The organism is Streptomyces sp. NPDC002130, assembly GCF_040296465.1.
Lineage (GTDB): Bacteria > Actinomycetota > Actinomycetes > Streptomycetales > Streptomycetaceae > Streptomyces.
Genome location: NZ_JBEOXI010000010.1, coordinates 1 through 54,831, shown reverse-complemented (window position 1 = coordinate 54,831; position 54,831 = coordinate 1). Strand labels below are relative to the sequence as shown.

Sequence of the window (54,831 nt, the reverse complement as noted above, 5' to 3'; positions counted from 1 at the left end):
GGTGCTCACCACCCCGGGCTGGCGCCCCGCCCCGGAGCGGCTGCTGTTCACCGGCAACGCCCGGCAGGCCATCGCCGCCGTGCTGGCCTCGCTGGTCCGGCCGGGCGGCCGGGTCGGGGTGGAGCAGCTGACGTATCCGCTGGTCAAGGAGATCGCCGCCCGGCTCGGCATCACCCTCGTGCCGCTGGCCGGGGACACGGCCGGACTGCTCCCGGAAGCCGTGGCCGCCGCGCACCGCTCTGCGCCGCTGTCCGCCCTCTACCTGCAGCCGACACTGCACAACCCGACGTCCCTGACGACCGGCCGGCCGCGGCTGCTGCAACTCGCCCAGCTGCTCCACGACCTGAACCTGCCCGTCGTGGAGGACCGCATCTGGTCCTTCCTCCGGGAACCCGGTGATCCGCTCGCCGTGCACGCCCCGGCCCTCACCCACGTCGTCGACGGGCTCTCCAAGCGGGTCGCCCCGGGGCTCACCGCCGGATTCCTCGTCGTGCCGCCGCACCGGGTCGCCGCCGTGGCCGACGCCGTGCGGTCGGGCGGCTGGAGCGCGGGGCGGTTCGCGCTGGAGGCGGCCGTGCGGTGGGCCGGGGAGGGGACGGTGGCGCGGCTGGTGGCGGCCAAGCGGGCGGACGCGGCACGGCGGCAGCGGATCCTCGCCGAGGAACTCGCGGGCTTCGCCGTACGGTCCGACCCGGCCTCCTACTTCGCCTGGTGGGAGCTGCCCGCCCCGTGGCGCGCCGACACCTTCACGGCCGCCGCCGCCGCGCACGGCATCGCCGTCACGCCCGGGCCCGCCTTCGCCGTCGCCCCCGGGCACACGCCCGACGCCGTCAGGCTCGGGCTCGGGTCGGCTCCGGAACCGGATCTGCGGCGGGCACTGCGGACCCTCGCGCACGTCGCCGCGCGGCGAGCCGGGGACCGTACCGGCCCGTGACCCAGGCACCGGCCGCCACCGCCAGACCCAGCAGGCACAGCAGCCAGGACACCGTGCGCAGGGTGGCCGTGAGGGCGTCGTAGACGGCTCCCGCGGCCGGGCGGTGCAGGGCGTCGGGCAGGTCGGCGAGGGTGAGGCGGCGGCCGATCGCGACGGCGAGGACCAGCAGCGCGCCGCCCAGCGCCGTACCCAGCCCGAGGGCGGTGACCGCGCGGCGGCGGCACGCGGCGACGGCGATCCCGGCGACCGCGAGGACGGCGACGGCGAGCGGCAGCCAGAAGGCGGCGGTGTCCAGCACGTGGTACCCCTTGCGCAGTCGGTCCGCGTCGTCGGCCGGGAGCACCGGGATCCGCGTGTGCGTGACCGGGATGCGGTGGGCGAACGGCACGTGGTCGTCGGCGAGTTGCTGTTTGAACCGGGTGATGACGGGAGCGGGGTCGACGGTGACCGGGGCGCCGCGGGCGCCGTCGTCGCGCAGGGCGCGCAGCACCGCGTCGTGCACGGCCCGGTTCGCCGCGTCCCAGGCGGCGCGATACGCCTCTGTGCGGGTGAAGGAGCGCGCCGCGTCGTGCACGAAGGGCCCGACCGCCCCGCGCAGCGGGCCGGTGTCGGCCTGGCGTCCGACCTCGCGCAGGACCCCGTCCCCGACTGCGTCCGCGACCGCGCCCCGCACGTCCGGGTCCACGGCGAGCGGCGCCATCGTCCGGACGTAGCGGCCGGTGTCGGTGAGCCCGTGGGCCGCCCAGGACGCGAGCGCCCCGAACGGCACGAGCAGGCACGCGAGGGCCAGCAGAACGGCCGACAGGACGTTCCGCGATCGTGGGGGCGTCTTCCCGGCCAGGGGCGCCCGGTCGCGCTCGGACACCCTTCCAGGCAAGACGCCCCGGGCCGGGACCGCGAGCGCTGCGACGCCCGCCGACCGCCCGTCCGTCGCGCCGCACCGCGCTCCACCTGCGAGAAACGGTTCCGCAGGAGCTCGCCGGGGGCTCCCCCGGACGGGTGTCCCGAGCCTCGTCAGCCGATGCGCCGGCCCGCGGCGTCCTCGTGCGTGTAGTAGCGGTAGAACACCATCGCGAAGACGGACGCCCCCACCACCAGCCCCAGGCCGCTGGAGCTGTACACCGACGCGCCGGTCTGGCTGTAGAGGAAGCCGACCGCGCAGCCCGAGAAGACGAACCAGCACAGCGCGTGCAGTTCGCGGGGCAGCCGCGGTGCCAGCGCGCGCACGGCCGCGAACAGCACGGCGAACACGAGCGCCGTGACGAAGCCGAACAGCAGGTTCCAGCCGGTGATGGGCCCGCCGTAACGCTGGTTGGCCGCGGCCCAGAAGCCGTAGACCAAGCCGAGCACCACGGGCAGGCCGACCTTCACGGCGGCGTGGACCCGCGGGCCGAAGACGTCGGGCCTGCGACGAGGCATGGTCATCTCGCGTGAGGCGGGTGCCGCATGAGCCATGACAGCTCTCCTCTCTGTCCCTGCCCCTGCAACCAGGGCACACCGGCGCACAGCCCCTGGCAAGTCGGCGGAGCGGACCGGAACGGGGATGCGGCCGGTGCGGCCCCGTGTTTCGCTGGGGCCGTGAGCCGCCACCGCCGGGGGCACGGCCCGCTCGTCCGGCACGGCCCGCTCGCAGGGCACGCCCGGGCCGGGCGCCGCGACGTCGTGCGGCGTCAGGAGCTGCTGCGGGTGCGGGGCCGCAGTGTGGCCTGGGTGCCGCCGCTGCTGCTGCTCGTCGCCATCGCGGTGGCCGACTACCACACCATCGGCGAGTTCCGCATGATCTCCTGGATCGTGCTGGTGCCGGCCATCGCCGCCTCGATCTGCGGGGTCTGGGGCACGGCCCTGTTCGCGGTCCTCTCCCTGGTGACGTACGTCGTCGCCGACAGCGCCTGGCCGCACGAATACCGGGCCGGGAGCGCCGACTTCGTGCTCGTCGCCCTCGGCGGCATCCTCGCCACCCTGGCCTGCGCGGTGCGGGTGCGTGACGAGCGTCGCGCGCTGCACATGGGCGACGTCACCGACACCGTCCGCCGTACCGTGCTGCGGCCGCTGCCGCCCGGCTGGGGCGGCCTCGACCACGCCGGTGTCTACCTCACCGCCGACGCCCACGCCCGCGTCGGCGGCGACTTCTACGACATCCAGCCCGGCCCGCACGGCACCCGCGTCCTGGTCGGCGACGTGCAGGGCAAGGGCCTCGGCGCGGTGGAGGCGGCGGCCGCGCTGCTCGGCACGTTCCGTGAGGCCGCGTACCACGAGGCGGACCTGGCGACGGTCGCCGAGCGGCTGGAGACGCGGATGATCCGGCACCGCGGGCACACCGTCGCCCTGGGCCGCTCGGACGGCGACCGGTTCGCCACCGCCGTGCTGCTCGCCTTCCCCGACGACGACCGGGAGGCCGTGGACGTGGTGCTGTTCGGGCACGAGCCGCCGCTCGCCGTCGGGCCCGGCGGGGTGCGCACCCTGGCGGCCGGGCCCGGACTGCCGCTCGGCTTCAGTGAGCTCGAACCCGGGCCCCCGCAACCGCGGCGGTGGCGGGTCGCCGGCGACGAGACGCTGCTGCTGGTGACGGACGGGGTGACCGAGGCCCGGGACGGCACCGGCGCGTTCTACCCGCTCGCCGACGAGGTGGCCCGGGCCGTCGCCGACGACCCGGACATCGCGGGACCGGCCCGCCTGGCCGCCCTCGTGCGGGACGGCACACTGCGGCACGGCGGTGGGCACCTCGCCGACGACACGACCGTGTTCGCCGTCCGCAGGAGAGCCGGGGCAGAAGCCCCCGAAGGCGGCCGTTTGCGGTCCTGAGACCCCCCTTTGCAGCCGCAGCGGTTACGGTGCTGAGATACGTGATCGACACAGGGGGTGGGGCGATGCCCGGAACCGTGCTGCTGCTGGCCGCCTCGCCGGTGGGCAAGGGACGCCTGGTGGACGCCGCCTCCGTGCTCCCCGTCCTCGCCGCCGTGGCGCCCGCCGTGCTGTCCGGAACCGACACCGCGAACGTCGTCGAACTCGCCGACCCGCTGGAGCCGCAGGCCGTCCTCACCCGGCTGCGCGCCGCCGCCGCGGCCCCCGGACCGCTCACCGTCTTTGTCACCGGCCAGCTCCAGCTCGACCGCCGCCAGCGTCTGCCGCACCTCGCGCTGGCCCGCACCACCCCCTCCACCGCCCGCTACACCGCCTTCCCCTGGCACTGGTTCCGGGAGGAACTGCGGCTCAGGCCCGCCGGCGCCACCACCCTCCTGCTCGACCTGCACGCCGACGCCGAGACCTGGGAGCTGCTGCGGAGCACCCCGCTGGACTCGGGGCGGGGCAACGCCGTCCACGGTCGTATCGCGCCGCCGCCGTCCAGACGCAGCGTCGCGCAACCGGCGTACATGAAGGCCGTCGCGACGATCCTGCGCAGCGGGTTCCGGCCGCCGGTCGAGCAGTTGCACCAGCAGGCCCTGACCCGGATCGCGCCGGAGAGCGCGGGCACGGACCTGGTGCTGAGCACGCCCGGACCGGCGGGCGGGGATCCGCACGCCGCCATCACCGCTGCCGTCCAGTCCGGCCGGCACGCCGACGCCGACGCGCTCGCCGCCCGGCACGAACAGGCCGCCGTCGCCGCGCACGGGCCCGCGTCGGAGGAGGCCCTGCACTGGGCCGAAGTACGGGCCGATCTCGCGATGTTCGCCGGGGACGCGGCCCGCAGCTGCCGCACCTGGCTGATGATCGCAACCGCCCGCCTGAACGCCGGACAGGCCCCGGACGCCCCCGCCGTCGAGGCCGCCGTGGACCGGGCGCACCACCAGTGGGGCCAGGTCCGCGATCCCGCCCCCGCCCGCGAACTGGGCGCCTCCCTCGCCGCGTTGCGCGGGCGGGTGCCCGGGCGGCGCGAGGGGGCGCTGGACCATGTGCAGCGGCAGCTGAGGCAGTTGCAGACCCAGGGCTGAGCCGTGTGCCCCTGGCGTGAAGGGGGCGTGCAATCGCTTGCACGGGTCACGTCACGGGTCTGCCGCCGGGGCCTGACCCGGTGTCATGATGTCGGGCACGACAGAGGGGGACGAAGTGGCTGTCTTAGGCGTACGCGTCCGGCTGGGCGCCGGCGGGACCGTGGACGATGTCAGAGCACTGAAGACGTGGCTGGAGCGGGAAGAGCCGCTCGCCGAACTGCTCTCCGAAGAGAAGCTGAGCATCGAGGCGCAGACCAGCACCGACGGGACCAAGGGGCGGCTGGGGCCCGACCTCGAACTCGTACTGAAGCTGCTCGGTGACGTCGTCACGGTCGCGGCGCTGACCGAGTACACCGCACGCGCGGTGAAGACCTGGACGAACAACCGCCGAAGGCTCCAGGGCGGGGATCCCGAGCCACAGATCCGCACGCTGGACACCGACGGGGAGTAGACCGGTGAGCCGCTTCGACCCGCGCGGCGAAGTGAACCGGGCGCTGCTGGTCGCTGTGTCCGAGTACGACCACACGGCACCGGATCCACAGGGCGTCACCGGCCAGCTCCCCGCCGTGCGGCACAACCGGACGACACTCGAGGACGCGCTGCACCGCAGCGCCGTGTTCGGTGCGCACGAGGTGCGGCCCCTGGCCTCGCCGACCCCGGACGAGTTCACGGGGGCGCTGCGCCGCGCCTGCCAGGAGGCCAGGGGGCTGCTGCTGGTCTACTTCGCCGGGCACGCCGTCACCTCCACCTCGGGCAACGAGCTGCATCTCCAGATGCGTACCGCCCGCGTCCTCACGGGCGACGGGCTGCCCGGCTCGGTGAGTTTCAGCGAGGTGCTCGGCGAGCTCGTCGAGAGCCGCGCCCAGCAGGTGGTGGTGATCCTCGACTGCTGCTACGCGGGCAACGCCGCGGAGATCTGGCACCGCTTCGACGATCCGAAGCGGAAGCACAAGATCCTGCTCCTGATGAGCGTGCAGCCCAACCGCTGCATCCCGGGCGGGGACGCGGAGGCCGCCACGCCGTTCACGCGCGAGGTGGTGCGGGTCCTCGAGGCGGGCGGGGAGGTGTGGCTCTCCGAGCTGTACGCCGCGGTGAAGAGGCGGATGGCCGCCGCGAAGTACAAGGCGGAGGCCGACGACTCGCAGAGACCCCAGGCACTGGCGCCCCCGTGGGACCCGGACGCGGACGTGTTGCTGGCGGCAGGACCGGTGGACCCGCAGGACGACACCGAGGACACGTCCCGCTGGTTCTCCTGGCTCCGGCGTCCGCTCGCCCGCGTCCGGGAGTCCATCGGCCTGTTCGGCCGCGCCGTTGTGGCGCTTGTACTGGCGTTCGTCGCGATCGGTGCCGCCGGTTACGGAGTCCTGACCCTGACCGGGGGATCCGGCCCCTGTGAACCGCCCCTGGAGCTGCGGGTCCTCACCGACCCCGACCTGGAGCCGGGGATGTGGGCGATGGCTGACGCCTACCTCGCCTCGGACGCCAACACCACGGAAGACGGCTGCCCGCGCAGCGGCGTCACCGTCTACAGCGCCGGTGCCGCTCATGTGGTGACCGCGCTGGGCGAGCACTCCGACCCCTGGCAGCAGCCGAGGGAGGACGTCAACCCGCAGCGGGACATCGGCCCGCAGCCGGACGTGTGGATCCCCGCGACCCGCGCCGACGTCGACCGGGCCACCGACGCGCAGGTGGAGCGCGTCTTCGCCCGGCTGGAGCCGGACGACGGGCCGTTCGCGTACTCACCGGTCGTGCTGGCCGTCCCGGAGGGTCTCGACGCCGGCGTCCCGCCCACCGGGTGGTCGCTGCCGAAGCTGGTCGAGGCCCTGAAGGACTCGGACGGCAAGGCCCAAGTGCGCAGGCCCGACCCCGAGTTCAGCGACTCGGCGCTGCTGGCGACGGTGGGGCTGTACGGCGACGGGGCCGATGTGCGCGGCGCCGAGGGGCTGATCAGCCGGGCGGGACGGCCCGAGCCCTCGGCCGTCAGGCTGCTGTGCACACTGCCCGCGGACGACGCCGCGGACGACCGCAGCGCGGTCCTGGTCCCGGAGTTCCTGCTCAGGAGCGGAGTCGGCTGTCACTCGGTCACGCGCGCCGAGCGCACCGCCGTCTACCCCGACGACGTGCCCGGTCTGGAACCGACGTTCGTGCGGGTGCGCTGGGAGGGCGGCGACCGGGACGTCCAGGCGCGGGACGACAGGGTGGACCGGTTCCGCGACTGGCTGACGGGAGAGGGCGGCCGGGAGGTGCTCGGCAAGCAGGGATTCAGAGCCGCGACGGGCGAACGGGGACTGCTCGCCGGGAAGGCGGCCGACCACGGGCTGACCGATTCCGTTCCGCCGGCGGACCCCGCCGACGCGACACGGCTGGACAGGACGCTGGAGCGGTACGGCAACGCCCACGGGCCCGGCCGCGTCCTGTTCCTCCTCGACAGCTCCGGCTCGATGGCCGGCCTGTGGGACGGCCCCAGCGGCGGCCCCGGCATCCTCAAGCAGACCCTGACGGGGTTCGGCAGGGGGGACGAGTACGGGGTGTGGGCGGTGCACGGGGTCAAGGGCCCCACGCACACCGACCTGCTGGACTTCGGCAGGCACTCCCGCGCGGAGGCGGAGAAGGCCCTCAGGCCCGGCAGGGGAGACGCCGAGGTGCGGGACGCGGAAGCCGATCCGCGCGCCGCCCTGCTGGACGCCCTGGCGTTCATGCGGGAGCGCGGCGCCGGCGACGAGCGGCCGCAGCTGATCGTGTACCTCACCGACGGCGAGGACGACAACCGCCTGGCCGGCGACCGCCTCCGCGCGGTGGAGGACCGGGCACGCGAGTCGGGCGTGCCCGTGGCCATGGTGATGCTGAAGAGCGGGGGCTGCGACCGGGGCCGCCCCGGCACGCGCGTCGCGGAGGCCGCCCAGGGCCGCTGCCTGGACGCCGGGGACGACCTCGTGCCCGCGCTGCGCGACGAGGTCGCCCGCATCGGAACGGGGGAGGAATGATGGCCCAACGACCGCCGGCCGCCGTACTCGCGTTGCCGTCCCTGCTGGCCCTGCTGTTCCTGGCCGCCTGCACCGGCGGTGACGTGCGGGAAGAGCCGCCGGACGCCGACAACCGCCGCCGGATCGTGGTGGCCAGCGGACAGGACGTGACCGGCAAGAACGGCATCCGCCAGCAGCTCATCGACGTCTGGAACGCCGAGGAGGGCCCGCAGGGCTTCGAGGCCCGGCTGGTGGAACTGCCCGGTTCCGCCGACCAGCAACGCAGCCAGCTGCTCGGCGCCCTCCAGTCCGGCAGCGCCCAGTACGACGTGGTGAACCTGGACGTGACCTGGGTTCCGGAGTTCGCCGACGCGGGCCTGATCCGCCCGCTGACCGACGCGGCGGTCAGGTCCCCCGACGACATCATCCCGTCCGTGGACAGAACCTCGTACTGGAAGGGCAAGCGGTACGCGGTCCCGTTCAACAGCGACGCCGGCCTGCTGTACTACCGCAAGGACCATCTGCGGAAGGCCGGTGTCTCCCAGACCGACCTCAGCGACGGGGTCACCTGGGACGAACTGCGGGAACAGATCGACGCCGTCAAAAAGCACTTCGGCTCCCAGGGCCACGAGGGCTGGGCCACCCAGCTCGCCCCGTACGAGGGCCGTACGGTCAACGCGATCGAGGCGTTCACCTCGGCCGTGCCCGGACTCCGGCTGACCGACGGCGACGGCGAGTACGCGGCGACCGTGGAACAGCTCACGGCGGGCGTGGCCGAACTGCGTGCGCGCACGAGCCCGCCGTACACCCTCGACGAGGCCTCCGAGTCCCGCGAGGCCGAGTCGCTCAGTGCCTTCGCGGAGGGCCGCACCACCTTCCTGCGGCACTGGCCGTACGTCTACCCCACCCTGCACGAGACCTACGGGGAGAACCTGGGCGTGACCCGGCTGCCCGGCAAGGCGGTCCTCGGCGGGCAGAACCTGGCCGTCACCTCCTCCACGTCCGAGCAGCGGGCCGCGAAGGCGGCGGAACTGATCGCGTTCCTGACCGACCCGGACAGCGAACGCTGCCTGCTGCGCGCCGGTTTCGCCGCGACCCGCGTCTCCGCCTACCAGGAACCCGGCACCGCTCCCCCGTGCCGGCACGCCCCGGCCTACGCCGAAGCCCCCTCGGCGTCGCCCACCGGCGAGGGCACCGTCCGCCTGCCCCCCGACCGGGTCGGCTTCTCCCGCGACATCCTGCTCCCGTCCCTCCGCGAGGGCGTGCACCGCCCACGCACTCCGCTGTACGGCGCGGTGACGCACACCCTCATCACCGAACTGGACGCCCTGTACGGCCCGAGCCCGCGTGAGGGCCGTCCGGGCGACACGCAGATCGCGAAGAATCTTGACGAGGCATTGAGCAAGGTTTTACCCGGTTGAATTTCCTCCCGATGATGTTCACAGTTCCTCCATTGCGAATGCCTGTCCGCCGTGGGTAACCTCAAATTCGCACTGACCATGCGATCTGACATTCAATTCAATAAAACGGGGATGGACTTCGTGAGCGTACGAAGCAAGGGAATTTCTTCCATAATCGCGTTGGCCATGACCGGCGCGCTGTGCGGTGCCGGAGCGCAGGCGGCACAGGCGTCTGTGGTGCAGCCGGAGGTGCGCGCCGGGGCGGACGAGATCTGCGCGGTCCTGGGGATCGGCAGCGGCGCGGCAGGCCTCACCAAGGCGTTGGCCAAGGGCGCCTCGTGGGTGGGGATCGGTGCCAGCATCGGGTGCTACGCCTACACGAAGGCGAAGGAGGCCACACCCGCGCAAAAGCGGGCCGCCATGATCGCCTCCTACAAGAAGTACCAGGCGATGAGTGACATCAAGAAGCTCGACGCACTCGGCTATTACTGCCGCAAGGAAAGCGGCGGCGGCGGTGGAACCGATGTCGCGCCCGCCGGTGTTTCGGTGAAGGCGGGGTGGCGCGACATCAAGATGAAGGGCGTGACCTACAAGTGCACGGCGACCGGAGACTGACCGGACGCCGCGGCCCGGGCCATGGAGAACGCACGCTGTTCTCCATGGCGCTGGTCGTGGTGAGCCTGCTGTGGATGACGCAGGACATGGCCCTCTGGGCGACGGCGACGTGCGCGGTGGGCGCGGCCGGCGGGGTGGCGGGCGTGTGCTGCTTCGGCCTGCGCTACCTTCGCTCGCGCGGGGACGCGTCCTAAGGGCTGTCCCGTAAAGAGGGACGCTGCGGTGGGTTTCAGGATTCCGAGGGCTCGCCGGGCGGTGGCTGGACTCCGGGGACGAGAGTCCGAAGGGACGGCCAGCGGGGGGAACGGACCAGAGCGGTGGCTTGGGCGGTGGTGGAGCGGTCGATCTTGGTCTTCCACGTCCGGCCGGTGTACTCGGGCGCTGAGCCGGAGGTGCCGGAGCCCCGGAGTTCTTTGGCGTAGACGTACAGGATCCCGTTGGCGTCGATGTCGAGGCCTACCTGGACCAGCGGTGTGTCCTTGGGGTGGTGTGGCAGATCTGTGAGTTCCAGGACGGCGAGCGATCTATTGTCCGAGGCCAGTTCGTGCTCGCCTTCGAGGATGTGCACGATCATCGTCGTTTGGTTCCTCGCCCTGGTGACAAACTCCTCGCTGCGCATGGTCGGGATGGTGGTGTTCCGTTCGATCAGCTTCGTCATGACGCCGCCGGAGGTCTCCAGGCCGAGCGAGGCCGAGGCGGCGTCGAGGAGAAGTACGTCCATGAGGCCCCCGGTGAGGACGCCACTCTGGAGGGCAGCCCCTGTGACGATCCCCTCGGGGATCAGGCCGCGGTAGGGCTGTTTGTCCTTCACGAATCGGCTCATTAGCTCGCCAATTGCGGGCATCCGGGTGGCACCGCCGGTCAGGATTACTTGGTCCAGATCGGACTGCTGGAAGTCAAAGGCTTCGCGGAAGGCCTGTTCCACTGGTTTGCGGCAGCGTTCCAGCAGGTCTTCCGTCATGGACTCCAACTCCTGCCGGGTCAGGGTTTCCGAGACCTGCAGGGGGGAGTCCCCGTGGGCCGTGAGGTAGGGCAGCATGATGGTCGTGGAGCTTGCCGACGACAGCTCGATCTTCGCCCCTTCGGCCGCCTCTTGGAGTCGCTGCATCGCTTCGACGTTCTGGTCGAGGCCTACCCCGTACTGGTCCCACACCCGACGCAGGAGATGCTGGACGATCCGCCGGTCCCAGTCGTCGCCGCCGAGGTGGTTGTCGCCCGCGTGTGCTTTCACCTCGACGACACCCTCGCCGATCTCGATGAGTGAAACGTCCAGCGTGCCACCGCCCAGGTCGAAGATGAGGACAGTCGTGTCTTCCTCGCGGTGGAGGCCGTAGGTGACAGCCGCCGCCGTAGGCTCATTGATGACCCTCAGCGCACGGATCCCAGCTCGGTCGGCGGCCTCCACAAGCGCCGCCCGCTGATCCAGGTCGAAATTCGCCGGCACCGTCAGCACCGCCCCGTGCAACGGCCCCCTGATATACGCCTCCGCGTCTTCCCGCAGCCGCCGCAGAATATGCTCCGCCACATCCTCCGCAGCCAGCCGCACCGCACCCCGGGCGATGCTCCAGTCCGTGCCCAGCTTCAGTTTCGCCGAGCGGATCGTGTAGTCGGGGTTGGTGATCGCCTGACGCTTGGCGGGCGAGCCCACCAGGATGTCGCCGGTCTCGGTGATGGCCACCAGGCTGGGGGTGGTGAGGGCGCCCTCGGCGTTGGGGATCAGCCGGACGTCCTCCCCCTCGAACAACGCGATCGCCGAGTTCGTCGTACCGAAGTCGATGCCCACCACCGGGCCGTAGCCAGAGCCGAAGTCGCCGACGGGCGGGCGGGGTGCGGCCGGGCGGAGTGCGCGGGCCGTGGGGATCTCGCCCATGCCTCGCTCGTGCCACAACTGACGTGCTCTGCGGGCGACTTCGCGGTCCGCGTCGGCGATCAGGCCGAGGAGTGCGGTGCGGGCCGCGTCCCGGGTGGGCTCGCGGACGCTGCCGAGGAGCTGCTCGACCAGGTGGAGGGAGCCGATGCGCTTCCACGGCTGCGGATCCAGGGTCGCCGCGCGCATCTCGGCCAGGCGGTCAATGTCCACGTGGCGGGGGCTGCGGGCCACGTAAATCGCGCCCTGAGCGCTGTCCACGCTGAAGGTGGGGGTCTGGCCGGCGATGCGGTTGCGGACCTGCTCGTGGACGTATTCGTATAGCTCCTCGACGGAGACGAAGCCGTCGCTGTCCAGGTCGGCGGAGCCGTCACGCAGGCCGCTCACCACCGCAGAGGTGAACACGGACGGCTGGGCCGGGGCGCGGCTGTGGCGGACCTCGCGCTCGCCCTCGTAGGCGTACTGGAGGGCCGTCGAGGCAGTCAGGACCACCCGGCCCTTGCCCGCGAACGGCTCGGCCACGTCCACCGTGGGCGTCCCGGCGTCCCGGCGCAGGGCGTTCATGGGGAAGGCGCCGCTGTAGCAGCAGTCGAGGAGTACGACGATACGGCGGGAGAGGCTCGCGCCCATCCAGTCGCCGAGGACCTCCGCGGGGACGGCCGTCGCCCGCAGGTAGTCGAGTTCGGTGTCCCGCATGATGAAGTGCAGTCGGCCGCGCGTGTCCTTCCAGCCGTGCAGGGACAGATGGAGGAGGAGCAGGTCGTCGCGGGCGGCTTTGGCGAAGAAGGACTCCAGGGCGCGCATCGCGGGACGCTGGGGCACGTCGACCAGCGTCTCGACCTCGAAGCCGCCGACGGCGGGGGCGCCGAGCACCTCCGCGAGGGCGGCCGCGTCCGCGGTGGCCGCCGGGAGCGTGGCGAAGTGGTCGTCGTCGTAGCTGCTGTTGGCGATGATCAGGGCGCGGCTCGCCACGGCTGCTCAGTCCCCGTGGCGGCGGACGAACTCCTCCAGGCCGCGCTGTCCCACCTCGTCGCTCACACCGGTCAGCTCGATCTCGTCCTCGCCGATCTTCAGCCGTACGCTGCCTGAGCGGCGCCGCTTCAACCAGTCCTGGACAACGGCGGCGAGCACCGGGAGCAGGGCGCCGCTGCCGCCAAGGTCCAGGATTAGTGCGCCCAGCTGTACGGCTCCCGTGGAGCGGCTGCCCGGTGGCGGCGGGCCCTCGGTCACCCGGTCGATACTGCCGAGGTCCAGTTCGCTCAACTCGGTAATCAGCTGCTGCAGTTGCTCCTCGGCGTAATCCTCGCCGCCGTCGCCAGTGTCGAGTACGAGCACGACCGGAATCGTTCTGGTCCCCATGACACACCCCCGTTCACCCACGCGTCGAGGGCACTCCAGCGACGCGGGACCTGGCGGAGAGCCGGTCCGGAAAGATTCGATGGTCAGAGTTGCGCAGTCGCAGGCTCTGTACCTTGCGTCCGGGTTCCTGTACACGACCAGGATATCTGGGCGATGCGCGATGCGCTTCCCACCGAGGACGATGCCATAGGTCAGGTGGGCGCAGACGGGCGCTGTCGTCTCCTCCAGCCGACCTTGATGTCGGCGGCGGACCCTCAAGATCGCCAACAGAGTCGCTCATGTAGAAGATGCGTTGGAGGCCGCGGTGGTAGCGGCGAGGGCGACGCAGGTTGCCGTTCCGCTTGCCGGAGTCGTGCGGTGCCGAAGCCAGACCGGCGAAGGCCGCGAGTCCGTCCGGGCTGGCGACGTCCGCGGGGTCGTTACCGACCCTGGCGAGGAACCGCTCGGGAGGAGCGGGAGCCTTCGCCGCGGAGATGGAGAGATGTCGCGCATGGCGGGTGAGCGCCTTGGGCGGCGGCGTTCAGGTGCCGGTGGAAAGGTCTGCCGTAGAAGCGTGTCAAAACCACCTACGAAGACGGGCATCCCGCTACCTTCTCGCGTGCCGAGAGGCGGGCAGCCGCGGCATGACAAGCACTGGAGGTTTCGGGTTGCGACTATTCCGCCGCAAGAAGCAGCCGCTGCGACACTTTCTCTATGTCTCCGACACCAAGCTGGACATGCTTTTCGATCAAATCGAGCCAGCCCTGCTTCGCCGCATCAGCGCGGAAGCCAGGATCGACCTCAGACTCGCCAGCGTCACACTCCACCAGGCAGAAGCCCCTCAAGCGACCCGCATGGCCAAACTACAGCTCATCGAGCGGTATATCGATACCTATCATCAAGTAGGTACCAGCGCCGAACCGGGCCACGACTACTTCCGCGGGTGCATGCCCATGCAGTGGGGCTGGTTGAGTCACGGCTTTTACCCCGATAGTCCTACTGGCGGGCTGGATACCGTGTTTTTCCGCGGAGAGGACAACGCGCACCTTGTGATCCTCGCAGGCTCGCGACGGCACGTCCTCGGAGAACAGCCCGCTGCAGAAAACACCGCGCTATTGGCGCACTCCGCAACGCCCAACATCATGGCCGTCATCGCGGAGCACATCTCCGGAAATCCGGCACTTGGGCAAAGGTGGCGCTCTCTGCGGCTTGACCCGAACGCAAGTGGGAGTGAAGACGCCGCCGCTGCGCACGATCCGCCTGAGATTGGGCTGCGTGAAGCTGCGCGAGTCAGACTCGGTGGACCGGCTCAGCAGCTGGAGTTTCTAGCCGTTCCCATTCTCAGCGGAAGCATCCAAATTGAACCGGTACTTGATATAGAGAAAAGGCCCTTCTCGGGTCCGGCGGTCCTAGGTACCCCCCTCTATGTCGCGGTGGCAAGGCACCCGGACACCGCCTAAGGCTTGTCCCGCAAAAGATCTTCGAATCGAGCTGGATGGGTCGGCCGTTGTGGAACCCGTTCGTTTATCCGGCGAGGTTGAGGTTGTGCAGGCGGGCAATGCCGAGCATGGCGTGGTGGACGCCGTCGCCCTTCAGACGGCAGTCGCGGAGGATCTTCCAGCTCTTCATTCGGGCGAAAGTGTGCTCGACGCGGGCGCGGACCTGCTTGTGCGACCGGTTGTGCTCCTGCTTCCAGTCGGGGAGTTCCTCGCCCTTGCGGCGGCGGTGGGGCATGACGAGCCCGGTTCCCGGATAGCCGCCATCGGCGATCGTCATCGTCCTCCCGACAGCGGCTTTGGCGCCGGACTGCTCCCACGCCCTGCAGTCGTTGCGGTTGCCCGGCAGAGGCCGGCCGACCACGACGACCCGGCGGGTATCGGCGTCGATGACCACCTGGTGGTTGGTGGAGTACCTGTAGTTCTTGGACTGCTCGGCGATCGTGTGGTCGCGGGTGGGCACCAGGGTGCCGTCCACGATGAGCATGGCGTCTCTCGCGAAGCGGTGCCGAGTCTGAAGCGCCAGGAGCGGACCGAGGTGGTCGATGATGCGGTCGACAGCGGACTTAGAGATACCGAACAGCGGGGCGAGCTGGCGCATCGTCAAGTTTCTGCGTCAGTACGCCGTGACCAGCAGTGTCCTGTCTGCCAGCGACAGGCTCCACGGCCTGCCCCGGCGGGGGGCGTCGATCCCCGCGCGACGCAGCGCCGTCACCAGTTTCATGAACTGGCGCGGGCTCAGCCCGGAGAACGGAACTATCCAAGACGGCTCCGACGCCGTGATCACACCAGCCACATCAAGATCATTGCACCGCTGCTGATCCCTCCAGCCCGTGAGGGCGGGGTGCGGACACGAAGGCAAGGACGTCGCGGACCGCTTCGCGCAGGCTGCCGAAGTGACGATGCACGCCGTCCACCGCCGCAGGGGCGTTGACACCCCACACCGTCATCCCGGCACGCAGCCCCGACTCCACCCCGGAAGGAGCGTCCTCGATGACCAGACAGTCCTCCGGTTTGGCACCAAGTCGCGCGGCTGCCTGCAGATACGGCACAGGCGACGGCTTGCCTTCCTCCACAGCGGCCGCATCCACGAGGACCTCCGGGACCGGCAGGCCCGTCCGTGCGAAACGTCCACGCACCCGGTGCTCATAGTTCGAAGTCACCAGTGCCCAGGACCCGGGCTGCAGAGCACTCAGCAGCTCCGAGGCACCGCTGAAGGCCGTATAGGCGCCGGAGCGGACGTCCTCGTCCTCAAGCTCGTGCAGTGCAGCAAGGCACTCCCCGGGGTCCTGGTCCGGAGCAACCTGCGCGAAGGTCTCCATCGGCCTCGTTCGCAGCGCCACTCGATAGACCTCATCGGGATCCAGTCCGTATCGCTCTGCCCACGTTCGCCAAACCAGGCGCTGATTATCCACGGCGTCGATCAACGTGCCATCGACATCAAACAGGACATACCTCATCGCACTGGACTGGCCGGGTTCACTGGTCACGCTTCGATCATGCCATCTGGCCCTGAGCAGGCAATTTGCGGGACAAGTCTTAGCTGTTCTACGCGTCGAGCGCAGGGAATGTGCCCGTATTTCCCGCCCAGGACAGCTCCCCGTGAAAGGGTGGGAGCATGATGGGCGGACGGTCGGAGAACCCGGAACTCTGGGCTTTTTTGGAATCTGTCCGTTGCGGTGAGTTCCTTTCCGGCACCGTCACAGCGATCGAGCGGTTCGGCGTATTCGTAGCGCTGGACGACGGCCCCGACCACCCGGTCTTCCCCGGCGTCGGGTTCATCTCGGTCCCCGAACTGTCCTGGCGGCGCATCGAAGCAGCCTCCGACGTCGTGCAGGTCGGACAGCGGGTCTCCTGCGAGTTCCTCCAGTTCGATACATGGAACCTGGAGGCCAGACTGTCCTTGCGATCGACGCAGCCTGACCCCTTCCAGGCATTCGCCGACGGCGTCGTGGTCGGGCAGGAACTGCACGGACAGGTCACCAAGCTGGTCCCGTTCGGCGTCTTCGTCCAGGTCGCCGACGGCGTCGAGGGACTGGTCCACCTGCGGGAGCTCACTCGGACGCCCGTGCGGACGCCGTCGGATGTCGTCCGGGTCGGTGACGAGGTCACGGTCCTCGTCACCGAGATCGACGTGGAGCGACGCAGGCTGGCCCTCTCCCGGCGGCAGGCCGCTTCCGGGCATCGGTGACGCTTGCGTGGTGTGCCGCGTCGGACCTCGGGTCGTCACCCGGCCGGGCAGCGGCTCCGGGCATGTCCCGGTGCCTCAGCGGGAGTTCGCCACGGTCTGCGGTTCCGGCCGGGGGGTGTCCGCTCGGGCCGGGCCCGCGTTCGCCGCGAGCAGGAGGGTCGCCACCGCGACGAGGGCGGCGGTGAAGCCTCGGGCGTACCGCTCGGCGGTGCGTGTGCGTTCGAGCACGGCGACCTCGCAACAGGGGCGGCGACTACGGCGGCAGCGTATTAAGCAGGTTCGACAATCCGGCTTAACACTCCGTTTAACCTAGGGGCAGTTCCGGTCGAACGGCAAGAGCCACAGGGGGAGTCGGCGTGGGGGAGCGTGACGATCCGGGGACCATCGGGCGCCGGGTGCAGCGGTTGCGTGTGGAACGCGGACTGACGCAACGGCAGTTGGCGGAACCCGTGTACACACCGGCCTACATCTCCACCCTCGAGTCCGGCCGGGTGCGGCCCTCCGACGACGCGCTGCGGCATCTCGCGGAGCGGCTCGGCGTCGCCTTCGAGGAGCTCGCCGGCGGGCGCTCGGCCCGGCTCGTCACCGGGCTGCGGCTGCGGCTGACCGAAGCCCAGCGCACGGTGGCCGACGGCGAGGCCGAAGCGGCCGCCGAGCAGTACGCCGAGCTGCTCGCCGAGGCCGAGACGCACGGCCTGACGGCCGAGCGGTCCGCCGCCCTGCTCGGACTCGGCGAGTGCGCTCTGGAGACCGGTGAACTCGTCGCCGGCCGGCAGTACTTCGAGCGGGCCGAGGAGTGCCTGGCCGGCGCACCCCTGCCCGCCCGGGTCCCGGCTCTGCGCGGCCGGGCCGTGGCGCACTACCTCGCCGGTGAACTCCGGTACGCCGTCTACCTGCTGGAGACCACCCTCGACGAACTGAACCGCGGCGGCCTGCACGACCCGGACGCCCTGCTGCTGCTCTACGCCAGCGCCATCGGCCCGTACATGGACATGGGCGCACACGCCCGCGCCGCCCAGGCCGCCGAGCTCGCCCTGGCCCTCGCCCCGCAGTCCGGCGACCCCGCCCTGGTCGCCCGCATGCACCGCTCCGTCGCCCGCACCCTGGTCGCCGAGGGCCGCCTCGCCGAGGCCGACGCCTCCCTGGCCAAGGCCGCCGAGCTGTACCGGGGCCTGCAGATCCGCACCGAACTCGCCAACTGTCACTGGATGCGCGGCTACGTCTACGCCCAGGACGGCCGGCTGGAACGCGCCGAGGAGGAGCTGCGGCAGGCTCTCGGCATGCTGTCGGCCCAGCGCGCCGCCCTCTACAGCAGCCAGGTCACCGTCGAGCTGGCCGACGTGCTCCACCGGCGCGGCCGGTCCGACGAGGCGGCGGCCCTGCTCTACGACGTCCTCGGGCACCTGTCCCCCGTGCGCGGCGCCGTCCACTCCGCCGCCGCCCACCGGCTGCTCGGCATCATCGCCGAGGACGCCCGCCGCACCGAGGACGCCGAGGAGCACTACGTCCGCGCCCTGAGCCTGCTGGAGCGGGCCGGCGCCGCCGGTGACCTGGCCGACCTGTGCCGGCTGCTGGGCGACCTGCTGCGCAGGACCGGGCGGGTGGAGGCCGCCCTGGACGCCTACCGGACGGGTCTCGGCCACCGCACCGCCCCCGGCACCACGACCCTCGGGCCCGCGCCCGCCCAGCCTCCCCTCTGAGGAAACCGTGTTCTCGCACAGCCGTACGGGTTAGCCTCCCTCCGGGGAAGTGAACGACCGGGGCGGGCGCGTGGAGAACCAACGGACGGTGGCCGACGGCATACGGCTGGGCCTGCGGGCCCTGGTGTACGCCGTCCTCGGAGGTGCCGCGCTGCTCGCCGTCGTGACGGTGGTCTCGGTGCTCGGGCCCTTGCTGGCGCTCGACCTCTACACCCCTCCGGTCGCGGCCTGGTGGACGGTGTTCACCGCGATCACCGTGCAGGGCGTGCCGTTCCTGCTGCTGGGCACCGTCGTGTCGGCGGCGATCGGGGCGTTCGTGCCCGAGCGGGTGTTCCAGCGGGTGCTGCCCCGCCGTGCGGTGCTCGCCGTGCCGGTCGCGGGGGCGGCAGGGGTCGTGCTGCCCGGCTGCGAGTGCGCCTCCGTGCCGGTGGCGGGCAGCCTGATGCGGCGGGGCGTGGCGCCGGCGGCCGCGCTCGCCTTCCTGCTGTCGGCGCCCGCGATCAACCCCGTCGTGCTCGTGGCGACCTCGATCGCCTTCCCGGGGCAGCCGGAGATGGTCCTCGGCCGGCTGCTCGCCTCGCTCGGCACGGCCGTGGTCATGGGCTGGCTGTGGGCGCGGTTCGGGCGCGAGGAGTGGCTGCGGCTGCCGAAGCGGAGCGGTGGGCAGCCGCAGGGTGGCGGTCCGCGCGCCTTCGCCTCGGGACTCCAGCACGACTTCCTGCACGCGGGCGGCTTCCTCGTCGTCGGGGCGGCGGCCGCGGCGACGTTCGCCGTCGTCGTGCCGCGGTCGCTGCTGGAGGTGTTCACCGGCTCGGCCTGGCTGTCGGTGCTGCTGCTCGCCCTGCTGGCGGTCGTGCTGTGCGTGTGCAGTGAGGCCGACGCGTTCGTGGCGGCTTCGCTGAGCGGCTTCTCACCGACCGCGCGGCTGGCGTTCATGGTGGTCGGGCCGATGGTGGACCTGAAGCTGATCGCGCTCCAGACGGGCACCTTCGGCAGGGCCTTCGCGGTGCGGTTCTCGGCGGCGACGTGGGTGGTCGCCGTGGCGAGCAGCGTCCTGGTGGGGTGGTGGCTGCTGTGAGGCGCTACGGACCCGCTGTGCTGCTGGTCCTCGTCGGCGCGGCGATCCTGCGGGTGTCGCTCTTCGGCGAGCTGTACCTGCGGTACGTCCAGTCGGGGCTGCGGCCGTATCTCGTGGTGTCCGGGGCGGCACTGGTGCTGCTGGGGACGGCGTCGGCGGTGATGACGACCCGGGTGGAGGACGAGCACGCCCTCGATCACGAGCACGCCCTCGATCACGACCCAGCACTCGACCACCGGGACCGGCACGAACACGGGGACGACGAAGGCCCCACAGGGCACGGTCACGGCCCCGCCGGACCCCGTGTCGCCTGGTTCCTCACGCTCCCCGCGCTCGCCCTGCTCCTCTTCCCTCCACCCGCCCTCGGCTCCTACAGCGCCGAGCGCGAGGCCGGCCGGCGTGCCGACCGGGGCGTCGGGACCTTCCCGGCCCTGCCGTCCGGGAACCCGGTCGACCTCGCCCTCGGCGAATTCGGCTCCCGGGCGGTCTACGACAGCGGCCGCTCCCTGGAGGGCCGTACGGTCCGGCTCACCGGCTTCGTCACCCGGGATGACGACGGCACCTGGTACGTCACCCGCCTCCTCGTCTCCTGCTGCGCCGCCGACGCCACCACCGCCAAGGCCGAGGTGCGCGGCGCGCCCGCCCCGCCGGTCGACTCCTGGGTGACGGTCACCGGCACCTGGCACCCCGAGGGCGAGCCCGGATCCGCCGCCGCCTGGCCGCCGGTCGTCGACGCACGCTCCGTAGGGCGGGTGCCGCAGCCGGACAACCCGTACGAGAAGCGCTGAGAGCTCCGCCGACGCCGTCGCGCAGGTGTTTTGCCCCACCCGCAACGGGTAGTCGGGGCACGGTTCCGAGCGGGCAACGGGTGGTCGGGACACGGTTCGAGCGGGCCGGGCCCGGTGCGCGGCGGGCACAGCAGAGATGACCGGCCGGTCGCACGGCGCCTCGCGGGGCGGTCGCACGCGGCCCGCCCCTGCCGCGGCCCCGCCCCGGAAACCGTGGACGGTGCAAGCCGCGGTGATCGAAGGAGGCGGTGGTCGTGCGGCCCAGGGACGATCCCCGAGACGCTCCCGACGGCGACCCGGGCCCTAGCGCCGGAGGTGGTGGCCCGGACCCGGACGGGGCCCGGGCCGCCGACGCGATCGCCAGGGGCGTGCGGGGCGCCGAGCCCGGAGAGGTGCCGGGGCGGCTGTGCGAGGTGGCCGTCGAACTGCTGCCGGTGATCGGCGCGAGCGTGTCACTGCGCAGCGAGGGCATGCCCGTGCAGCTGAGCGCGAGCAGCGCGCAGGCCGCGCACCTGGCGCAGATCCAGGCGACGCTGGGCGACGGCCCCTGCCAGAGCGCGCTGGAGGACGGCGCGCCCGTCCTCGCCTGCGATCTGACCACGGGCCGGGACGCCGGACGCTGGCCGGTCTTCGCCCAGCAGGCGACGGAGGCCGGGGTACGGGCGGTGTACGCGGTGCCGCTGGGCAGCGGCGCGGTGTGCGTGGGCACGCTCGACCTGTACCGCGACCGCCCGGGCGGGCTCACCGACCGCCAGCTGCACGTGGCCCGGGTCGTGGCCGGTGTCATGACCGTGGCCCTGATGGCACTGCCGCACGGCGACGAGCCCGGGACACAGGACGGGGAGGACTGGCTGAGCGGACTGGCCACCGACCACGACGAGGTCTACCAGGCCGTCGGCATGATCATGGCGCAGCTCGGGGTGGGCGCGGACGACGCGCTCGCGCGGCTGCGGGCGGACGCCTTCGCGCACGGGCGCACGGCCCTGGACGTGGCGCGGGACGTGATCGCCCACCGCACGCGGTTCGACCGGTACTGAACGCGAAGGAGCGGGGCGTCAGATCTGTGCCCTGCCCTGCTTCCTGATCTCCGTCAGGCGCTGCGTCCCGAGCTGCGCGGTCTGCTGGGTGACCTCCGCGTACACCTCGTCCAGGCCGGCGTTGGTGAGGGTGATCGCCTCCTCGCCGACGCGGACGGCGGCGAGGTCCATGGTCAGGTACGTCAGCTCCCCCTCCTCCGTCTCGCCGGCCAGCATGACCCGCAGGGCCTGCCGGGCGTCTCCCACCGGCGGCAGCGGCAGGTTGCGGACCTCCACGCCCTGGACGCCGCCGCGGGTCGTCGTGGCCGTGAACTCGCCGCACCTGCCCGGCAGCGACTTCATCCAGTCCAGCGTGCGGTCCACGTCAGCCGGGGGGTGGGCGGCGACCCGGTAGCGCAACTGGGCGTCGGTGTCACCGTCGTCGAGCGCGGACGTCGCCTGCGGGCCCTTCGGGGTGCCGAAGGGCTCCTCCGTGTAGAGGACGTCCAGCAGCCGCTGGCAGTCCTGGTCCTGCGTGCTCGCCTTGAGCAGCCCGTCCCGCCAGGTCCGCGCGCCCCGGGACGGCGTCCACGGCTCCCCCAGATCGGCCTCGGTGACCAGCGCGGCCCGGGCCTGTGCCTCGGTGAGGGCGGCTCCGGAGCCGGACGGCTGCTCGACGGCGGGGGACGCGCCGGAGGCGGGCGGGGAGGCGGAGAACCACCGGGGCCGCGGCTCGTCGTCGATGGAGCAGCCGGCCGTGGCCAGCAGGGCGGTCACGGACAGCGCGGAGGCGAGGAGGGCACGGGTGGCCGGGGGGTGGGTCATCGGGGTGCCTCCTGCGGGGGGCTCATGGAGGCGCCTCGGCACGGAACCGCTCTCCAAGATCGGGTGCGTGCTCCTACGGCACCACCGAGGCCGTCCGGCCACCAGCGATACGGGCCGTCCGGGTGAGCGGACCGGAACACCGGCGGCCGCTGCGAACCACCCGGGTCGCGGACCGAGCCGCCCGAAAACCCGTCGCCCCGCCCCCGGCGCGCCTGTTACGGTCACGCCCATGCAGCGCGCCCAGTCGTATCCGTCCGCCACGACGACGCCGGAGAGTGTCCCGGCGCGCTGACAGCTGACCCAGATGTCCGAAGCCCCGGGGCGAGTGCCCCGGGGCTTCGTCGCGTGGTGCTCGCCTCCCCGCCGTGAGGAGTCACACCATGCACGACCACCGCCGACTCGGCCGTGAACTGGACCTGTTCGACACCGATCCGCTGATGGGCGCGGGGCTGCCGTACTGGCTGCCCGACGGCGCGATCGTGCGGCACACCCTGGAGGAGTACATCCGCGACGCGGAACGCCGGGCCGGCTACCGGCACGTGTACTCGCCCGTCCTCGGCAAACGCGAGCTGTACGAGATCTCCGGGCACTGGGACCACTACGGCGACGACATGTTCCCGCCGATGGACGTGGGCGCCGAGCAGGTCCTGCTGCGCCCCAGCCTCTGCCCCCACCACGCCCTGATCTACCGCTCCCGCTCCCACAGCTACCGCGAACTGCCGCTGCGCATGGCCGAGTTGGGCGGCATGTACCGCTCGGAGCTGTCCGGCGTCCTCGGCGGCCTGACCCGGGTGCGGGCCATCACCCTCAACGACGCGCACATCTTCTGCACCCTGGAGCAGGCCGTCCAGGAGGCCCGGGCCGCGCTGGAGCTGATCGGCCGCGCCTACGCGGACCTGGGTATCCGCGCGGCCCGGTACCGGCTGTCCCTGCCAGGAGAGGGCGGCAAGTACGTGGCCGACCCGGAGCTGTGGCGGCGCGCCACCGCCCTGCTGCGGGAGGTCCTGGACGGCTCCGGCATCCCGTACGAGGCGGCCGAGGGCGAGGCGGCCTTCTACGGCCCCAAGATCGACGTGCAGATCACCGACCCGGCCGGCCGGGAGGCCACCCTGTCGACCGTGCAGATCGACTTCCACCAGCCCGAACGGTTCGACCTGCACTACATCGGCCCCGACGGGGCGAAGCACCGCCCGGTCATGGTGCACCGCAGCATCATCGGCAGCGTGGAGCGCGCGGTCGCCCACCTCGTCGAGGAGCACGGCGGGGCCTTCCCGCCGTGGCTGGCGCCGGTGCAACTGGCCGTCCTGCCGGTCGGGGAGGAGCAGTTCGACGCCGCGGACGCCCTGGCCGCGCGGGCCAGGGAGCTCGGTCTGCGCGCCGAGGTCGCCGGCCCCGAGCAGGGCACCCTGGCCGCCCGGATCCGCGCGGCCCGGCTGGTGCCGTACCAGGCGGTGATCGGTGGGCGGGAGGCCGCCGCCGGCCTCGTGGCGGCGCGCCTGCGCGACGGCCGCCGGCTCGACGCCCTCCCCGCCGCCGAGTTGCTGCGGCGGATCGGCGACCGGGTCGCGGCCCGCGGTGCCGAGCTGTGGGATCAGCCGTAGGACGGGATCAGAACGTCCACCGGGTGTGGCTGTAGACCCCGTTGTCCCGGCCGAAGCCGTACGCCGTGTCCGGGGCCACCGCGAACACCACCGCGTCGCCGCTGCGGAATTCGTCCCCGATGCCGTGGAAGGTGCCCTCGGGGGAGGTGATGTGCGGCCCGTACTTCGTCTCGAACGCCGTGATCACCTCCTCCAGCAGCGCACGGTCGGCGACCGGCTCGGCCGTGCCCTCGACCACGAGGTCGAACCCGTCGGTGAGGGAGTTCGCCCCGGTCGTCAGCGCGCAGTGCGCGTCGTGCGCGAGGTTCTTCGCCTTCTGCTCGGTGCGGCCGGTGGAGAAGTACATCGCCCCGTCGTGCCAGGCGGCGATGCAGGGCGTGACGTGCAGCCGGCCGTCGGGCCGCACCGTGGACACCCAGAAGATCTCGGCGGTCTCCAGCCGCCCTTGTGCCTCGGCCCATTCGGTGGCGGTGACCTCCGAGGCACCCGGGCGGGGATTGAGTGCGGAGCTGTAGCGGGCGTCGAGTTCGGTCGTCGGCTGCTGTGCGGGCATGGCGGGACTCCTTCGTCGTCTTCCGCCCGTAACGACCGGCCGACGGGTCCGCAATCATCGCCGCGTCCGTTCGTGTGGCGGGAGCCCGGAACGAGCCGTCGCCCAGGCCGTAAGGTCGCTTCAACGGAGCTTGCCCGCGAAGCCACTGGAAGGAGTCCCCGCCGTGACGGACGGTCAGCGCATCCCGGTGATCATCGACTGCGACACCGGCGTCGACGACGCCCTCGCCCTGCTGTTCGCCGTACGGCACCCCGCGCTCGACGTACGGGCGATCACCTGCGTGGCCGGGAACACGGACGTGGACGGCGTCGTACGCAACACCCTGACCGTGCTGGAGCAGGCCGGCGCCCCCGACATTCCCGTCGCCCGGGGCGCCGAACGGCCGCTGATCGAGGCTCCCCGCTCGGCCCAGCACGTGCACGGGCGCGACGGCATGGGCGACCTGGGCCTGCCGGAACCGGCCCGCAGGCCCGCCGACGTCGACGCGGTGACCCTGCTGCGGCGCGAGATCCTCGCCTCCCCGCGCCCGGTCACCCTCATCCCCACGGCGCCCCTCACCAACATCGCGCTGCTCCTGCGCACGCATCCGGAGGTGGTCCGGGGCATCGAGCGGATCGTCTTCATGGGCGGCGCGGCATCCGTCGGCAACGCCACCCCCGTCGCGGAGTTCAACGTCTGGCACGACCCGGAGGCGGCGGCGATCCTGCTCACCGCCGGGGTGCCGATCACGATGTACGGGCTGGACGTGTTCACGCGGGTCGTGGTCCCCGCGGCGGACGTGCGCAGGCTGAGCGGGAGCGGCGAGCCGGGGGCGCGGCTGGCCGGGCGGTTGCTCGCCCACCGTCCGGCCCATCCGGACAGCCGTCCCGGCGATCCCTCCGAGACGTCCGGCGGTCTGGGCGACGCGGGTGCGGTGTGCGCGGTCGTCGACCCGGAGGGCCTGACGACGCACCGCCTCCCGGTGGACGTCTCCCTCGCGCCGGGACCCACGCGCGGCATGACGATCGTCGACCGCCGCCCCCGGCCCGGCGAGGCCGAACTCCACGAGGGCACACGCGAACAGCCCCTGGTCGACGTGGGGCTGGACGTGGACGTGGAGCGCTACGTGAAGCTGTACCTGGCGACCGTCGAGGGGTGACGCCGACGGCGGTACGACGCGACGCGGTGTTCGCGCCGCGGGCGTCCGGACGGACCGACGTCGGCATCGGGCGTCGGACGGTGGCGGCGGGGCCGGAGCCGGGGGGCGCTGGGTGCCCGGTCGTCGCCGGTGGCGGGGTTCGGGTGGTGGCCGGGGCCGGGGGTGTGGGCGCGCCCGGTGTGTTGTGGTGGCGGCGGGGCAGGAGCCGGCGGGCGCTGGGCACCCGGCCGTCGCCGGTAGCGGGGTTCGGGTGGTGGCCGGGGCCGGGGGTGCGTGAACGCCTGGTGTGCTGTGGTGGCGGCGGGGCCGGAGCCGGGGGGCGCTGGGTACCCGGCTGTCGCCGGTAGCGGAGGTCGGGTGGTGGCCGGGACTCGGGGTGCGTGAACGCCTGGTGTGCTGTGGTGGCGGCGGGGTCGGAGCCGGTGGGCGCTGGGTGCCCGGTCGTCGCCGGTGGCGGGGCTCGGGTGGTGGCCGGGGCCGGGGGTGTGGGGACGCCTGGTGTGTTGGGTGGCGGCGGGGTTCGGGTGGTGGCCGGGGCCCGGGGTGCGTGAACGCCCGGTGTGCTGTCGCCGCCGGACGGCAGCACACCGGGCGTCTTCAGGCTCGGGCGTCCTACGCGCCGCGCTTGGCCGCGCGGCGGCGGGTCACGACGACGAGGGCCGCGCCGCCCGCCAGCAGGGCCGCCGCACCGAGGGCGATCGGGCCGGTGCTGCTGTCGGCGCCGGTCTCGGCGAGGTCGCCGCCACCGCCGTTGGGCTTGGGCGCGGTGGGCGTCGACTCGGAGGCGCTCGGGGTGGGCGTGTCCGTGCCGGAGGACGGCGGCGTCGAGGGCTCGGCCGGCTCGGACGGGGACGCCGGAGGCGTGGTCTCCTCGGCCGGCTCGGACGGGCTCGCGGGCGGCGTGGAGGCGGGCGGCTCCTCCTCCGCCGGCGGCGGGGTGGTGCAGTCCTTCGTGCCGCCGTTCCAGGCCGCGATCAGCTTGTCCTTGATGACCGGGCGGTCCGGGCCCTTGGGCAGCTCGCCGTGCTCGAAGCCGTCCTTCGCGTCGAGTTCGCCGTCGAACTTCACCGCGCCCCGGTAGAGGTCGATCTGCCCGAAGCAGCCCTTGTCCGGGATGGCGATGTCGAGCGAGTCGGTGCCGCCCTGCTTGACCGTCACCGAGTCGAAGTCGACGAACACCTGCTCGCCGGAGGTCGCGAACGTCGCGCCGTGGGCGAGGTAGGAGGCGAGGGAGGCCGTGCAGGTGGCCGCGTCACCGGCGGCACGGACCTTGATGTGGACCTTGCCGTCCTCGGTCGGCTTCAGGTTCTGGTCGTCGACCTTGACCGAGTCGTAGAAGTTGATGCCGTCGAGCGAGAACTGGCAGCGATCGGTCCCGGTCTCCGTGCCCGCGCCCGTGCCGGGCTGGTAGCTGCCGCCGGACGACCAGCCGTCTCCGCCGGGCGCGCCGTGCGCGAAGGCGGTCGTGGCGGTGGCGGCGCAGAGGGCGAAGGCCGCGGCGCCCGTCCCCAGCAGGCGTCGCGCGGTGACACGTCTCGCTATGGACATGTGTATCCCATTTCTTGGCGTGTGCCGAACCCGGGTGACGGCATGCGGGCAGCGCGCGGCGCGCGGCTGCCGGGCCGTACCGGGGAGTGATGAGTGGTCTGAGAAACACTGGGCTCATTGGTCACATGTGCCTCAGTGGCCCCATGGTGGCGGCGCCGCAGCACACTGTCAACCTGCGCTGATGCAAAGAAAGTTGCGCTGCCATCACACCTTCGTCACAGCAGGAATGGATCACTCCGATCAACGCGATGTTTCTTTTTTCCGGCATTCTGGACAGATTCAATACTGTCGCCCGTATGCCCTGAGAAGGAGACCGCGTGACCGATCGCTCGACCCTCGACCTGTCGTCCCGGGACCCCGACTGGTGGCGCCAGGCCGTCGTCTACCAGATCTATCCCCGCAGCTTCGCCGACGCCGACGGCGACGGACTCGGTGATCTGCGCGGCATCACCCGCCGCCTCGGTCACCTCGCCGCCCTGGGCGTGGACGCCCTGTGGCTCAGCCCCTTCTACCCGTCGGAGCTCGCCGACGGCGGCTACGACGTCGCCGACCCCCGGGGCGTCGACCCGCGCCTGGGCACCCTCGACGACTTCGACGCCCTGGTCGCCGAGGCCCACCGCCTCGGCCTGAAGGTCATCGTCGACATCGTGCCCAACCACTCCTCGCACCGGCACGCGTGGTTCCAGGAGGCCCTGGACGCGGGGCCCGGCTCGGCCGCCCGCGACCGCTACGTCTTCCGCGACGGCCGCGGCGTGCACGGCGAACTCCCGCCCACCGACTGGCAGTCCGTCTTCGGCGGCAGCGCCTGGAAGCGGGTGCCCGACGGCCAGTGGTACCTGCACCTGTTCGCCCCCGAGCAGCCCGACCTCAACTGGGAGAACCAGGAGGTCCGCGCCGACTACCGCACCACCCTGCGCTTCTGGTCGGACCGCGGGGTCGACGGATTCCGCGTCGACGTCGCCCACGCCCTCGTCAAGGACCTGAGCGAACCGCTGCGCGACCTCGGCCGGCCCGAGCTGAGCCGCGAGGGGGCCCTCACCGCGATGCCGCCCGGCACGCACCCCTTCTACGACCGCGACGACGTGCACGAGATCTACCGCGACTGGCGCAAGATCCTCGACGCCTACCGCCCGCCCCGCATGGCCGTCGCCGAGGCGTGGGTGCCCGGCGCCCGGCGCGCGCTGTACGCCCGCCCGGACGAACTCGGCCAGGCCTTCAACTTCGAGTACCTGGAGGCCGGCTGGGACGCCGGGGAACTGCGGCAGGTCATCACCGACTCGCTCGCCAACGCCCGGGCGGCGGGCGCCTCGGCCACCTGGGTGCTGTCCAACCACGACGTCGTACGGCACGCCTCCCGGCTGACGCTGCCGCCCGGCACCGACCTCAACGCCTGGCTGCTCTCCGGCGGCCACGCCCCGGCCGTCGACGAGGCGGCCGGGCTGCGCCGGGCCCGGGCGGCCACGCTGCTGATGCTGGCGCTGCCCGGCTCGGCATACGTCTACCAGGGTGAGGAACTGGGCCTGCCCGAGGTCGCCGACCTGCCCACCGAGGTCCTCCAGGACCCGATCTGGGAGCAGACGGGCCACGTCCGCAAGGGCCGCGACGGCTGCCGGGTGCCGCTGCCGTGGACGACGACCGGACCGTCGTACGGCTTCGGGCCCGGCGGTGCCTGGCTCCCGCAGCCGCCCGGCTTCGCCGCCTACGCCGTCGAGGCCCAGGACGGGGTCGAGGGCTCCACCCTGGAGCTGTACCGCACGGCCCTCAGGCTGCGCCGCAAGCTCCTCGACGGTGAGGAGCTGACCTGGGCGGACGACGCCCCGCAGGGCGTGCTCCGGTTCGACCGCTGCCAGGGGTGGCGCTGCGTCACGAACCTCTCCGACGGGGCGGTCGAGCTGCCGGCGGGTGAGGTGCTGCTGAGCAGCGCACCCCTGGAGGACGGCCGGCTCGGGCCGGACACGACGGTGTGGCTCGGGCGGTGACTGCACCGTCTTGGTGCCGTTCGGGCCGTTGTTCGTCCGCGGCGTCGTCGTGGCCGGTCGCGCGGTTCCCCGCGCCCCTGGAGGGCGCGGGCCCCACTCGCGTGGCCCAGTAGGGCGTGCCGTGTGCGGGGGGTGCCGGGGAGGATCGTGCCACCGACGTGTACGGACAGGGAGCCCCGCCCGCGATGAACAGGTACAGCAGGACAGCAGCCGTGGCGGGGGCCCTGGTCGCGGGAGCGCTCGTGTGTCCCGCCACGCCCGCGGCGGCCCGGGACGGCGGGCTGTGGGGTGCCGCGACCATCGCACCCGGGCGGGAGGGCATCGTCGAGGTCATGGGCGTCGAGGAGGTCTCCGTGGGGGCGGTGCTGACGCTGACCGCGCCCCGGGGCACGCGGGTGACCGGCACGCCGCTCGACTCCTCCGGATACCGCGGCTCGGTCGCCGCCGGCGGACGCAGCGCGACGTACACGGTGACCGGCGCCGCGGCCGGACAGAAGAACCGGGTCTTCCCCTTCGTGCTGGCCGTGCCCGCGGATGCCGTTCCGGGCACCCGGCTGCGGGACTGCTCCCTGCGGTTCACCGACGCCCGGGGCGTGCCGCGGGCCGTCGGGCGGTGTGCCGTGACCGTGGGCCTGGCCGGGCCGGTCCTGACCCGCCCGCTGTCCGGCGTACCGCTGTCCGCCCGGCCGAAGATCTCCGGCACCGCCCACCCGGGCGCCCAGGTCACCGTCCGTGACAAGGACGATCAGGAGGCCTGCTCCACCACGGCGGCCCTCGACGGCACCTGGGCGTGCACCCCGGGTTCGGCCTTCCCGGCCGGTGCCAACCGATTGCAGGCGGTCGCCGCTCTGCACGGGGTGAGTGCGATAAGCGAGCAGGTGGACATCGTGGTCGCCCGGGACGACGACGCTCAGTAGCGGACCGCCCGGGCGACCTCGGTCCGGACCTCACCGGACAGGTCGTGCGTGCTGCGGGCGGTGGCCGTGGCGGAGTGGCCGGCCTGCACGTGGTCCACCGTGACGATGACCGTGTCGACCAGTTGCCCCCCGGCGTCCCGGAAGTCGACCTGGACGGCGAAGGACCGCGTCGCGTCGTCGGTGTTGCGGGCCGTGACCTCCGTGCGGACCCGGCCGTCGGAGCCGGTGACGGTCCGGCCGGTCTGAACGTCGGCCTTGACGTCGGTGCCGTCCTGGATGTCGTCGAGCCGCCGCTGGGCCTCGGCCGTGGCGGACTCCACGGCCTCGGAGGCCTCCGAGGCGATCGACCCCACGGCGGACTCCGCCTTGCTCGCGGTGTCGGAGGGGCTGTAGTCGCCGCCGCAGCCGGTGACCGCGGCGGACAGGCACAGCGTCAAGGCGGCCCCGCCCGTCGCCCAGCGCCCGCGGTGGCGGGCGGACGTGCCGCCTCCCGGGAGACCGACGGGTCCCGGGCCTCGCGGCCTCATGTGCGTCCGAGTCCGCCGCCGCCGAACGATCCGCTGGATCCGGGCGACCAGCGGCGGGGTTTCTGGTCCTTGCCGGTCCTGGTGCTCGCCCGGTGCAGTTCATGGGGCATGAGCCGCTGACCGTCGCGTGCCACGACCGGCACGTCGTCGGGCTCCCGCATCTCCCTGGTCTCGCGGACCGGCCCGCCCTCCGGCATGTGCGGCTGCTCCTCCGGAGCGGGGTGGTGGGTGTCCTTGTCCATGACCTGCATCCCGACCCGCACGGCCCAGATCAGCGCGCAGGCCACGATCAGCCCGCCGACGAAGGCGATGGTCACGGCGACCGCGTGATCTGACGAGGCCGCCAGTTCTGCATACGTAGCCGTATTCATGCCCCAAGTATCACCGACGGAATGCGATAAAGCGCCCGGAATGTCCTGCCGCTTCGCACGCCGGGCGCCCCCGGCCTCGGCGGTGACGACCTGAGGGTTGCCGGGCGCCTTCAGGCACCGTCCGAAGCGCCGCCGCGGCCTGTGGCCGACCAAGGGGGCGGTACGGGCGGCCTCATCCTCCGCACCGCCCCGCGGCGTACGGTGGAGGGACGGAGGGTGGCCGCAACCAGTGGCCGCACCGGTCTCCCGGCCACCCCCCCCGGTACGCCGTAGGAGCACCCGATGACCTCCGCCTCCTCCTCGCCCCCGCCACCGCTCCCCGCACCGCGAGAAGTCCGGCTACGACTCGCCGAGCCGACGCGCGGCCGCACGGCACGCCGTATCGACGGCGCGTGGTGGCCCCGGTCGGACGACCTGGCCGAGGAGCTGACCGGACTGCTGGGCGTGCTGCCGCGCGCCTGGGGGCCGATCAGCAGCGTCCTGGTCCACGGGGACACCTGGCCGGACTGCCCGGAGCAGGTGGACGTCGCCGGGCAGACGGTGCACGTCGGTCACAACGACTCGCCCTCCGCACCCCACACCGTCTGCCTGCTCGCGCCCGGCCGGGGCCGCTACGACCTGCTGGTCGTGCCGCCCGCGACGGCGGAGGCGGAGGCCGGCCGGCTCATGGAGCGGGCGGCCACGCAGGGCGCGTGACGCCCCGCCGTGCCGCTCAGTGCGCCAGCAGTACCAGCGCCAGGGCGGCCAGCGCCGGGACGGTCTGCACGAAGAGGATCTTCCGGCTGGAGGTCGCGGCACCGTAGAGCCCCGCGACCGCCACGCACACCAGGAAGAACACGGAGACCTGGAAGCCCACCGGGTCGGACGCCACGGCGCCCCACACCAGACCGGCGGCGAGGAAGCCGTTGTAGAGGCCCTGGTTGGCCGCCATGACCTTCGTCCCGGCGGCGAACTCGGCGCTGGTGCCGAAGGCCGCCCGGGCCCTCGGCGTGGTCCACAGGAACATTTCCAGCACCAGGATGTAGGCGTGGAGCGCGGCAAGGGCCAGCACCGCGAGCGTGGCGACGGTCGACATGCGGTCATCATCACAGGCCCGCCCGGCCCGTCCTCCTTCGGGCCCTCTCAGGAGGCGCGGCGGGGCCCAGGGTGGCAGATTGCGGCCAGAGGCCGGGTCCGGCCGTCGCGTCCCCGCGTGTGCCGCTCGGGAGCCGGACCCGGTCTTCCCCCATCACACGTACGCCTTCGCACCGCTGCTGTCCCGCCAGTCATGTTCGATTCTGATCGAGCAGTTCATGGCTCATGAGACACCGGCACTTTGCGGAACCTTTGCCCGTGGGCCGGGCGTTGGACGGGTGTGCGCGCGTGAGCAGGTGCGCAGGTGATGCCGACTAGTACCGAGGTGACGTCAATGGCAGTGTGGGACCGGCTCAAGGACCAGGCCAAGGCTCTCCAGCAGGGTCAGGGGGCGCGGGGCGCGACGACCGGTGGGCACGGCGGCGGGACGAGGTCCGGTGGTGGCGGCAAGGCCCAGCTGGTCGGATTGCTGAAGACGCAGCTCGGTTCGCTGAAGAACGAGTTGAAGAGCGGCGCGTACCGGGACGCGAGCATGGCGATGTGCGCCCTGGTCGCGGCGGCCGACGGGCATGTGGACCCGGCCGAGCGCCAGCAGGTCGAGTCCATGATCCTCAGCAACGACGTGCTGCAGAACTTCCCGCCGGAGCAGCTCCGGCAGCGGTTCGGCAAGCACGTGGACCAGCTGACCGCCAACTTCCAGCTCGGAAAGTCGGAGGCCATGCAGGAGATCGCCAAGGCCGCCAAGAAGCCCACCGAAGCCAGGGCCGTGATCCAGACGGGCATCGTCATCGCCGGTTCCGACGGCGACTTCTCCCAGGCCGAGCAGATGGTCCTGCGCGAGGCCTGCGCCGCACTGGGGGTGTCCCCGGGCGAGTTCCAGCTCTGATCGGCAGGCGGGGGCGCGGCTCCTGTCCCCCCCGGGGGGCGGGAGCCCTCCCTGCCCGCCGCCGGGACGTGAGCGCGTCCCTGCCGGCCGCCGTGACGGGAGCGTCGCGTGTGCGGCCGGGCCGACGACGTCGCGATCGTCCACCCCGCCCCGCCCCGCCCCCGATCCGGACCCGCCCCGCACCGCTGGCCCTGGCCGTCATGACCGGCCGGCCCGGGTACGGCACCGAGCCCTCGGACGCCCTGGTCGCGGAGGCGATCCGGGGGGCCGTCGCCGCCCTGGGGCTCCCGGGGTTGCCGTCGCCGTCTATAACGGGGCCATGATCTATCACGTCGTACCGCGCACCGTCTGGACCACCGCCACCGGCCGGACGTACGCGCCGGCCTCCCTCGCCGAGGAGGGCTTCGTGCACTGCTCCCCGGACGAGGCGACCACGCTGGCCGTCGTCAACGCCTTCTACCGGGACGCGCCCGGACCCCTGCTGGTGCTCGCCCTCGACGAGGCGCGGCTCACCGCCAGGGTCGAGTGGGAGGCGGCGGCCCCCGCCCCGCCGCCCGGCGTCTTGGGTGACGTCCTGTTCCCGCACGTCTTCGGCTCCCTCGACCGGGACGCCGTGGATCACGTCCTGGAGGTGCGGTTCGACGAGGAGGGCCGGGCCACGGAGTTGCGTACGGCAGGATGACGGGGTGATCGAACAGAAGTCCAGCCCCGCCGACCCTCCCCCCGGCCTGCGCCCCGTCCGGGGAGCGGCCCGCTGCGCCGTCGCGGCCCTCGCCCTCGCCGGAGCCGCCTGGGTGGCCCGGGCGGTGTGGCACGTCCGGCTCGCCGTCGCGGGTGAGCCGGCGTCCGGCCCGCCCGACCAGGGCGGCGGGGTGCACCGTCCGCTGAACTCCCTGGAGGACTCCTACCACCTGGTCACCTCCGTGGGCGGCGCCGTCACGGCAGTCTGCGCGATCGTGTTCCTGCTCTGGCTGGACCGGGTGCGGGACAACGCCAAGGCCCTCTCGGGCGCGGACCCCCGCTACGGCTACGGCTGGCTCTGGCTGGGCTGGATCGTGCCCGTGGCGAATCTGTGGATACCTCGGGGCGTCGTCGCGGACGTCCACCGCTCGGTCTTCCCCGAGCGGCGGCTGCCCGCCGTCGTGAACTGGTGGTGGGGCCTGTGGCTGGTCGGTCTGGCCGGTGGCGTGGGGATCCTCTACGCCGACGACACGGACGAGATCATCGCCCGTGCCTACCACGGCGTTCTGCCCCTGCTCGCCGCCGACCTGGTGATCGTGGCCGCCGCCGGGGCAGCGGCCCTCATGGTCCACACGCTCACGACGGCACAGCAGAAGCACATCGCCGGCAAGGGCTACTGACCGGCCCGCCGCGGCCGGAACACCGACACGGCGAACGAGGCCGTCACCGACACCGGAGCCCCCAACCGGCCGATGCGGTCCTCCAGTTGCGCGGCCGTGAGGTGATGCGCCGTCGGACTCATGCCCACCAGGCCGGTGACGTCCTCGGCCGTGAGCCGCATGGCGTACTCCAGCGGCTCGGTGCGATCGAGCCGGAAGCGGGCGTCCAGGGACCGGCGCAGGCGCTCCTCCTTCCTCGGGTCGACCGCCAGCAGCCCGACCGGCTCGTGCAGTTCCCACAGGTGCCGGCCGGTGGGCGTGACGACGAGCAGCGCTCCGTCCGGGCCGAGGACGCGGTGGAACTCGGGCCCGTTGCGGGGCGCGAAGACGTTGAGTACGAGGTCGGCGCAGCCGGTGCGCACCGGCCACGGCCGCCACACGTCCCAGCAGGCGGCCTCCGCACGGGCGTGCGCGCGGGCCGCCGCGCGCAGGGCGGGAACGGAGCTGTCCAGCCCCAGACCCAGCGCGCGGGGGAGGGCGTCCAGGACCGCGGCGAGGTAGTGGCCGGTGCCCGCCCCGGCGTCCAGCACGGTGGCGTCGGGCGGCGCCAGTTCCGAGGCGAGGCGCGCGACGGTGCGGGCGAGCGGGCCGTAGTGCCCGGCGCCCAGGAACGCGGCGCGGCTGCGGACCATGTCGGGGGAGTCGGCGCTCGGGGCCCGCCGGTGGCCGGCCAGCAGGCTGACGTATCCATGGCGGGCGATGTCGAAGGTGTGCCGGCCCGCGCACCGCAGGGCACCGGCGGTGTGTTCGAGGGCGGCCGGGCACAGCGGACAGGTCAGGACGGACAGAAGACGATCGGAAGGCAAGGGATGCTCCTCGGAACGCGGCGGCCGCGGCGGGGCGGCCCATCGCGTGCGGGCGGCGGACGGTGAGGTGTCGGCGCCCGTCGGCCGGCCACCGCGGACCGGCAGCAGGGGGGCGGGCACACCGAGGACGGCGACGTGATCCACTCACGTCGCCGTCCACACCGCGGCGTCAGAGGAAGCAGTGCGGCAGAGCGTTGCATGCAAGTGCCATACGGCCAGGCTACCCGGGGCCTGCGAACGTCACGACGAGCCGCCGTGCGCGCTCGTCCACCCTGCCGCCGACCCCCTGGACTTCGGCGGTTATCGTCCGCCCGTGAGTGAACTGTCGGCTGTGTACCTGCCGGAAGCGACCACCGGGCGGCTGCTGGGATCGTGGCAGCCGGACCTGCCCGCCCTGCTGCTCGTCGCCGTGCTGGGCGGGCTCTACGGCTGGGGTGTCGTCAGGGTGCGCAAGCGGGGCGGAACCTGGCCGCCCGCGCGGTGCGCCGCGTTCGTGCTGCTCGGTCTGGGCGCGATCGTCGTGGCCACGATGTCCGGCCTGGCCGTCTACGACCGCGAACTGTTCTGGCCGGCCGCCGTGCAGAACGTCGGCCTCGACCTGCTCGCGCCGCTGGGTCTCGCCCTGGGCGACCCGCTGCGGCTCGCGGTGGAGGCGCTGCCGGAGGGCGGCGCGGGCCGCCTGCGGCGGGCGCTGACCGGCCGGCTGGTCAGGCTGCTGACGTTCCCCCTCGTCAGCACGGCGCTGGTGCCGGCCACCGAACTGACCCTCTACTTCACGCCGTACTTCGCCACCGCGCTGCGCGTGGGCTGGCTGCACGAGCTGATGTACCTCCATCTGCTGGCTGCCGGCTGCCTGTTCGTCCTGCCGGTGCTCACCCGAGAGCAGGCCCTGCCCGCCTGGTGCACCCACCCGGTCCGGGCGGCGCTGGTCTTCCTGGACGGGATCGTCGACGCGCTCCCCGGGCTGGTGGTCATGACGCACGGCACCCTGATCGCGGGCGCCTGGTACCTGCACCACGCGCCGCCCTGGTCCCCCGATGTCCACCACGACCAGCAGCTCGGCGGCGGCGCCATGCTGGGCATCTCCGAACTGGTCGCGCTTCCCTTCCTGCTGGTGGTCCTCGCGCAGTGGGTGCGGGCCGAGCGGGCCCAGACGGCCGTCCTGGACCGGCGTCTCGACGGCGAACTCGTGCCCGCGGCCACCGCGGAGGGGCCGGCCGAACGGGTCCGGCCCTGGTGGGAGACCGAAGCGGGCGAGGTCGCGGAGCGGATGCGGCGGCAGGGGCCGGGTGACTGACCCGGGCCCCGCCGGTGCCGGTCAGCGGATCCCGGACGCCGTCTCCTGATCCGTGCTCGGGCGTGCCGCCGACGGGACGGGGCGTATCGAGGTGGGGGTGGCCGACGGGGCGCGGGACGGCTCCGTCCGGCCGGTCGCCTCCTCGGGGGCGGGGGTGCCGGGCTTGGTCGTGCGGGGGTCGCCGGGGACCGGGGACGAGGGCCGGGAACGGGAAGCGGACGGGGACGGTACGGGGGTGGGGGGCGCCGAGTCGGTGGCCGGCGCCGGCCTCGTGGTGGGCGGGGCCATCGGGATCGCCGGGGCCGGGGGGTGCTCGGGTGCGGTGTGGCGCAGGGGGAGCGCGATGAGGGCCGCCGCGACGCAGCACAGGCCCGCCCCGGCCGCGCCGCGCAGCAGGCGGCGGCGGACCGCACGACGGCGGATCGTCTCGTACTGGCCGGCGGGAGCACCCAGGTAGTCGGGGGAGGAGGGGCGCAGGATCACGGCGAGCGGGTCGTCGGGGGCGTACTCCGGGTCACCCGGGTCGCCGTCAAGACGTGTGGTCAAGGCTTCTCCTCAGGTGGGCGCGGAGCAGTTCCCGGGCCGCGTGCAGATCGGCCTTGACGGTGCCTTCCTTGCGTCCGGTCAGTGCGGACACCTCCCGGATCGGCATGTCAGCGTAGTAGTGGAGGAGGATCGGGACGCGCAGCCGTTCCGGCAGTGACTGCACGAGCAGCCGCACGGACGGGTCGGCCTGCTCGTCGGGCGGGCGTACGGCGGCTTCCGAGGTGACACGGTGCAGGGCGCGGCGCTCGCGCTCCAGCTTGCGCCAGTGGTCCCGGACCAGGTTGGCCGCGGTGACGTAGAGGAACCCGCGCGGTTCCGCCACGGACGTCCAGCGGGCCCAGAGCCGGGTGAACGCCTCCGAGGCGATCTCGTGGGCCGTTCCGTCGTCGTCGACGAGCCGGCGGCACCAGCCGGCGAGGCGCGGGTAGAGGGCGGCGAACAGCTCGGACGCTGCCTTCTCGCGGGACCGTTTCAACGCTCTCCAGGGGTGGGGGAGTTCGCGCCGCTCAGCGCCGCGAACACGATCACGTTGTCCGCGTAGCCGTCTGCGGTGCGCGCCCCGCCGCACGTGATCAGCCGCAGCTCGGGGCGGCCCACGTTCCCGTAGACGTCGTCCGCCGGGAAGTCGGTTTTCGGGACGGTCCGTACGGCCGTGACGGCGAACTCCGCCGTCGTGCCGTTCTCCAGGCGCGCCTCGATCCGGTCGCCCCCGTGCAGCCGGGCGAGGTGACGGAAGACGCCGTCACCGTACGGGCCGACCGTGACATGGCCGAGGAGCACCGACGGGCCGGTCTCGCCGGGGGTCGGCGAGTGCCGGTACCAGCCCGCCCGGTCGTGGTCCGCGACCGGCGGCACCTGCACCGTGCCGTCGGCTGCCAGACCCAGCCGGATGACCGGGGTGTCGACGCCGATGGCCGGGATCAGGAGCCGGACCGGGACCGAACGGGCCAGGGGGCGTGCGCCGTTGGCCGGCACCGGCCGGGCGGTGGTCCTCGGCCGGCGCGCGGTGGTGTCGTGACCGGCGGTGTCGGGGCCGGTGGGCCCGGGGCCGGTGGTTCCGTGGCCCCCGCACGCCGTCAGCAGGGACGCCAGCGCCCCGGCCGTGAAGACGCGCCTGGAGAACGGGCTCACGCCCCGCTCGCCCGGCGGCGGCGCACGACGAAGACGGTGCCGCCGCCCAGGGCCAGCACCGCGGCGGCGCCGGCGCCGATCGCCGTGCCGCCCGTCCCCGAGTCCTGGGACGCCGTCACACCGGTGTCGGGCGCGCCGCCCGGCCGGACGGAGACCTGGTCCTCGGCGGGCGCCGGGGTCGGCTCGTCCTCGGCCGGTGCCCGGGTCGGTTCGGGCGCCCGGGTCGGTTCGGCGCTCTCCTCGGGCTGGGTGGTGGGCGAGGCGGCCGACGCCACCGGGCTCGGGGTCGTCGCCCCGTCGGCGAAAGCGGGCCCCGTGCCCAGCAGTACGGCGGTGCCCGCGAGGGCCAGGGCGCTGAGGACAGTTCGGCGCATGGAATCGCACTCCTTCGACGTCCGCCCGACGATCGGCGGGCTGGGTGACAGATCGTGCGGAGAGACGAGGCGGGGGCACGGCGGGTTGTAAAGAGATGGCAAAGTCGCCGCAGGGGCTCCGAAATATTCGGCTGCGGGCGGGAGTCGGGGCCGCTGGCTCCTGCACGCCCTACGGCCGGTGCAGCAGCCCCCGTTCCATCGCCACCACCACCGCCCGCGTCCGGTCGTTGACGTCGAGCTTGGCGAACAGGCGGAGCAGATGCGTCTTCACCGTGGCCTCGGCGATGACGAGGCGGCGGCCGATCTCGGCGTTGGTGAGGCCGTCCGCGACCGCGTTCAGCACGTCCGACTCGCGGGCCGTGAGGGGGATGTGGGCGGGCTGTCGCATCCGGGCGACGAGCCGCTCGGCGACCCGGGGTGCCAGCACCGTCTCCCCGCGGGCCGCCGCGTGGATCGCGTCGGCCAGTTGCTCACGGGTGGTGTCCTTCAGGAGGTAGCCGATCGCCCCGGCCTCCACCGCGCGCTCGATCTCCGCGTCCGTGTCGTACGTGGTCAGGATCAGCACCCGGGTGCGGGGGAAACGCGCCACGATCTCGGTGGTCGTGGCCACGCCGTCCAGTACGGGCATGCGCAGGTCGACCAGGGCGACATCGGGCTCGTGGCGTTCGACGAGGTCGAGGGCGGCGCGGCCGTCGCCCGCCTCGCCGACGATCTCGATGCCGGTCCCGGAGGAGAGGAGGGCCACCACCCCGGCGCGCATGACGGTGTGGTCGTCCACGACGACGATGCGCAGCGGTCCGTCCGTCATGCCGTCGCCCCCGGCGGTATCAGTGCCAGCACCCGTGTCCCGTCCCCCACCGAACTCGTCACCGTCAGCCTCCCGCCCAGTTCCGCCAGCCGTTTGCGCATGCCGTCCAGACCAAAACCCGACGACTCCTCCACCGAGAACCCCGCCCCGTCGTCGGTGATCTCCAGCTCCACCCCGTACGGCTGCCGGGCCAGGACCACGCCGACCGTGGAGGCGCGGGCGTGCTTGCGGATGTTGGCCAGGGACTCCTGGGTGCAGCGCAGCAGCGCGATCCGGGTCTGCTGGTCGCACTCCAGGTCCTCCAGTTCGGCGTCGACGGTGAGGCCGGTGTCCTCGGCGAAGCGGTCCAGGGTGCGGCGGAGGGTTTCCGCCACCGAACCCGCCGCGGTCCGGTCCGAGTGCCGGGCCGAGCCGACCAGTTCACGCGCCTCGGCGAGGTTCTCCCGTGCGGTGGACTCGATCGAGCGCAACTGCCGGCCACTGCGGGCCGGATCGGTGTCGAGGCCCGTCCGGGCGGCCTCGGCGAGCACGATGATCGAGGCGAAGCCCTGCGCGAGGGTGTCGTGGATGTCCCGTGCCATCCGCTCCCGCTCGTCCGCCGCGCCCTGGCGCTGGTGCGCCTCGGTCAACTCGGCCTGGGCTTGCTCCAGTTCGGTGATCAGCCTGGCCCGTTCGGCGCTCTGCGCGACCACCGAGTGCGCCCACCGCCCGATCAGTGCCCCCACGGCGACGACGAGCAGCGTGGACACGAGCGTCTCGGTGAAGAACTCCACCGTCCACCCGTCGTCCCGCAGCACGCTCCCTGCCAGGGTGGCGGCCGCGGCGAGCCCCAGGAACACCATCGAGGCCTTCGGCGTCCGCCCGAACATCCAGTAGTGCGGCAGTGTCACCATGAACAGCGCCGCGTAGTTGCCGCGCAGATACGCCAGCCCGCCCAGCGCCACCACCAGCACCGACAGGTACCCGTGCGGCCGTACGACGGGGTTGGCCGGGAAGCGGTCGAGGACCCCGTAGCACAGCACCACGCCACCGAGCAGCACCAGCGCCAGGCACTTGCTCCCGCCGGGCCGGTTCATGGCGACCAGCCCGACGGCCATCAGCGCGAACAGCAGCCAGCACACCGCGTTCCAGCGGCGCAGTGAGACGGCCCAGAGGGTGTCGGCGGTGAACCCGGCGAGAGCGGTCATACCGATCAACGTACGTCGACCTCCTGGCGGGAGGGGCGCCTTTTCCCCGGAGCGGAGGCCGTCCGCCGAGCCGCCCGCGAAGGCCACCAGCTCGCCTCGCCCAGCAGCAGCATCGCCGCCGGCAGCACCATGACGCGCACCACGAACGCGTCGATCAGCACGGCCGCCGCCAGGACGAAGCCGATCTGCTTCATCTCGATGATGTGCAGGAAGACGAAGCCGGCGAACACGGTCGTCATCACGACCGCGGCGCTGGTCACCACGCTCGCCGAGGACCGGATGCCGTCCAGGACGGCCTGCCGTGTCGGCACACCCGCGAGTACGGCCTCCCGGATCCGGCTCACCACGAACACCTGGTAGTCCATCGACAGCCCGAAGAGGATCACGAACAGGAACAGCGGCACCCGCGACCCGACCGACCCGGTGGACTCGAAGCCCAGCAGGCCCTCGGCCCAGGTCCCCTGGAACACCAGCACCAGCAGCCCGAGCGCCGCCGCCGCGGACAGCAGGTTCAGCGCTACGCCGAGCAGCCCGAGGACCACCGAGCGGAAGGCGTACACCGTCATCCCGAACGTCACCAGCAGCAACGCGCCCAGCACCAGCGGCAGTTTGCCGTTCTGGTGGGCGGGATAGTCGGCGTAGCGGGCGACGTCCCCGCTCACGCCGTACTCGGCGCCGGAGATCCGGCCGACGGTGGCGGGCAGGAAGCCGTCCCGGAGCCGGTGGAGGGAGTCGTACGCCTCGTCGGAGTTGCCGAGGTGGGGCACCTTCAGTTCGAGGGTGCTGGTGCGGTCGTCGGCGGAGGTCCGCAGGCGCGATGCCCCGGTGAACAGCGGGTCGGCCTCCGCCCGCCGGGCGACCTCCCGCAGAGCGGCGGTGACCTCCGCCGACCGCGTGGCCTCGGCCCGCACCACGACCTGATGGGTCACCCGCTGCCCGGGGAACGCCTCGTTGAGCCGGTCGTACACCTGCATCGCGGGGATGTCCCGGGAGTGCGTGTCCCGGCTCATCTCGGTGATCTTCAGTCCGGTCAGCGGGACGACCAGGGCCAGCAGCGCCAGGACCGACACGCACAGGGTGGCCAGGGGATGCCGGGCCGCGGGCCGCAGCAGCGCGTTCCACATCCGGCCGCCGCCACCCCCGCCCCGCACCCTGCGGGCGGGCTTCCCGCGCTCCGCCCGCTGCAGCGCCCGGCGTTCCGCCCGCTGCCCCAGCTTCACCAGCAGCGCGGGCAGGGCCGTCAGCGAGCTGGCCACCGCGACCAGCACGACCACGATGGTGCCGGTCGCGAGGGAGGAGAAGATCACGTCGGAGGCCAGATACAGCGTCGCCGTGGAGGCGACCACCGCGAGGCCGGAGATCACGACCGTCCGCCCCGAGGTCGCGGCGGCCAGCTCCACCAGGGCCTCGGAGGAGAGCCGGCCGCCGGCGCGGGCCCGTTCCTCCCGCTCGCGCTTGAGATGGAACAGCGTGTAGTCGACGCCGACCGCGAGGCCGATCATCAGGATGACGTTGGTGCCGACCCCGGCGTCGGGCGACACGTGCGAGACGACCATCGACAGGCCCACCGCCGCCGCGATCGACGACAGCGCCAAGAGCAACGGCACCCCGGCCATGGTCACCGACCCGAACACCACCAGCAGGGTGATCAGGGTGACGGGCAGGGTGATCGCCTCGGACAGCGCCAGATCGTCACTGCGCTGCTTGTCGACTCCCTTGCTGACGGAGGGACTTCCGGTCTCCTCCAGCAGCAGCCCGGGGTGGCTCTTCTGCACCGCCGCCGTCTGCGCCACCAGCGCGTCGACCTTGTCCTTGGCGTCCCGCTCCTCGCCTCTCAGCGTCACCTCGACCATCAGGATTTTGCGGTCCGGTGACAGCAACGGGTCTGCCACATCCGCCACTTCGGGCAGTCGGCGCATCCGGTCGGTCAGGTCCTCCGCGGCGGCCCGGGCGGTGCCCTGGACCAGGGCACCGCCCGAACGGGAGGAGATCAGCACCTGTTCGGCCGACCTGCGCTCCAGTCGCGCCTCGGCCGCCAGGGTCTCGGCCCGGCCGGCCTCACCGACCCGGTAGTCCGCCGTCTTCGCACTGTTCACGCCGACAGCGCTGCCGGCGCCCAGGCACAGCACCACGAACACCAGCCAGCCGACGATCGCGCGCCAGGGATGCCGAGCGCTCCAGCGCGCCACGCGCACAGTTAGGGAATTCATGCCCAAAAGCGTTGCCGAGCAGGGCAGTTGCCGGACAGAGGCACTCGGTTGAACCTGCCGTCCACCGATCGGTGGACCGGGGCCCGGGGGATGTCCCCACCCCGCCTGCGGGTCAGTTCGGCTTCAGGACGACGGCCTGACCGCCCGCCGGGGCCCTCGCCACGTCGAGGGTGTCGGCGGCCGTGACGGTCCGGGTGCCGACCACGACCGGGGTCTGGTACGGGCTCGCGCCCGGGGTGCCGTCGGCGTAGACCGTCGCCGTGTACGTGCCGCCGCCGAGGAAGGTGAGGGGGAGGGGGAGGGCGCGGGACGACTCGTTGGTCATCGCACCCACACCAGGTGGAGCCGCCCCGGCGGGCGACGGCGATGTACTCGCCGATCGTACCCGCGAGGGTGCGGCTCTCGTCCCAGGTGACCGGGACGGCGTCGAACCAGGGCAGGCCGGGCCAGTTCGCGGGGTTGTTGTACTTGGACGGCTTGTCGTACCAGAAGAGGAAGTTGAGCGGCTGGTAGTAGACCGCGGCCATGGCCATCTGGTGGGCGTTGGTCGTCTTGTCGCGGGACTGGCCGTAGCTTGCCCCGCGCGCCCCAGCTCTTGCACAGGCCGATGAGGGAGTCGGCGTCGGTCAGCGCGAGCCGGTTGACGTGGAGGAAGACGCCGATGCCCTTGCTCGCGGCGTAGGAGATGACCGACGGCAGGTCGGTGGCGGCGATGGGCTCGGTGGCGTCGGGGGTGCTGAACTCCGGGCCGTACCAGCCGGCGTCGTACTCGATGTACTCCACTCCCCGGGCCACGGCGAAGTCGACGCCCTGGAGTCCGGCCGCCGTGCTCCGGGCCTCACAGCCCGAAGAGTTCCGCCGCGTTGTCGTGGCACACCGCCCGCAGCCACTCCTCCCCGAGGCCCAGCCGCTCCAGTGAGTCGAGCTGATGCACGTACGGATAGGGGATGTTGGGGAAGTCGGAGCCGAACAGAACACGGTCGCCGGCATCGGCCAGCCGGGGCAGGACGCGGCGGGGGAGCGGCATGAACGCCTCGGTGAAATCCGTGAACGCCATCGTCGTGTCCAGCCGCACCTCCCCGTACCGCTCGGCGAGGTCGAGGAACTCCTCGTACTCGGGCATCCCCATGTGCGCGACGATCAGCCTCAGCCGCGGGTGCTCCGCCAGCACCCGCGCGATCGGGCCGGGGCCGGTGTGCTTGCCGGGCGCGGGCCCGGAACCGCAGTGGATCACCACGGGGATCCCGGCCTCGGCCAGCACCCCCCAGGCCGGCCGGAGGAGGTCGTCGGCCGGGTCGTACGCCCCCACCTGCACATGCGCCTTGAAGACCCGCGCGCCCGCTTCGACGGCTTCCCGGACGTACGCCTCGACGCCCGGCTCGGGGAAGAGGGTGGCGGTGTGCAGGCAGTCGGGGGTGCGGCGCGCGAAATCGGCCGCCCAGCCGTTCAGCCAGCGGGCCATGCCCGGCTTGTGCGGATAGAGCATCGCGGTGAAGGCGCGTACGCCGAACCCCCGGAGGATCTCCGCCCGTTCGGCCTCCGCTTCCCGGTAGGTGATCGGCCATTCCAGCCCGCCGGTGAGCGGCCCGAGGGAGTCGAAGTACTCCCAGACCTTGCGCAGGACCCGCTCGGGCATGAAGTGCGTGTGCACGTCGACGAGGCCGGGGAGCCCGAGCCGCCCCCAGAAACGGCGGACGTCGTCGGACTCGGCAGCGTGATCATCCATGGTGCCCAGCCTCCGGTGCGGCGGGGCGGTGGGGCCAGTGCCGTGCGCGAGGGATCCGTGAGGGATCCGTCACGCCCGCGCCCGGCCCCCTCGCGCTCGGGTCGAAGCCCGGCCGGGACGTGTCAGCCGATGCGGGCGCACAGGTCGTCCGCCCTCCCGTGGGCCAGGTGCAGGGACTTGAATCCGTCGGCGCCGATGTCCATCGTGTAGACGCCGTCGACGATGTACAGGCCGCGCGGCAGGGTGCCCAGGCCCTCCCCGACGCCGACGAACACCGGGCCGCGCACGGACCAGAGCTGTGAGCCGTCGCGCCGGTACTCGACGATCGCCGAGCCGCTCGCGTCGGCGTCGTGGGCGGCGCCCGTCCCGGTGTTGGTGACGCGGATGACCAGATCGCCCTTGTAGGCGACCCGGCGTGCGGAACCGTCGGGGTGGGTGCTCAGCACGCGCCGCACCACGTCGTCGACGACGGGCTCGCCGTGGACGGGGAAGTCGCAGCGCACACCGGCGGCGACGTCCCACGGTGCGGAGGGTGCCGGTTCCCAGCCGCCTCCCTTCGGAGCGGCCGTCGCGTGCTGCGTCCCGAGCAGCGCGGCGGCGAGGGTGAGTGTCACGAGGGTCGTTCGTCGCATGGTTCTCCCTGGACGGAGGGGCGGGATCGGTGCGCCAGTCTTCTCCCGGCCCCTGACCAAAGCCTCACCACTCCCGGCGCGGACAGCGCGGGCCTCGCTAGGCTGCGCCGGCCATGGAGTTCCAGCTGCTCGGTCCGTTCGCCGCCCACCACGAGGGGCGGCAGGTGCTGGTGGGCAGCCGTCGCCAGGAACGGTGCCTGCTGGCCGTCCTGCTGCTGCACGCGGGCAGCGCCGTCCCGACCGGACGCCTCATCGACCTCCTGTGGGACGGCGAACCGCCCGCCTCCGCCCGCGCCACCGTCCACACCTACATCGGCCGGCTGCGCGCCGCGCTCAGGCCCTACGAGGTGCGCGTCGAGACCCGGCACGACGGTTACGCCGTGGAACAGGGCCCGCACCGGATCGACGCGCAGGAGTTCACCCGGCTCGTCGGGCAGGCGGCCGACGCCCGTGATCCGGTGGAGCGGATCGGCCACTACGACCGTGCCCTCGCCCTCTGGCGCGGCCCGCTGCTCGCGGACGTCGCCGACGACCGGCTGCGTGCCCGCCTCGGCGCCCGGCTCGGCGAACTGCGCCTGTCGGCAGTGGAGCAACGGGCACAGGACCGGCTCGGCATGGGTCTGCACGACCAGGTCGTCACGGACCTGACACCGCTGCTCCGGGAACACCCGACCCGCGAGCGTCTGGTCGCCGCGCAGATGACCGCCCTGCACCGCACGGGCCGCCAGGCCGAGGCGCTCCGGTTGTACGGCCGTACCCGCGCCCTCCTCGCGGCCGATCTCGGCATCCCGCCGAGCCGCGAACTGCGCACCCTGCACGAGCGCATGCTGCGCGGCGACCCCCGTCTCGACCGGCCCCCCGGGCCCGTCTACGCGGTACGGGTCGACGACCAGTGGCTGCCGTGGAGCACGAGCGGCCACCCGGCGCTGGAGTTCTGCAACACCTACGCCGGGTGGGGCGGGGACCGGCTGCCCGGGTCGGAGTGGCTGCCCGGCTACGCCACGCTCGCCGTGTGGGCCGGGCACCTGGACCTCGTCGGAGAGCGGCTGGTCGCCCGGCTGCGGGACCAGGCCCTGCGGGAGCCGGCCGAGGCCACCGCCGCGCTCGACGAGGCCCGGCGGTTCCGCACGGACCTGTACGCCTGTCTGACCGACCCGCAGGACGGCCGGGCCTTCAGGGCGGTCGCCGGGGTGGTGGAGGACGCCGCGCGGCTCTCGGTCTTCACCCGGGGCGAGGACGGCCTGGGACGCTGGCAGCCGGCCCCGTCCGCCGGTCTGCGCGTGCCCCTGTACGCGGTGGCCCGCACGGCGGCCGAACTCCTCGCCGACCCCCGCCGCTTCACCGTCCGCAGCTGCCCCAGCCGGACCTGCGGCTGGCTTTTCCTCGACGAGAGCGGACGCCGGAGGTGGTGCAGCCTGGGGACGTGCGGGGGGAAGGGGAAGCCGGGTGGTGGCTGAGGACGGGCGCCTGGCCGCCGGTGGGAGCCCCCGGCAGCCGCTGAAGGCCCGGGCACTTGGCTTCCCCTACGCACCAGGAGATGACGGCGTCGGCGGGACGGAGCCCTCCGGCATACGCCACCGCTGCGGATAGCGGAGAGCGTCTCGCGGGAGGTCCTGGCAGCCGCTGAGGGTGGGCACCCGGCCGCCCGCGGGGAGGGCCGGCAGCTGCCGGCTTCGGGCACGCGGCTGTCCGTGGGAGGTCCTGGCAGCCGCTGACAGCGGGGGCCGGCTGCCCCTGGGGAACCCCGGCAGCAGCGGCCCGCTCAGGCCTTCCGGAACCGGTCCGTGGCCGCCAGTACCGCCGCCGTCGTGGAGGTCCCCGACAGGCCGTGCCCCTCGTCGCCGATCAGGACGAGCTCGGCGTCCGGCCATACCTGGGCCAGCCGCCACGCGACGTCCACGGGACCGCTGATGTCCATCCGGCCGTGGATCATCACGCCCGGGATGCCGGCCAGTCTCCCGGCGTCCCGCAGCAGCGCCCCGTCCTCCAGGAACGCGGCGTGCCGCCAGTAGTGCGTGACGAGGCGGGCGAAGCGCATCCGGAAGCGCGGGTCGTCGTAGCGGGGGTCGGGCCGGTGCCCGGGCAGGGTGGAGACGTGCACGTCCTCCCACCGGCACCACTCCCGCGCGGCCCGCTCCCGTACGGCCGGGTCGGGATCGGCGAGCAGACGGGCGTAGGCATCGGCCAGATTCCCCTCGCGCTCCGCCTCCGGTACGGCGTCCCGGAAGCGGGCCCACTCCTCGGGGAAGATCCGCCCCATGTCCCGGGTGACCCACTCCACCTCGCGGCGCGTGGTGTTGGTGACGCTGAAAAGGACCAGCTCGGACACGGAACCGGGGTGCCGCTCGGCGTAGGCCAGTGCGAGGGTCACGCCCCAGGAGCCGCCGAGGACGAGCCACTCCTCGATGCCGAGGTGCCGTCGCAACTGCTCGATGTCGGCGATCAGATGATGCGTGGTGTTGGCGGCGAGCGGGGTCCGCGGATCGGCGGCGTCGGGCGTACTGCGCCCGCACCCGCGCTGGTCGAGGAGCACGACGCGGTACGCCGCCGGGTCGAACAGCCGACGCCAGAACGGCCCCGCCCCGGACCCCGGCCCGCCGTGCAGCACGACAGCGGGCTTGCCCGCGGGGTTCCCGCAGACCTCCCAGTACACGCGGTTGCCGTCACCGACGTCGAGCATGCCGTGCGCGTACGGCTCGATACCGGCGGGATGGAGCTCGGCCATGCCAGATGTTCCCTCTCGCCCCTCGTACGGGCTCACGTGACGGAAGCCCTTTTGCCCAGACCCAGTTGAAGCGGTACGCCCGCTACTTGATCTCGGTCCAGCCCTCAGGCGTCACCTTGTAATGGTCCCCGTCGTCGGCGTCCATCCGTGAGCTGGCGTGCACGTGCACGTAATCCCCCTCGTGGTGGTACCGGAAGCCGCCCATCATGCCGACCACCGTGAAGACGACCTTCACGGTGGGACCCTCCGTGAGGGGAGCGAGCGGTGGCAGCAGGTGCTCGATCTCGTCGAAGCACCGGCCGGTCGTCTCCCGCATGAGGGTGTGGAAGTGCTGCTCCAGGGCGTCCGCCGGGGAGGGCAGGGGCCGCACCGTGACCGGTTCGAGGAGCTCCAGCAGGTGCGCGTGGCCTCGCTCCCGGGCGATGTCGACGGGTCGGCGGCCGTCCCGGGTGCGCTGGGTGCGCCAGGCACCGTGTGCGATCAACCGGGACACCACGGCGAAGTCCGCGCCGTGCCAGGCGGCTTGATGCAGCGGGGAGAAGCCGCTGCGGTTCCCGGGCCGGGGCAGATTTACCCACTCCGGCCACTCTCCCAGCGCCTCGAAGAGCCGGACCCAGTCGGCGTCCCACGCCATGTCCGAGAACGCGTCCCGCCGGTCCAGGTACCACTGGTTGAACCGCGCCCGGTCGGTGAGTCCGTCCCATTGCAGCAGCGTGATCACTTGACCACGCTAGCCGACCCCGCTGCCCGGGCCGCCGGAGTACCCACCTTTTTGTGGGGACTTGGCAGTGCGCCGACGCCGGGCGAACCTGGTGGTGGGCGGCCGGTGAGGCACAGGATGCGGAAGGGAAGGGGGCGGCATCCGCATCAGGAGGCCGCCCGGGCGGCCTCGGCCAGCTTTTCCAGGTGACGGTGGCCCCAGTCGGACAACGGTGCCAGCGTCTCGGCGAGTTCGCGGCCGAACCCGGTCAGGGAGTAGACCGTCTTCGGCGGCAGCACGTCGTACACCTCACGGTGCACCAGTCCGTCCGCCGCCATCTCCCGCAAGGCCTCGGTCAGCACCTTCTCGGAGAGGCCCGGCAGTTGCCGGCGCAGCTCCGCCGGGCGGTGCGGGCCCGACTCCAGCAGCCAGAGCAGGGCCGTCTTCCACTTGCCGTCGATCACGGCGATCGCGGCGGTCACTCCGCAGACGTTCGGATCCTGGCGCCGACGCGTCACAGTCGCCCCCTTCGTCATCAATTGCCGTGTTGATTCTAGGAGTTCAGCATGCCTTCATACAGCGCTTCTCCGGCCCCGGCGCATTCCGCCCGGCCGCTCGCCGATCACCCGGCCGCCACGGTGACCGTCCTCGGTCTCGGGCCGATGGGCCGGGCCCTGGCCGGTGCGTTCGTCGACGCGGGCCTGCGCACCACCGTGTGGAACCGTACGCCGGGCCGCGACCGGGAGCTCCTCGACCGCGGTGCGGTGGGTGCGGCGTCCGTGGCCGAAGCGGTGGCGGCGAGCGAGGTGACCGTCGTCTGCCTGGTCAACTACGACGCCGCCGACGCCGTGCTGCGCCAGGACGAGGTCGAAGCCGCCCTCAAGGGCCGTACGGTCGTGAATCTGACCGCCGACACCCCCGCCCGGGCCCGCGACACCGCCGCCTGGGCCGCCGCGCACGGCGTCCGCTACCTGGACGGCGCGATCATGACCCCGACGACCACCATCGGCACGCCCGACGCGGTCTTCCTGTACAGCGGACCCGAGGACCTCTACCGCGAACTCGTCCCTGTCCGGGAAGCGTTGGGCGGCACCCATACCCATCTCGGCGAGGAGACGGGCCGGGCCGCGGCCTATGACATCGCCCTGCTCGACATCTTCTGGACGGCGATGGCGGGTTATGCGCACGCCGTGGCGGTGGCCCGGGCCGAGGGCGTCACCGCGACGGAACTGGCGTCCTTCGCCCAGGGCATCGGCGCGATCCTCCCACCGTTGTTCGCGGAGTCCGCCGTGGACGCCGACGACGGCGCCTACTCCGGCGAGGGCAACCCGCTCACCTCGGCCGTGTCGTCCATGTCCCACATCGTCCACGTCTCCGAGTCGCACGGCATCGACGCCGGTGTCATGCGCGCGGCCGAGGGCATGGCCCGCCGCGCCATCGGGCTGGGGCACGGTCAGGACGGTTTCATCCGCGTCGCGGAGGTCATCGGACGGCGTCGAGGGCAACCGGCGCCCCTCGGCCGCCTGCGCGGTGAGTCCCGCGGGCACCGGCCCCCGTCGATGCGGCGCGGCTCGATTGTTGTGCGGGGCCGCTGAGCAGGTCGAACGGATCGCTACGCGGGGCCGCCGAGCAGGTCGAACGGACCGCTACGCGGGGGCGCCTGGCAGGTTGAACGCCCGCCCGCACTGCGCGAGCATCTCGCGCACCGCGGGACTCCGCCCGTTGCGCCAGACCAGAGCGAGCAGGGCCGGTGTCTCTACGTCGTCGATGGTGCGGACGACGAGCCGGTCTCGGTGTCCCGCGGCCATCGACTCGCTGAGGACGCCGATGCCCAGGCCACGGGTCGCGAGGTCCGCGACGGCGTCCGCGGCGCCGGCCTGCAGCGCGATCCGGGGTCGGAGGTCCCGCGCGGCACAGGCTCCGTCGAAGACCGTCCGCAGACCGGTGCCCGGGGGCATGCACACGATCGGATGGTCGACGATGTCCCGCAGTGTGAGCCGCCGCCGTGGCGCCAACGCGTGGCTCTCCGGGACCAGCGCGACGAGCCGCTCGCTGATGATCGTCAGCGACTCGAGGCCTTCCGGGGCCGCAGCCGTCCCGACGAGGGCCACATCGAGCGTGCCGAGGCGCACCGCTTCGACGAGCCGGTCGGAGTTGTCCTCCAGCAGGGAGATCTCCACCCCCGGGTGCGTGCGGTGGAACGCGGAGAGCGCCTCGAACAGGGGCGTGACGGTGCAGCCGATGACCATCCCGACCACGAGCCGGCCCCGGATCAGGCCGGTCACCTCGCCCACCGCCTGCCCGACCGCCGCGGCCGCGGCGAGCGCCGCACGGGCGTGGTCGAGCGCCGCCCTCCCCGCGGCGGTCAGCGTGGCGGTGCGGGCCGAACGGTCGAAGAGCTCGGCGCCGAGCTCACGCTCCAACTGGCGGATCTGGGCGCTGACACCGGACTGGCTGATGTGCACCCGCTCGGCGGCCCGCGTGAAGTTCCGTTCCTCGGCGACCGCGACGAAGTACTCCAGCTGCCTCAGTTCCATGACTGGTAATTCTAGCTTTCATCGGATTCATCTGTTGGACTTCTGATCGCGGCCGGAAGAGGCTGGAGGCACCGAGGCATCCCGACACCTGGAGGACCCGTGCCGGAGTACGAGAAGGCCATGCGCCCGGAGGACATCACCCGCCTGTTCGTCGAACGCTCCAACGCCGGTGACGCGGCCGGAGTGGCCGCGCTCTACGCCGTGGACGCGGTGCTGGCCTACCCGCCCGGCGAACGGACGGTGGGGCGGGAAGCGATCCGCGCACTGTGGGAGAAGGTGCTGGCCGGGCGTCCCCGCTTCGAGCCGGAAGCGCCGCTGCCGACCCTGGTCAGCGGCGACATCGCCCTGACGTCGACCCCGCCGAAGGACGGGGCGGGTGCCCGCGCGCAGGTGGTCAGGCGCCAGCCCGACGGAAGCTGGCTGCGCGTCCTCGACCAGCCCGAGTTCACCCCTCCCGCCGGCTGAGGCCGCAGCGAACCGGGGCCCGACGAGCGTCGGTCGCCGGGCCGGGTCTTTCGGATCACCCGGTGACCGAGAGACGAGCCCTGCCTAGCCCGGCCGCCGCGCTCCCGTGCTCTCCCGCCGCACCAACCGCGTAGGCACCAACGTCGTCCCGTGCTCCGCCCCGTCCTGGCGCATCTTGCTGAGCACCCCCTCCACGCACAGCCGCCCCACCTCCGCGAAGTCCTGGTGGATCGTGGTCAGGGGAGGGAGGAACGACGCGGACTCGGGGATGTCGTCGAAGCCGATGACGCTGACGTCGTCGGGGACGCGGCGGCCGCGTTCGTGCAGGGCGCGGAGCAGGCCCAGGGCCATCTGGTCGTTGGCCGTGAACACCGCCGTGCAGTCCGGGTCGTCGGCCAGCCGAAGACCCGCGCGGTAGCCGGACTCGGCCGACCAGTCGCCGCGGACCAGGGGCGGCGGGGTGCGGCCCGCCTCGGTGAGGGTGGTGCGCCAGGCGTTGGCGCGGCGCTGTGCGGCGAAGGAGCCCTCCGGGCCGGCCAGGTGCCACACCGTGTCGTGGCCGAGGCCCAGCAGGTGCCGTACGGCGTCCCTGGCACCGCCCGCCTGGTCGGTGTCGACGACGGTGTAGCGGTCGCCGGCGTCGGAGTCGGCCACCACGACCTGCACACCGGGCGGCAGGGAGACCGTCGCCGCGTCGAGGAGATGGATCTCCATGATGACGATGACGGCGTCCACGGCGAGTTCGCCCAGCCGGGAGAAGGCGCCGTTCACCTCGTCCTGGGTGGGGACGGCCACGGGCAGCAGGGTGACGGCGTAACCGTGCTCGGCGGCGGAGGTGGCGATGGCCTCCAGGGTGCGGATGTTGCCCATGGTGGAGAGCGAGAAGGTGATCACGCCGAGCGTGCGGAACTCGCCCCGGCGCAGCGCCCGGGCCGCGCTGTTGGGCCGGTAGCCGAGCTCCCGCATGGCGGCCAGGACCTGCGCACGGGTGTCCTCATTGACGCCCGGGAAGCCGTTCGAGACGCGGGAGACCGTCTGGGAGGAGACCCCGGCGAGCTGGGCGACGTCGGCCATGGAGGCGCCCTGGCGGGGGCGGGCCGCACGCCTTCTCGTACGGCTCGTGCCGCCCGGCTCCCTCTCGCCGTTCACCGTGCTCACCTGCCCCTCGCTTCCCTCGCAGCGCACCGGGCGCGGATTTCGGTCCGGGACGAGTCCTTGACCCCTGAGATTCGGACAGTGTAGACATCCCGCCAGTGGATGTTTACGTAAACATTGCCTAGTCGAAACCGTACGAGAAGGCGCCGAACCCGCACCAGTCGCACCACGTAGGCCCCGATCTCTGCGTCCGCCGGGACGCGGCACGCAGAAGAGCTGGAGTACTCGAGATGGCACACCGCACCCGCAAGAGAAGGCTCCTCGGGGCCATCGGCGTCACCGCCGTGGCGACCGGAACCCTCCTGGCCACGACGACCCTGCCCGCCGCGCACGCCGAGCCGGCTCGGGCCGCGGCCGCCGGGGTCACCGTCCGGCCCGACCCCTCCTACGCGGGGGAGAAGTTCGAGGGCTGGGGCACCAGCCTCGTCTGGTTCGCCAACGCCACCGGCGACTACCCGCCCGCGGTCCGCGAGAAGCTCTACAAGCTGCTCTTCGGCGACGAGGGCCTCGCCCTGAACATCGCCCGCTACAACATCGGCGGCGGCAACGCCCCCGACGTCAAGGACTACCTGCGGGCCGGCGGCGCCGTCGAGGGCTGGTGGAAGGCCCCGGCGGGCACCACCCGCGAGGACGTCGACTGGTGGGACGCGGACGACCCCAAGGACTGGAACAAGAACGCCGACAAGACGCAGCGCTGGTGGGTCGACCGCATCAAGAAGGACATCACCCACTGGGAGACCTTCAGCAACTCCCCGCCCTGGTTCATGACCGAGAGCGGCTACGTCTCCGGCAACTTCGACGCGGGCAAGGACCAGCTGAAGCCCGAGTCGGTCGACGACTTCGCCAAGTACCTGGTGGGCGCGACCGAGCGTCTCGAGAAGGCGCACGGCATCAAGGTCGACACCCTCGACCCCTTCAACGAGCCGAACACGAACTACTGGGGCACCAAGCTCGGCCCCGACGGCGAGCCGGTCGGCGGCCGCCAGGAGGGCGCGCACATCGGCCCCGAGCTCCAGCAGAAGGTGCTCCGCGCGCTGGCCCCGGTCCTGGAGAAGTCCCGGTCGGGTGCGGAGATATCCGCGATGGACGAGACGAACCCGGGCACCTTCGCGACGAACTGGAACTCCTACCCCCAGGAGGTCCGTGACCTCGTCGCGCAGATGAACGTCCACACCTACGGCACCGGCCAGCGCACCACCGTCCGCGACCTGGCCAAGGCCGCCGACAAGCCGCTGTGGATGAGCGAGGTCGAGGGCGACTGGGGCGACGGCCAGAGCTTCACGGACATGCGGCCCGGCCTGGGCCTGGCCCAGCGCATGGTGGACGACCTGCGTGAACTGGAGCCCAAGGCCTGGGTGTTCTGGCAGCCCGTCGAGGACTACGACAACATGAAGCCGGGCGGCGAGTCCGCCAAGGGCGGCAACTGGGGCGAGATCCAGCTCCCCTTCAGCTGCACCTCGAAGGACACGCTGAAGTCCTGCCCGGTCTACACGAACACCAAGTTCGACACGGCCCGCAACTTCACGCACTTCATCAAGCCCGGCGACCGGCTGATCAAGACGGACGACACGTCCAGCACAGCGGCGGTCTCCCGCAAGGGCGACGCGGCGACCGTCGTCCACGTCAACAGCGCCACCGAGGCACGCGAGGTCACGCTCGACCTGTCGAAGTTCGGCCGGGTCTCCTCCCGCGCCACGGTCACCCCGGTGGTGACGAGCGCCGACGGCAAGCTGGACAAGCAGAAGCCCGTCCGCGTCTCCGGCAAGCAGGCCACGCTCACCGTGCCCGCGCAGTCGGTGACGTCCTTCCTCGTCAAGGGCGTCTCCGGTGTCGCGAAGGACGCCGCAGAGCTGCGCAAGGGCCACACCTACCGCCTCACCGGCGTCCAGAGCGGCAAGGACCTCACCATCGCCGGCAACGGCACGGGCCTGGTCATCAAGAGCGCGAACGCGACCGACCCGAGCGGTCAGCAGTGGCGGGTCGAGCAGGTCCGCGGCTCGGACAACCGCAAGCGCTACGTCCTGACGGAGACGGCTTCCGGCAAGCGCCTGGCCGTCCGTGACGGCGCCCTGGTCGCCGAGCCGGACGAGGGCCGCCGCGACAAGGCCGCCGAGTGGATCATGTCCACGACCGGCGACGGCACCTGGACCCTCGTCAACGCCGCCACCGGCCAACTCCCGGACGTCTCGGGCCAGTCCACCAGTGACGGCGCCTCCGTCGGCGTGTGGCAGCCCAACTCCGGTTCCAACCAGCGCTGGAAGGTGACGGACGTGACCAGCGGCTGACCGCTGCGCACGCCTCTCGCCGAGACGCCCCCGTGCGCCGTCGCCCTGTGCGACGGCGGGCGGGGGCGTCGTGCTGCTCCGCCGTCCGCCCCGTGACCGTCGGACCGGGCAAC

Annotated in this window: 55 protein-coding genes and 4 pseudogenes (1 of these 59 only partly in view); 27 read left to right on the top strand and 32 right to left on the bottom strand. The window is 72.7% G+C overall.

The features are described 5' to 3' along the window. Positions 1 to 934 carry the 3' portion of an aminotransferase-like domain-containing protein gene (locus ABT116_RS03420; RefSeq protein ID WP_351627122.1) on the top strand. 413 nt of this gene lie to the left of the window's left edge, so only the last 934 of its 1,347 coding nucleotides appear in the window; its start codon lies off the left edge, out of view; its stop codon occupies positions 932 to 934. Here the strand turns inward: ABT116_RS03420 and ABT116_RS03415 are convergent. Continuing rightward, entirely contained in the window at positions 831 to 1,799 is a 969-nt protein-coding gene (locus tag ABT116_RS03415; RefSeq protein ID WP_351627116.1) for a hypothetical protein, read from the bottom strand. The two genes, ABT116_RS03420 and ABT116_RS03415, sit on opposite strands and share 104 nt — an antisense overlap. Before the next feature lie 149 nt (positions 1,800 to 1,948). Further along, the gene (locus ABT116_RS03410; protein ID WP_351627114.1) at positions 1,949 to 2,389 is read right to left on the bottom strand and encodes a hypothetical protein; all 441 of its coding nucleotides are present in this window, start codon (positions 2,387 to 2,389) and stop codon (positions 1,949 to 1,951) included. Between the two features lie 207 nt (positions 2,390 to 2,596). On the opposite strand from ABT116_RS03410, the gene ABT116_RS03405 reads away from it, so the two are divergent. The 7 genes from ABT116_RS03405 (at position 2,597) to ABT116_RS03375 (ending at position 10,035) form a co-directional block, all read left to right on the top strand. Further along, entirely contained in the window at positions 2,597 to 3,736 is a 1,140-nt protein-coding gene (locus ABT116_RS03405) for a PP2C family protein-serine/threonine phosphatase (RefSeq protein ID WP_351627153.1), read from the top strand. A 65-nt stretch (positions 3,737 to 3,801) separates the two neighbouring features. Beyond that, complete coding sequence (locus ABT116_RS03400) at positions 3,802 to 4,863, top strand: serine/threonine-protein kinase (RefSeq protein ID WP_351627112.1); 1,062 nt, start codon at positions 3,802 to 3,804, stop codon at positions 4,861 to 4,863. 115 nt (positions 4,864 to 4,978) lie between these two features. Beyond that, positions 4,979 to 5,314 carry a hypothetical protein gene (locus ABT116_RS03395; RefSeq protein WP_351627109.1) on the top strand — a complete coding sequence of 112 codons (336 nt, stop codon included), beginning with the start codon at positions 4,979 to 4,981 and terminating at the stop codon, positions 5,312 to 5,314. A gap of 4 nt (positions 5,315 to 5,318) precedes the next feature. After that, positions 5,319 to 7,847: a hypothetical protein gene (locus ABT116_RS03390; RefSeq protein WP_351627106.1), complete on the top strand. Its 2,529-nt coding sequence runs from the start codon at positions 5,319 to 5,321 to the stop codon at positions 7,845 to 7,847. Beyond that, entirely contained in the window at positions 7,847 to 9,247 is a 1,401-nt protein-coding gene (locus ABT116_RS03385; protein ID WP_502983811.1) for an extracellular solute-binding protein, read from the top strand. Before ABT116_RS03390 ends, ABT116_RS03385 begins: the two co-directional genes overlap by 1 nt. A gap of 165 nt (positions 9,248 to 9,412) precedes the next feature. After that, positions 9,413 to 9,841 (top strand): hypothetical protein, encoded by a 429-nt coding sequence (locus ABT116_RS03380; protein WP_351627100.1) that lies wholly within the window; start codon positions 9,413 to 9,415, stop codon positions 9,839 to 9,841. After that, positions 9,820 to 10,035, top strand: a complete 216-nt coding sequence (locus ABT116_RS03375; protein ID WP_351627099.1) for a hypothetical protein — start codon at positions 9,820 to 9,822, stop codon at positions 10,033 to 10,035. Before ABT116_RS03380 ends, ABT116_RS03375 begins: the two co-directional genes overlap by 22 nt. Positions 10,036 to 10,070: 35 nt before the next feature. Here ABT116_RS03375 and ABT116_RS03370 read toward each other — a convergent pair whose 3' ends face one another. From ABT116_RS03370 to ABT116_RS50825, 3 genes are read right to left on the bottom strand one after another with little or no spacing between them, the layout of a single operon-like run. Continuing rightward, positions 10,071 to 12,680 (bottom strand): caspase, EACC1-associated type, encoded by a 2,610-nt coding sequence (locus ABT116_RS03370; RefSeq protein WP_351627096.1) that lies wholly within the window; start codon positions 12,678 to 12,680, stop codon positions 10,071 to 10,073. 6 nt (positions 12,681 to 12,686) lie between these two features. Further along, positions 12,687 to 13,067: an effector-associated constant component EACC1 gene (locus tag ABT116_RS03365; RefSeq protein ID WP_351627093.1), complete on the bottom strand. Its 381-nt coding sequence runs from the start codon at positions 13,065 to 13,067 to the stop codon at positions 12,687 to 12,689. 13 nt (positions 13,068 to 13,080) lie between these two features. Continuing rightward, entirely contained in the window at positions 13,081 to 13,542 is a 462-nt protein-coding gene (locus ABT116_RS50825) for a transposase (RefSeq protein WP_502983810.1), read from the bottom strand. Between the two features lie 148 nt (positions 13,543 to 13,690). Between ABT116_RS50825 and ABT116_RS03355 the strand changes: the two genes are divergently transcribed. Then, on the top strand, positions 13,691 to 14,506 hold the full coding sequence (locus tag ABT116_RS03355; RefSeq protein WP_351627090.1) for a DUF7019 family protein: 816 nt from the start codon (positions 13,691 to 13,693) through the stop codon (positions 14,504 to 14,506). A 64-nt stretch (positions 14,507 to 14,570) separates the two neighbouring features. Here the strand turns inward: ABT116_RS03355 and ABT116_RS03350 are convergent. Then, positions 14,571 to 15,338: pseudogene (locus ABT116_RS03350) on the bottom strand (transposase). Between the two features lie 7 nt (positions 15,339 to 15,345). Next, the gene (locus ABT116_RS03345) at positions 15,346 to 16,002 is read right to left on the bottom strand and encodes an HAD-IA family hydrolase (RefSeq protein WP_351627151.1); all 657 of its coding nucleotides are present in this window, start codon (positions 16,000 to 16,002) and stop codon (positions 15,346 to 15,348) included. Positions 16,003 to 16,202: 200 nt separating this feature from the next. Between ABT116_RS03345 and ABT116_RS03340 the strand changes: the two genes are divergently transcribed. Then, on the top strand, positions 16,203 to 16,733 hold the full coding sequence (locus ABT116_RS03340) for a S1 RNA-binding domain-containing protein (protein WP_351627087.1): 531 nt from the start codon (positions 16,203 to 16,205) through the stop codon (positions 16,731 to 16,733). Positions 16,734 to 16,808: 75 nt separating this feature from the next. Here the strand turns inward: ABT116_RS03340 and ABT116_RS03335 are convergent, their stop codons facing one another. Further along, a complete protein-coding gene (locus ABT116_RS03335; RefSeq protein ID WP_351627084.1) occupies positions 16,809 to 16,961 on the bottom strand; it encodes a hypothetical protein in 153 nt (50 codons plus the stop codon). 128 nt (positions 16,962 to 17,089) lie between these two features. Between ABT116_RS03335 and ABT116_RS03330 the strand changes: the two genes are divergently transcribed. From ABT116_RS03330 to ABT116_RS03315, 4 genes are all read left to right on the top strand, one after another. Continuing rightward, positions 17,090 to 18,433 (top strand): helix-turn-helix domain-containing protein, encoded by a 1,344-nt coding sequence (locus tag ABT116_RS03330; protein ID WP_351627082.1) that lies wholly within the window; start codon positions 17,090 to 17,092, stop codon positions 18,431 to 18,433. Positions 18,434 to 18,503: 70 nt separating this feature from the next. After that, positions 18,504 to 19,511, top strand: coding sequence for a permease (locus ABT116_RS03325; RefSeq protein WP_351627079.1), 1,008 nt, complete (start codon positions 18,504 to 18,506; stop codon positions 19,509 to 19,511). Continuing rightward, on the top strand, positions 19,508 to 20,299 hold the full coding sequence (locus tag ABT116_RS03320; protein ID WP_351627148.1) for a TIGR03943 family putative permease subunit: 792 nt from the start codon (positions 19,508 to 19,510) through the stop codon (positions 20,297 to 20,299). The genes ABT116_RS03325 and ABT116_RS03320 overlap by 4 nt, the downstream gene beginning before the upstream one ends. Positions 20,300 to 20,547: 248 nt before the next feature. Then, a complete protein-coding gene (locus ABT116_RS03315; protein WP_351627076.1) occupies positions 20,548 to 21,336 on the top strand; it encodes a GAF and ANTAR domain-containing protein in 789 nt (262 codons plus the stop codon). 18 nt (positions 21,337 to 21,354) lie between these two features. Here the strand turns inward: ABT116_RS03315 and ABT116_RS03310 are convergent, their stop codons facing one another. Next, positions 21,355 to 22,140, bottom strand: coding sequence for a hypothetical protein (locus tag ABT116_RS03310; protein WP_351627073.1), 786 nt, complete (start codon positions 22,138 to 22,140; stop codon positions 21,355 to 21,357). Positions 22,141 to 22,520: 380 nt separating this feature from the next. Here ABT116_RS03310 and thrS point away from each other — a divergent pair, with 380 nt between their 5' ends. Next, a complete protein-coding gene (gene thrS, locus ABT116_RS03305; protein ID WP_351627070.1) occupies positions 22,521 to 23,741 on the top strand; it encodes a threonine--tRNA ligase in 1,221 nt (406 codons plus the stop codon). Between the two features lie 7 nt (positions 23,742 to 23,748). Here thrS and ABT116_RS03300 read toward each other — a convergent pair whose 3' ends face one another. Next, positions 23,749 to 24,294: a pyridoxamine 5'-phosphate oxidase family protein gene (locus ABT116_RS03300; RefSeq protein ID WP_351627063.1), complete on the bottom strand. Its 546-nt coding sequence runs from the start codon at positions 24,292 to 24,294 to the stop codon at positions 23,749 to 23,751. 163 nt (positions 24,295 to 24,457) lie between these two features. Between ABT116_RS03300 and ABT116_RS03295 the strand changes: the two genes are divergently transcribed. Further along, positions 24,458 to 25,432, top strand: a complete 975-nt coding sequence (locus ABT116_RS03295; RefSeq protein WP_351627060.1) for a nucleoside hydrolase — start codon at positions 24,458 to 24,460, stop codon at positions 25,430 to 25,432. 612 nt (positions 25,433 to 26,044) lie between these two features. Here ABT116_RS03295 and ABT116_RS03290 read toward each other — a convergent pair. Continuing rightward, positions 26,045 to 26,980 carry an LAETG motif-containing sortase-dependent surface protein gene (locus ABT116_RS03290; RefSeq protein ID WP_351627059.1) on the bottom strand — a complete coding sequence of 312 codons (936 nt, stop codon included), beginning with the start codon at positions 26,978 to 26,980 and terminating at the stop codon, positions 26,045 to 26,047. A gap of 317 nt (positions 26,981 to 27,297) precedes the next feature. Between ABT116_RS03290 and ABT116_RS03285 the strand changes: the two genes are divergently transcribed. Both ABT116_RS03285 and ABT116_RS03280 read left to right on the top strand, forming a co-directional pair. After that, entirely contained in the window at positions 27,298 to 28,959 is a 1,662-nt protein-coding gene (locus tag ABT116_RS03285; protein ID WP_351627056.1) for a glycoside hydrolase family 13 protein, read from the top strand. Positions 28,960 to 29,144: 185 nt separating this feature from the next. Continuing rightward, positions 29,145 to 29,876, top strand: coding sequence for an Ig-like domain-containing protein (locus ABT116_RS03280; protein WP_351627053.1), 732 nt, complete (start codon positions 29,145 to 29,147; stop codon positions 29,874 to 29,876). Here the strand turns inward: ABT116_RS03280 and ABT116_RS03275 are convergent. Both ABT116_RS03275 and ABT116_RS03270 read right to left on the bottom strand, forming a co-directional pair. After that, positions 29,870 to 30,313, bottom strand: a complete 444-nt coding sequence (locus ABT116_RS03275; RefSeq protein WP_351627050.1) for a hypothetical protein — start codon at positions 30,311 to 30,313, stop codon at positions 29,870 to 29,872. The genes ABT116_RS03280 and ABT116_RS03275 overlap by 7 nt on opposite strands. Positions 30,314 to 30,399: 86 nt before the next feature. After that, entirely contained in the window at positions 30,400 to 30,774 is a 375-nt protein-coding gene (locus ABT116_RS03270; RefSeq protein ID WP_351627048.1) for a DUF6479 family protein, read from the bottom strand. 282 nt (positions 30,775 to 31,056) lie between these two features. Between ABT116_RS03270 and ABT116_RS03265 the strand changes: the two genes are divergently transcribed. After that, the gene (locus ABT116_RS03265) at positions 31,057 to 31,470 is read left to right on the top strand and encodes a DUF5994 family protein (RefSeq protein ID WP_351627045.1); all 414 of its coding nucleotides are present in this window, start codon (positions 31,057 to 31,059) and stop codon (positions 31,468 to 31,470) included. Positions 31,471 to 31,486: 16 nt separating this feature from the next. Here ABT116_RS03265 and ABT116_RS03260 read toward each other — a convergent pair whose 3' ends face one another. After that, complete coding sequence (locus ABT116_RS03260) at positions 31,487 to 31,849, bottom strand: DUF1304 domain-containing protein (RefSeq protein ID WP_351627043.1); 363 nt, start codon at positions 31,847 to 31,849, stop codon at positions 31,487 to 31,489. A gap of 333 nt (positions 31,850 to 32,182) precedes the next feature. Between ABT116_RS03260 and ABT116_RS03255 the strand changes: the two genes are divergently transcribed. The 3 genes from ABT116_RS03255 to ABT116_RS03245 all read left to right on the top strand — a co-directional run bounded on the left by ABT116_RS03255 (position 32,183) and on the right by ABT116_RS03245 (position 34,095). Then, on the top strand, positions 32,183 to 32,734 hold the full coding sequence (locus tag ABT116_RS03255; RefSeq protein WP_351627041.1) for a tellurite resistance TerB family protein: 552 nt from the start codon (positions 32,183 to 32,185) through the stop codon (positions 32,732 to 32,734). A 319-nt stretch (positions 32,735 to 33,053) separates the two neighbouring features. After that, positions 33,054 to 33,416 (top strand): DUF952 domain-containing protein, encoded by a 363-nt coding sequence (locus ABT116_RS03250; RefSeq protein WP_351627038.1) that lies wholly within the window; start codon positions 33,054 to 33,056, stop codon positions 33,414 to 33,416. Positions 33,417 to 33,420: 4 nt separating this feature from the next. Then, the gene (locus tag ABT116_RS03245; RefSeq protein ID WP_351627037.1) at positions 33,421 to 34,095 is read left to right on the top strand and encodes a DUF4328 domain-containing protein; all 675 of its coding nucleotides are present in this window, start codon (positions 33,421 to 33,423) and stop codon (positions 34,093 to 34,095) included. On the opposite strand, the gene ABT116_RS03240 is transcribed toward ABT116_RS03245, so the two are convergent. Beyond that, on the bottom strand, positions 34,089 to 34,940 hold the full coding sequence (locus ABT116_RS03240) for a putative RNA methyltransferase (RefSeq protein ID WP_351627035.1): 852 nt from the start codon (positions 34,938 to 34,940) through the stop codon (positions 34,089 to 34,091). The genes ABT116_RS03245 and ABT116_RS03240 overlap by 7 nt on opposite strands. A 313-nt stretch (positions 34,941 to 35,253) precedes the next feature. On the opposite strand from ABT116_RS03240, the gene ABT116_RS03235 reads away from it, so the two are divergent. Then, the gene (locus ABT116_RS03235; RefSeq protein WP_502983809.1) at positions 35,254 to 36,237 is read left to right on the top strand and encodes a cytochrome c oxidase assembly protein; all 984 of its coding nucleotides are present in this window, start codon (positions 35,254 to 35,256) and stop codon (positions 36,235 to 36,237) included. Positions 36,238 to 36,258: 21 nt separating this feature from the next. On the opposite strand, the gene ABT116_RS03230 is transcribed toward ABT116_RS03235, so the two are convergent. The 12 genes and pseudogenes from ABT116_RS03230 to ABT116_RS03175 form a co-directional block, all read right to left on the bottom strand. Continuing rightward, positions 36,259 to 36,783 (bottom strand): hypothetical protein, encoded by a 525-nt coding sequence (locus ABT116_RS03230; RefSeq protein WP_351627032.1) that lies wholly within the window; start codon positions 36,781 to 36,783, stop codon positions 36,259 to 36,261. After that, a complete protein-coding gene (locus ABT116_RS03225; protein ID WP_351627030.1) occupies positions 36,767 to 37,258 on the bottom strand; it encodes an RNA polymerase sigma factor in 492 nt (163 codons plus the stop codon). Before ABT116_RS03225 ends, ABT116_RS03230 begins: the two co-directional genes overlap by 17 nt. Further along, entirely contained in the window at positions 37,255 to 37,914 is a 660-nt protein-coding gene (locus ABT116_RS03220; protein WP_351627028.1) for a class F sortase, read from the bottom strand. Before ABT116_RS03220 ends, ABT116_RS03225 begins: the two co-directional genes overlap by 4 nt. Beyond that, positions 37,911 to 38,288 (bottom strand): sortase-dependent protein, encoded by a 378-nt coding sequence (locus ABT116_RS03215; RefSeq protein ID WP_351627025.1) that lies wholly within the window; start codon positions 38,286 to 38,288, stop codon positions 37,911 to 37,913. The genes ABT116_RS03220 and ABT116_RS03215 overlap by 4 nt, the downstream gene beginning before the upstream one ends. A 169-nt stretch (positions 38,289 to 38,457) precedes the next feature. Further along, positions 38,458 to 39,096: a response regulator gene (locus tag ABT116_RS03210; protein WP_351627022.1), complete on the bottom strand. Its 639-nt coding sequence runs from the start codon at positions 39,094 to 39,096 to the stop codon at positions 38,458 to 38,460. After that, entirely contained in the window at positions 39,093 to 40,283 is a 1,191-nt protein-coding gene (locus tag ABT116_RS03205; RefSeq protein ID WP_351627019.1) for a sensor histidine kinase, read from the bottom strand. The genes ABT116_RS03210 and ABT116_RS03205 overlap by 4 nt, the downstream gene beginning before the upstream one ends. Positions 40,284 to 40,288: 5 nt before the next feature. Then, complete coding sequence (locus tag ABT116_RS03200; RefSeq protein ID WP_351627016.1) at positions 40,289 to 42,493, bottom strand: MMPL family transporter; 2,205 nt, start codon at positions 42,491 to 42,493, stop codon at positions 40,289 to 40,291. A gap of 112 nt (positions 42,494 to 42,605) precedes the next feature. Further along, positions 42,606 to 42,818 carry a glycoside hydrolase family 97 C-terminal domain-containing protein gene (locus tag ABT116_RS03195; protein WP_351627013.1) on the bottom strand — a complete coding sequence of 71 codons (213 nt, stop codon included), beginning with the start codon at positions 42,816 to 42,818 and terminating at the stop codon, positions 42,606 to 42,608. Positions 42,819 to 42,864: 46 nt separating this feature from the next. Then, positions 42,865 to 43,020 (bottom strand): annotated as a pseudogene (locus ABT116_RS03190) (hypothetical protein); the annotation flags it as partial. Between the two features lie 109 nt (positions 43,021 to 43,129). Then, a pseudogene (locus tag ABT116_RS50820) lies at positions 43,130 to 43,276 on the bottom strand (hypothetical protein); the annotation flags it as partial. Positions 43,277 to 43,331: 55 nt separating this feature from the next. Then, the gene (locus ABT116_RS03180) at positions 43,332 to 44,219 is read right to left on the bottom strand and encodes an amidohydrolase family protein (RefSeq protein WP_351627010.1); all 888 of its coding nucleotides are present in this window, start codon (positions 44,217 to 44,219) and stop codon (positions 43,332 to 43,334) included. A gap of 122 nt (positions 44,220 to 44,341) precedes the next feature. Beyond that, positions 44,342 to 44,851 carry a hypothetical protein gene (locus tag ABT116_RS03175; RefSeq protein WP_351627008.1) on the bottom strand — a complete coding sequence of 170 codons (510 nt, stop codon included), beginning with the start codon at positions 44,849 to 44,851 and terminating at the stop codon, positions 44,342 to 44,344. Positions 44,852 to 44,964: 113 nt separating this feature from the next. On the opposite strand from ABT116_RS03175, the gene ABT116_RS03170 reads away from it, so the two are divergent. Next, positions 44,965 to 46,308, top strand: a complete 1,344-nt coding sequence (locus tag ABT116_RS03170; protein WP_351627006.1) for a BTAD domain-containing putative transcriptional regulator — start codon at positions 44,965 to 44,967, stop codon at positions 46,306 to 46,308. Between the two features lie 305 nt (positions 46,309 to 46,613). On the opposite strand, the gene pip is transcribed toward ABT116_RS03170, so the two are convergent. The 3 genes from pip to ABT116_RS03155 all read right to left on the bottom strand — a co-directional run bounded on the left by pip (position 46,614) and on the right by ABT116_RS03155 (position 48,794). Further along, entirely contained in the window at positions 46,614 to 47,576 is a 963-nt protein-coding gene (pip, locus tag ABT116_RS03165; protein WP_351627003.1) for a prolyl aminopeptidase, read from the bottom strand. An 82-nt stretch (positions 47,577 to 47,658) separates the two neighbouring features. Next, a complete protein-coding gene (locus ABT116_RS03160; RefSeq protein ID WP_351627000.1) occupies positions 47,659 to 48,297 on the bottom strand; it encodes an ankyrin repeat domain-containing protein in 639 nt (212 codons plus the stop codon). 146 nt (positions 48,298 to 48,443) lie between these two features. After that, on the bottom strand, positions 48,444 to 48,794 hold the full coding sequence (locus ABT116_RS03155) for a winged helix-turn-helix transcriptional regulator (protein ID WP_351626998.1): 351 nt from the start codon (positions 48,792 to 48,794) through the stop codon (positions 48,444 to 48,446). Positions 48,795 to 48,842: 48 nt separating this feature from the next. Between ABT116_RS03155 and ABT116_RS03150 the strand changes: the two are divergent. Continuing rightward, positions 48,843 to 49,772: pseudogene (locus tag ABT116_RS03150) on the top strand (NAD(P)-dependent oxidoreductase); the annotation flags it as partial. Between the two features lie 150 nt (positions 49,773 to 49,922). On the opposite strand, the gene ABT116_RS03145 reads toward ABT116_RS03150, so the two are convergent. Further along, positions 49,923 to 50,813, bottom strand: a complete 891-nt coding sequence (locus tag ABT116_RS03145) for a LysR family transcriptional regulator (RefSeq protein WP_351626992.1) — start codon at positions 50,811 to 50,813, stop codon at positions 49,923 to 49,925. 99 nt (positions 50,814 to 50,912) lie between these two features. Between ABT116_RS03145 and ABT116_RS03140 the strand changes: the two genes are divergently transcribed. Beyond that, a complete protein-coding gene (locus ABT116_RS03140; protein ID WP_351626989.1) occupies positions 50,913 to 51,278 on the top strand; it encodes a YybH family protein in 366 nt (121 codons plus the stop codon). An 84-nt stretch (positions 51,279 to 51,362) separates the two neighbouring features. Here ABT116_RS03140 and ABT116_RS03135 read toward each other — a convergent pair whose 3' ends face one another. After that, positions 51,363 to 52,352 carry a LacI family DNA-binding transcriptional regulator gene (locus ABT116_RS03135; protein WP_351627141.1) on the bottom strand — a complete coding sequence of 330 codons (990 nt, stop codon included), beginning with the start codon at positions 52,350 to 52,352 and terminating at the stop codon, positions 51,363 to 51,365. 311 nt (positions 52,353 to 52,663) lie between these two features. On the opposite strand from ABT116_RS03135, the gene ABT116_RS03130 reads away from it, so the two are divergent. Beyond that, entirely contained in the window at positions 52,664 to 54,718 is a 2,055-nt protein-coding gene (locus ABT116_RS03130; RefSeq protein WP_351626986.1) for an RICIN domain-containing protein, read from the top strand. Positions 54,719 to 54,831: the final 113 nt, after the last annotated feature.

What these genes read in the sequence shown, in the direction of transcription:
- ABT116_RS03200 (WP_351627016.1), bottom strand. Translation starts at nt 42,493, where the DNA reads ATGAATTCCCTAACTGTGCGCGTGGCGCGCTGGAGCGCTCGGCATCCC.
- ABT116_RS03215 (WP_351627025.1), bottom strand. Translation starts at nt 38,288, where the DNA reads ATGCGCCGAACTGTCCTCAGCGCCCTGGCCCTCGCGGGCACCGCCGTA.
- thrS (WP_351627070.1), top strand. Translation starts at nt 22,521, where the DNA reads ATGCACGACCACCGCCGACTCGGCCGTGAACTGGACCTGTTCGACACC.
- ABT116_RS03180 (WP_351627010.1), bottom strand. Translation starts at nt 44,219, where the DNA reads ATGGATGATCACGCTGCCGAGTCCGACGACGTCCGCCGTTTCTGGGGG.
- ABT116_RS03290 (WP_351627059.1), bottom strand. Translation starts at nt 26,980, where the DNA reads ATGTCCATAGCGAGACGTGTCACCGCGCGACGCCTGCTGGGGACGGGC.
- ABT116_RS03410 (WP_351627114.1), bottom strand. Translation starts at nt 2,389, where the DNA reads ATGGCTCATGCGGCACCCGCCTCACGCGAGATGACCATGCCTCGTCGC.
- ABT116_RS03260 (WP_351627043.1), bottom strand. Translation starts at nt 31,849, where the DNA reads ATGTCGACCGTCGCCACGCTCGCGGTGCTGGCCCTTGCCGCGCTCCAC.
- ABT116_RS03345 (WP_351627151.1), bottom strand. Translation starts at nt 16,002, where the DNA reads ATGAGGTATGTCCTGTTTGATGTCGATGGCACGTTGATCGACGCCGTG.
- ABT116_RS03170 (WP_351627006.1), top strand. Translation starts at nt 44,965, where the DNA reads ATGGAGTTCCAGCTGCTCGGTCCGTTCGCCGCCCACCACGAGGGGCGG.
- ABT116_RS03280 (WP_351627053.1), top strand. Translation starts at nt 29,145, where the DNA reads ATGAACAGGTACAGCAGGACAGCAGCCGTGGCGGGGGCCCTGGTCGCG.
- ABT116_RS03250 (WP_351627038.1), top strand. Translation starts at nt 33,054, where the DNA reads ATGATCTATCACGTCGTACCGCGCACCGTCTGGACCACCGCCACCGGC.
- ABT116_RS03270 (WP_351627048.1), bottom strand. Translation starts at nt 30,774, where the DNA reads ATGAATACGGCTACGTATGCAGAACTGGCGGCCTCGTCAGATCACGCG.
- ABT116_RS03355 (WP_351627090.1), top strand. Translation starts at nt 13,691, where the DNA reads ATGACAAGCACTGGAGGTTTCGGGTTGCGACTATTCCGCCGCAAGAAG.
- ABT116_RS03255 (WP_351627041.1), top strand. Translation starts at nt 32,183, where the DNA reads ATGGCAGTGTGGGACCGGCTCAAGGACCAGGCCAAGGCTCTCCAGCAG.
- ABT116_RS03175 (WP_351627008.1), bottom strand. Translation starts at nt 44,851, where the DNA reads ATGCGACGAACGACCCTCGTGACACTCACCCTCGCCGCCGCGCTGCTC.
- ABT116_RS03380 (WP_351627100.1), top strand. Translation starts at nt 9,413, where the DNA reads ATGACCGGCGCGCTGTGCGGTGCCGGAGCGCAGGCGGCACAGGCGTCT.
- pip (WP_351627003.1), bottom strand. Translation starts at nt 47,576, where the DNA reads ATGGCCGAGCTCCATCCCGCCGGTATCGAGCCGTACGCGCACGGCATG.
- ABT116_RS03310 (WP_351627073.1), bottom strand. Translation starts at nt 22,140, where the DNA reads ATGACCCACCCCCCGGCCACCCGTGCCCTCCTCGCCTCCGCGCTGTCC.
- ABT116_RS03205 (WP_351627019.1), bottom strand. Translation starts at nt 40,283, where the DNA reads ATGACCGCTCTCGCCGGGTTCACCGCCGACACCCTCTGGGCCGTCTCA.
- ABT116_RS03385 (WP_502983811.1), top strand. Translation starts at nt 7,847, where the DNA reads ATGGCCCAACGACCGCCGGCCGCCGTACTCGCGTTGCCGTCCCTGCTG.
- ABT116_RS03195 (WP_351627013.1), bottom strand. Translation starts at nt 42,818, where the DNA reads ATGACCAACGAGTCGTCCCGCGCCCTCCCCCTCCCCCTCACCTTCCTC.
- ABT116_RS03400 (WP_351627112.1), top strand. Translation starts at nt 3,802, where the DNA reads ATGCCCGGAACCGTGCTGCTGCTGGCCGCCTCGCCGGTGGGCAAGGGA.
- ABT116_RS03210 (WP_351627022.1), bottom strand. Translation starts at nt 39,096, where the DNA reads ATGACGGACGGACCGCTGCGCATCGTCGTCGTGGACGACCACACCGTC.
- ABT116_RS03265 (WP_351627045.1), top strand. Translation starts at nt 31,057, where the DNA reads ATGACCTCCGCCTCCTCCTCGCCCCCGCCACCGCTCCCCGCACCGCGA.
- ABT116_RS03300 (WP_351627063.1), bottom strand. Translation starts at nt 24,294, where the DNA reads ATGCCCGCACAGCAGCCGACGACCGAACTCGACGCCCGCTACAGCTCC.
- ABT116_RS03365 (WP_351627093.1), bottom strand. Translation starts at nt 13,067, where the DNA reads ATGGGGACCAGAACGATTCCGGTCGTGCTCGTACTCGACACTGGCGAC.
- ABT116_RS03130 (WP_351626986.1), top strand. Translation starts at nt 52,664, where the DNA reads ATGGCACACCGCACCCGCAAGAGAAGGCTCCTCGGGGCCATCGGCGTC.
- ABT116_RS03145 (WP_351626992.1), bottom strand. Translation starts at nt 50,813, where the DNA reads ATGGAACTGAGGCAGCTGGAGTACTTCGTCGCGGTCGCCGAGGAACGG.
- ABT116_RS03135 (WP_351627141.1), bottom strand. Translation starts at nt 52,352, where the DNA reads ATGGCCGACGTCGCCCAGCTCGCCGGGGTCTCCTCCCAGACGGTCTCC.